Annotated in this window: 50 protein-coding genes and 2 tRNA genes (1 of these 52 running past the window's edge); 38 read left to right on the forward strand and 14 right to left on the reverse strand. The window is 67.2% G+C overall.

Annotation, left to right across the window (positions count from 1 at the left end; genetic code table 11):
* Positions 1–77 precede the first annotated feature (77 nt).
* Genes RMCN_RS01550 through RMCN_RS01560 form a run of 3 tightly spaced genes read left to right on the forward strand, consistent with a single transcriptional unit; the run spans position 78 to position 6,063 of the window.
* Positions 78–4,967 carry an NAD-glutamate dehydrogenase gene (locus RMCN_RS01550; protein ID WP_067386725.1) on the forward strand — a complete coding sequence of 1,630 codons (4,890 nt, stop codon included), beginning with the start codon at positions 78–80 and terminating at the stop codon, positions 4,965–4,967.
* Positions 4,964–5,407: an acyl-CoA thioesterase gene (locus RMCN_RS01555; RefSeq protein WP_067386727.1), complete on the forward strand. Its 444-nt coding sequence runs from the start codon at positions 4,964–4,966 to the stop codon at positions 5,405–5,407. Before RMCN_RS01550 ends, RMCN_RS01555 begins: the two co-directional genes overlap by 4 nt.
* Complete coding sequence (locus RMCN_RS01560) at positions 5,404–6,063, forward strand: DUF8185 domain-containing protein (protein WP_067386729.1); 660 nt, start codon at positions 5,404–5,406, stop codon at positions 6,061–6,063. Before RMCN_RS01555 ends, RMCN_RS01560 begins: the two co-directional genes overlap by 4 nt.
* 108 nt (positions 6,064–6,171) lie before the next feature.
* On the opposite strand, the gene RMCN_RS01565 is transcribed toward RMCN_RS01560, so the two are convergent.
* Both RMCN_RS01565 and RMCN_RS01570 read right to left on the reverse strand, forming a co-directional pair.
* Complete coding sequence (locus RMCN_RS01565; RefSeq protein ID WP_067386731.1) at positions 6,172–7,737, reverse strand: glycoside hydrolase family 13 protein; 1,566 nt, start codon at positions 7,735–7,737, stop codon at positions 6,172–6,174.
* Positions 7,737–8,132 (reverse strand): globin, encoded by a 396-nt coding sequence (locus RMCN_RS01570; RefSeq protein WP_064405672.1) that lies wholly within the window; start codon positions 8,130–8,132, stop codon positions 7,737–7,739. Before RMCN_RS01570 ends, RMCN_RS01565 begins: the two co-directional genes overlap by 1 nt.
* Positions 8,133–8,271: 139 nt before the next feature.
* On the opposite strand from RMCN_RS01570, the gene RMCN_RS01575 reads away from it, so the two are divergent.
* From RMCN_RS01575 to RMCN_RS01585, 3 genes are read left to right on the forward strand one after another with little or no spacing between them, the layout of a single operon-like run.
* On the forward strand, positions 8,272–8,940 hold the full coding sequence (locus tag RMCN_RS01575) for an HNH endonuclease (protein WP_067386733.1): 669 nt from the start codon (positions 8,272–8,274) through the stop codon (positions 8,938–8,940).
* 25 nt (positions 8,941–8,965) lie between these two features.
* The gene (ctaJ, locus tag RMCN_RS01580; RefSeq protein WP_174523728.1) at positions 8,966–9,250 is read left to right on the forward strand and encodes an aa3-type cytochrome oxidase subunit CtaJ; all 285 of its coding nucleotides are present in this window, start codon (positions 8,966–8,968) and stop codon (positions 9,248–9,250) included.
* Positions 9,237–9,722: a DUF5130 domain-containing protein gene (locus RMCN_RS01585; RefSeq protein ID WP_067386735.1), complete on the forward strand. Its 486-nt coding sequence runs from the start codon at positions 9,237–9,239 to the stop codon at positions 9,720–9,722. Before ctaJ ends, RMCN_RS01585 begins: the two co-directional genes overlap by 14 nt.
* 105 nt (positions 9,723–9,827) lie before the next feature.
* Here RMCN_RS01585 and RMCN_RS01590 read toward each other — a convergent pair whose 3' ends face one another.
* From RMCN_RS01590 to RMCN_RS01600, 3 genes are all read right to left on the reverse strand, one after another.
* The gene (locus RMCN_RS01590; protein ID WP_110765718.1) at positions 9,828–10,178 is read right to left on the reverse strand and encodes an HNH endonuclease; all 351 of its coding nucleotides are present in this window, start codon (positions 10,176–10,178) and stop codon (positions 9,828–9,830) included.
* 93 nt (positions 10,179–10,271) lie between these two features.
* Entirely contained in the window at positions 10,272–12,857 is a 2,586-nt protein-coding gene (gene pepN, locus RMCN_RS01595) for an aminopeptidase N (RefSeq protein WP_067386737.1), read from the reverse strand.
* 50 nt (positions 12,858–12,907) lie between these two features.
* Positions 12,908–13,291 carry a DUF732 domain-containing protein gene (locus RMCN_RS01600; protein ID WP_067386739.1) on the reverse strand — a complete coding sequence of 128 codons (384 nt, stop codon included), beginning with the start codon at positions 13,289–13,291 and terminating at the stop codon, positions 12,908–12,910.
* A 200-nt stretch (positions 13,292–13,491) separates the two neighbouring features.
* Here RMCN_RS01600 and RMCN_RS01605 point away from each other — a divergent pair, with 200 nt between their 5' ends.
* From RMCN_RS01605 to RMCN_RS01620, 4 genes are all read left to right on the forward strand, one after another.
* Positions 13,492–14,112 carry a mycothiol-dependent nitroreductase Rv2466c family protein gene (locus RMCN_RS01605; RefSeq protein WP_067386741.1) on the forward strand — a complete coding sequence of 207 codons (621 nt, stop codon included), beginning with the start codon at positions 13,492–13,494 and terminating at the stop codon, positions 14,110–14,112.
* Between the two features lie 112 nt (positions 14,113–14,224).
* On the forward strand, positions 14,225–14,698 hold the full coding sequence (locus RMCN_RS01610) for a ribose-5-phosphate isomerase (protein ID WP_067386912.1): 474 nt from the start codon (positions 14,225–14,227) through the stop codon (positions 14,696–14,698).
* A 2-nt stretch (positions 14,699–14,700) separates the two neighbouring features.
* On the forward strand, positions 14,701–15,507 hold the full coding sequence (locus RMCN_RS01615) for an Fpg/Nei family DNA glycosylase (RefSeq protein WP_067386743.1): 807 nt from the start codon (positions 14,701–14,703) through the stop codon (positions 15,505–15,507).
* Positions 15,508–15,557: 50 nt separating this feature from the next.
* Entirely contained in the window at positions 15,558–17,246 is a 1,689-nt protein-coding gene (locus RMCN_RS01620) for a cation:proton antiporter (protein WP_067386745.1), read from the forward strand.
* Between the two features lie 13 nt (positions 17,247–17,259).
* Here RMCN_RS01620 and RMCN_RS01625 read toward each other — a convergent pair whose 3' ends face one another.
* The gene (locus tag RMCN_RS01625) at positions 17,260–18,036 is read right to left on the reverse strand and encodes a hypothetical protein (RefSeq protein ID WP_067386747.1); all 777 of its coding nucleotides are present in this window, start codon (positions 18,034–18,036) and stop codon (positions 17,260–17,262) included.
* Positions 18,037–18,072: 36 nt separating this feature from the next.
* Between RMCN_RS01625 and RMCN_RS01630 the strand changes: the two genes are divergently transcribed.
* Together RMCN_RS01630 and RMCN_RS01635 are read left to right on the forward strand one after the other, a co-directional pair.
* Positions 18,073–18,909 carry a GAF domain-containing protein gene (locus RMCN_RS01630; protein WP_084377009.1) on the forward strand — a complete coding sequence of 279 codons (837 nt, stop codon included), beginning with the start codon at positions 18,073–18,075 and terminating at the stop codon, positions 18,907–18,909.
* 181 nt (positions 18,910–19,090) lie between these two features.
* On the forward strand, positions 19,091–20,557 hold the full coding sequence (locus RMCN_RS01635; protein ID WP_234787526.1) for a sugar transferase: 1,467 nt from the start codon (positions 19,091–19,093) through the stop codon (positions 20,555–20,557).
* 12 nt (positions 20,558–20,569) lie between these two features.
* Here the strand turns inward: RMCN_RS01635 and RMCN_RS01640 are convergent, their stop codons facing one another.
* Both RMCN_RS01640 and RMCN_RS01645 read right to left on the reverse strand, forming a co-directional pair.
* On the reverse strand, positions 20,570–21,958 hold the full coding sequence (locus RMCN_RS01640; protein ID WP_067386750.1) for an FAD-dependent oxidoreductase: 1,389 nt from the start codon (positions 21,956–21,958) through the stop codon (positions 20,570–20,572).
* 6 nt (positions 21,959–21,964) lie between these two features.
* Positions 21,965–22,576: an undecaprenyl diphosphate synthase family protein gene (locus RMCN_RS01645; RefSeq protein ID WP_067386753.1), complete on the reverse strand. Its 612-nt coding sequence runs from the start codon at positions 22,574–22,576 to the stop codon at positions 21,965–21,967.
* 767 nt (positions 22,577–23,343) lie between these two features.
* Here RMCN_RS01645 and RMCN_RS01650 point away from each other — a divergent pair.
* Both RMCN_RS01650 and RMCN_RS01655 read left to right on the forward strand, forming a co-directional pair.
* Positions 23,344–24,570 carry a hypothetical protein gene (locus RMCN_RS01650; RefSeq protein ID WP_067386754.1) on the forward strand — a complete coding sequence of 409 codons (1,227 nt, stop codon included), beginning with the start codon at positions 23,344–23,346 and terminating at the stop codon, positions 24,568–24,570.
* A 5-nt stretch (positions 24,571–24,575) separates the two neighbouring features.
* On the forward strand, positions 24,576–25,334 hold the full coding sequence (locus tag RMCN_RS01655; protein ID WP_067386916.1) for a class I SAM-dependent methyltransferase: 759 nt from the start codon (positions 24,576–24,578) through the stop codon (positions 25,332–25,334).
* A gap of 11 nt (positions 25,335–25,345) precedes the next feature.
* Here RMCN_RS01655 and RMCN_RS01660 read toward each other — a convergent pair whose 3' ends face one another.
* Positions 25,346–26,293 carry a dTDP-glucose 4,6-dehydratase gene (locus RMCN_RS01660; protein ID WP_067386756.1) on the reverse strand — a complete coding sequence of 316 codons (948 nt, stop codon included), beginning with the start codon at positions 26,291–26,293 and terminating at the stop codon, positions 25,346–25,348.
* 84 nt (positions 26,294–26,377) lie between these two features.
* On the opposite strand from RMCN_RS01660, the gene RMCN_RS01665 reads away from it, so the two are divergent.
* On the forward strand, positions 26,378–27,364 hold the full coding sequence (locus RMCN_RS01665) for a hypothetical protein (protein ID WP_234787528.1): 987 nt from the start codon (positions 26,378–26,380) through the stop codon (positions 27,362–27,364).
* Here RMCN_RS01665 and RMCN_RS01670 read toward each other — a convergent pair.
* Positions 27,354–28,574: a peptidoglycan DD-metalloendopeptidase family protein gene (locus tag RMCN_RS01670; protein ID WP_067386918.1), complete on the reverse strand. Its 1,221-nt coding sequence runs from the start codon at positions 28,572–28,574 to the stop codon at positions 27,354–27,356. The genes RMCN_RS01665 and RMCN_RS01670 overlap by 11 nt on opposite strands.
* 166 nt (positions 28,575–28,740) lie before the next feature.
* Positions 28,741–28,814: transfer RNA gene (locus RMCN_RS01675), tRNA-Gly, on the reverse strand.
* Between the two features lie 155 nt (positions 28,815–28,969).
* Between RMCN_RS01675 and RMCN_RS01680 the strand changes: the two genes are divergently transcribed.
* The 6 genes from RMCN_RS01680 (at position 28,970) to clpX (ending at position 33,814) form a co-directional block, all read left to right on the forward strand.
* Positions 28,970–29,043 (forward strand) — tRNA-Pro (locus tag RMCN_RS01680).
* Between the two features lie 41 nt (positions 29,044–29,084).
* Positions 29,085–30,488: a trigger factor gene (tig, locus tag RMCN_RS01685; protein ID WP_067386920.1), complete on the forward strand. Its 1,404-nt coding sequence runs from the start codon at positions 29,085–29,087 to the stop codon at positions 30,486–30,488.
* Between the two features lie 47 nt (positions 30,489–30,535).
* The gene (locus RMCN_RS01690; protein ID WP_263987725.1) at positions 30,536–31,198 is read left to right on the forward strand and encodes an ATP-dependent Clp protease proteolytic subunit; all 663 of its coding nucleotides are present in this window, start codon (positions 30,536–30,538) and stop codon (positions 31,196–31,198) included.
* The gene (locus RMCN_RS01695) at positions 31,195–31,842 is read left to right on the forward strand and encodes an ATP-dependent Clp protease proteolytic subunit (protein WP_064413635.1); all 648 of its coding nucleotides are present in this window, start codon (positions 31,195–31,197) and stop codon (positions 31,840–31,842) included. The genes RMCN_RS01690 and RMCN_RS01695 overlap by 4 nt, the downstream gene beginning before the upstream one ends.
* Positions 31,843–31,935: 93 nt before the next feature.
* Positions 31,936–32,241: a hypothetical protein gene (locus RMCN_RS31220; protein ID WP_067386760.1), complete on the forward strand. Its 306-nt coding sequence runs from the start codon at positions 31,936–31,938 to the stop codon at positions 32,239–32,241.
* A gap of 292 nt (positions 32,242–32,533) precedes the next feature.
* Complete coding sequence (gene clpX, locus RMCN_RS01705) at positions 32,534–33,814, forward strand: ATP-dependent Clp protease ATP-binding subunit ClpX (protein WP_064350393.1); 1,281 nt, start codon at positions 32,534–32,536, stop codon at positions 33,812–33,814.
* 107 nt (positions 33,815–33,921) lie between these two features.
* Here the strand turns inward: clpX and fdhD are convergent, their stop codons facing one another.
* On the reverse strand, positions 33,922–34,758 hold the full coding sequence (gene fdhD / locus RMCN_RS01710) for a formate dehydrogenase accessory sulfurtransferase FdhD (RefSeq protein WP_067386762.1): 837 nt from the start codon (positions 34,756–34,758) through the stop codon (positions 33,922–33,924).
* A 105-nt stretch (positions 34,759–34,863) separates the two neighbouring features.
* On the opposite strand from fdhD, the gene RMCN_RS30935 reads away from it, so the two are divergent.
* From RMCN_RS30935 to RMCN_RS01740, 6 genes are all read left to right on the forward strand, one after another.
* Entirely contained in the window at positions 34,864–35,007 is a 144-nt protein-coding gene (locus RMCN_RS30935) for a hypothetical protein (RefSeq protein WP_165604394.1), read from the forward strand.
* Positions 35,008–35,323: 316 nt separating this feature from the next.
* Positions 35,324–37,279, forward strand: coding sequence for a 2-oxoacid:acceptor oxidoreductase subunit alpha (locus tag RMCN_RS01720; protein WP_067386766.1), 1,956 nt, complete (start codon positions 35,324–35,326; stop codon positions 37,277–37,279).
* On the forward strand, positions 37,276–38,346 hold the full coding sequence (locus RMCN_RS01725) for a 2-oxoacid:ferredoxin oxidoreductase subunit beta (protein ID WP_064413638.1): 1,071 nt from the start codon (positions 37,276–37,278) through the stop codon (positions 38,344–38,346). Before RMCN_RS01720 ends, RMCN_RS01725 begins: the two co-directional genes overlap by 4 nt.
* A 10-nt stretch (positions 38,347–38,356) precedes the next feature.
* A complete protein-coding gene (gene mobA, locus RMCN_RS01730; protein WP_084377011.1) occupies positions 38,357–38,947 on the forward strand; it encodes a molybdenum cofactor guanylyltransferase in 591 nt (196 codons plus the stop codon).
* Between the two features lie 1,007 nt (positions 38,948–39,954).
* Positions 39,955–40,281, forward strand: coding sequence for a transglycosylase family protein (locus tag RMCN_RS01735; RefSeq protein ID WP_064413639.1), 327 nt, complete (start codon positions 39,955–39,957; stop codon positions 40,279–40,281).
* A gap of 216 nt (positions 40,282–40,497) precedes the next feature.
* Entirely contained in the window at positions 40,498–41,016 is a 519-nt protein-coding gene (locus tag RMCN_RS01740; RefSeq protein WP_064413640.1) for a transglycosylase family protein, read from the forward strand.
* Here RMCN_RS01740 and RMCN_RS01745 read toward each other — a convergent pair.
* Positions 40,982–41,563 carry a VOC family protein gene (locus RMCN_RS01745; RefSeq protein WP_067386768.1) on the reverse strand — a complete coding sequence of 194 codons (582 nt, stop codon included), beginning with the start codon at positions 41,561–41,563 and terminating at the stop codon, positions 40,982–40,984. The two genes, RMCN_RS01740 and RMCN_RS01745, sit on opposite strands and share 35 nt — an antisense overlap.
* Positions 41,560–42,726: an FAD-dependent oxidoreductase gene (locus tag RMCN_RS01750; RefSeq protein ID WP_067386771.1), complete on the reverse strand. Its 1,167-nt coding sequence runs from the start codon at positions 42,724–42,726 to the stop codon at positions 41,560–41,562. The genes RMCN_RS01745 and RMCN_RS01750 overlap by 4 nt, the downstream gene beginning before the upstream one ends.
* Positions 42,727–42,789: 63 nt before the next feature.
* Here RMCN_RS01750 and RMCN_RS01755 point away from each other — a divergent pair, with 63 nt between their 5' ends.
* The 11 genes from RMCN_RS01755 to proB all read left to right on the forward strand — a co-directional run.
* Positions 42,790–44,814 carry an alpha/beta hydrolase family protein gene (locus RMCN_RS01755; RefSeq protein ID WP_067386773.1) on the forward strand — a complete coding sequence of 675 codons (2,025 nt, stop codon included), beginning with the start codon at positions 42,790–42,792 and terminating at the stop codon, positions 44,812–44,814.
* 10 nt (positions 44,815–44,824) lie between these two features.
* Complete coding sequence (locus RMCN_RS01760) at positions 44,825–46,114, forward strand: saccharopine dehydrogenase family protein (RefSeq protein ID WP_067386775.1); 1,290 nt, start codon at positions 44,825–44,827, stop codon at positions 46,112–46,114.
* Positions 46,115–46,199: 85 nt separating this feature from the next.
* Positions 46,200–48,860, forward strand: coding sequence for a valine--tRNA ligase (locus RMCN_RS01765; RefSeq protein WP_067386776.1), 2,661 nt, complete (start codon positions 46,200–46,202; stop codon positions 48,858–48,860).
* Positions 48,857–50,338 carry a bifunctional tetrahydrofolate synthase/dihydrofolate synthase gene (folC, locus tag RMCN_RS01770; protein WP_084377013.1) on the forward strand — a complete coding sequence of 494 codons (1,482 nt, stop codon included), beginning with the start codon at positions 48,857–48,859 and terminating at the stop codon, positions 50,336–50,338. The genes RMCN_RS01765 and folC overlap by 4 nt, the downstream gene beginning before the upstream one ends.
* A complete protein-coding gene (locus tag RMCN_RS01775; protein WP_067386778.1) occupies positions 50,335–50,730 on the forward strand; it encodes a DUF4233 domain-containing protein in 396 nt (131 codons plus the stop codon). Before folC ends, RMCN_RS01775 begins: the two co-directional genes overlap by 4 nt.
* Before the next feature lie 27 nt (positions 50,731–50,757).
* Entirely contained in the window at positions 50,758–51,177 is a 420-nt protein-coding gene (gene ndk, locus RMCN_RS01780) for a nucleoside-diphosphate kinase (protein WP_201028779.1), read from the forward strand.
* A 305-nt stretch (positions 51,178–51,482) separates the two neighbouring features.
* Complete coding sequence (locus RMCN_RS01785) at positions 51,483–54,359, forward strand: ribonuclease E (RefSeq protein WP_067386781.1); 2,877 nt, start codon at positions 51,483–51,485, stop codon at positions 54,357–54,359.
* A gap of 181 nt (positions 54,360–54,540) precedes the next feature.
* Complete coding sequence (gene rplU, locus RMCN_RS01790; RefSeq protein WP_064350408.1) at positions 54,541–54,852, forward strand: 50S ribosomal protein L21; 312 nt, start codon at positions 54,541–54,543, stop codon at positions 54,850–54,852.
* An 11-nt stretch (positions 54,853–54,863) separates the two neighbouring features.
* On the forward strand, positions 54,864–55,130 hold the full coding sequence (gene rpmA / locus RMCN_RS01795) for a 50S ribosomal protein L27 (protein ID WP_064350409.1): 267 nt from the start codon (positions 54,864–54,866) through the stop codon (positions 55,128–55,130).
* 81 nt (positions 55,131–55,211) lie between these two features.
* Positions 55,212–56,657 (forward strand): GTPase ObgE, encoded by a 1,446-nt coding sequence (obgE, locus tag RMCN_RS01800; RefSeq protein ID WP_067386783.1) that lies wholly within the window; start codon positions 55,212–55,214, stop codon positions 56,655–56,657.
* On the forward strand, positions 56,654–57,671 hold the 5' portion of the coding sequence (proB, locus tag RMCN_RS01805; protein ID WP_067386785.1) for a glutamate 5-kinase. It continues 119 nt past the right edge of the window; 1,018 of the gene's 1,137 nt are visible here — the first part of the coding sequence; its start codon is at positions 56,654–56,656; the stop codon falls past the right edge of the window. Before obgE ends, proB begins: the two co-directional genes overlap by 4 nt.

Raw genomic sequence — 57,671 nt, forward strand, 5'->3', positions numbered from 1 at the left:
GCGGAGCCGCTTCGCTCATCGGGGCTGGCGGTGACATCCAACGGCGGAGGTCCGCGCCTACAGTTCAGGAGCGTCGCATGTCGGGGAATCCGGGAGACGTCGGGAGATCAGCGGGCGCCGGGGTCGGCGTCACCGGGGCCAACGACTCTCCTGGACTCGACGACCAGACCGTGGCCCGACTCGCCCGCGCCTATCTGGAGACCTACCGGGGCCCGCACGCCGACGCGCCCGCCGCTGATTCCACGGTCACGATGCCCGTGACGGCAACGGCCCAGCAGGTCGTCACGCCGAACCTCATCACCGCGCATCACCGGCTCGGCCGGTTCCGCCCTTACGGCGACACCCGTGTCGAGGTGTACCGCGCCGACGACCCGGCCGGGTTCGGCCCGGCCCTGCAGATCGTCACCGACCACTCCGCGATGGTGATGGACTCGGTCACGGTGCTGCTGCACCGTTTCGGTGTCGCCTACACCGCGATCATGAACCCGGTCCTGCGGGTGCACCGTGCGCGGGCGGGTGAACTGCTCGACGTCGCCCCGGCCGCGCAGGCCGGCGGGCACGACGGCGTGTTCGAGGCCTGGATTCACGTCCAGCTCGCGGCGACCGTCGATCCCAAGGCGCTGGCACAGGTGGCGCAGATGCTGCCGAGCGTTCTCGCCGATGCGCGTCACGTCGCCCTCGACGCCGAGGAGCTCTCCTCGACGATGCGCCGGTTGGCGCACGACCTGGCCACCGACACCGGCGCCAGGTTCCGCGGGCCCGACCGCGAGGACGTCGCCGCGCTGTTGCGGTGGCTGGCCGATGGGCATTTCGTGCTGCTCGGCTACCAGCGCTGTTCGATACGGGACGGCCGGTCGTCGGTCGACCCGTCCAGCCGGTTGGGGGCGCTTCGGTTGCGCCATGATGTGCTGCCGCCGCTGACCGACGACAACGACCTACTCGTGCTGGCGCAGGCCACCATCCCCAGTTACCTGCGTTACGGCGCGTATCCGCACATCGCGGTCGTGCGCGAACAACACGGCGCAACCGCGATCGAACACCGTTTCGTCGGCCTGTTCACGGTCGCGGCCATGAACGCCAATGTGCTTGAGATCCCGTTGATTTCGCGCAGAGTTCACGAGGCGCTGTCGCTGTCCCGTAACGACCCCAGCCACCCGGGGCAACTGCTGCTCGACATCATTCAGACCATCCCGCGCCCGGAATTGTTCGCCCTGTCGGCGCAGAACGTGCTGGACATGGTGAAGGCCGTCGTCGACCTCGGCTCCCGCAGGCGCACGTTGCTGTTCATGCGCGCCGATTCGCTCGCGCAGTTCGTCTCGTGCCTGGTGTACCTTCCGCGCGACCGCTACACCACCGCCGTGCGGTTGGAGATGCAGGACATCCTCGTGCGTGAACTCGGCGGGGTCAGCATCGAATACACCGCGCGTGTGAGCGAGTCACCCTGGGCAGTAGTTCATTTCGCGGTGCGCATGCCCGAGGGCACCCGCGGCCGTGACATCGACACGTCGCCGGCCAACGAGTCGCGCATCCAGGATCTGCTCACCGAAGCGGCGCGCACCTGGGGAGACCGGTTGATCGGCGCGGTGAAGACGGGTTCGATCAGTCAGCGTACGGCGCAGCACTATTCCGCCGCCTTTTCCGAGGCCTACAAGCAGGCGGTCGAACCGCTCGACGCGATCGCCGACATCGCAGTCATCGAAGAGCTGCAAGACGGTTCGATCCGACCGGTGCTCGCCGACCTCGAGGAGGGCACCGCGCAGCTCACCTTGTATCTGGGCGGGCACTCCGCGTCGCTGAGCGATCTGCTACCGATGCTGCAGTCGATGGGCGTCGTGGTTCTCGAAGAGAGACCGTTCAGCCTCGAACGGCCCGACGGGCTCGCGGTGTGGATCTATCAGTTCAAAATCTCACCGCACAAGTCGATCCCGCACATCGAGTCCGAATCCGAACGAGCCGAGACCGCCACGCGGTTCGCCGACGCGTTGACCGCGATCTGGCAGGGCCGCGCCGAGACCGACCGGTTCAACGAGTTGGTGATGCGGGCCGGGCTGAACTGGCAGCAGGTTTCGGTCCTGCGCAGCTATGCGAAGTATCTGCGGCAGGCGGGCTTTCCGTACAGCCAGTCGCACATCGAGGCCGTCGTCAACGACCACGCCAAGACCGCACGCTCACTGGTCGAGTTGTTCGAGGCGTTGTTCTGTCCGTTCGAGGGCGAGCAGGACGACGCACCGAAGCGGCGTGACGCCCAGGCGGCCGCAGCGGCGGTGAGTGCCGACATCGACGCGCTGGTCAGCCTGGACACCGACCGGGTGTTGCGGGCGTTCGCGTCGATGATCCAAGCCACGCTGCGCACCAACTACTTCGTCGGGCGACAGGAGTCTGCAAGGCAGCAGGATGTGTTGTCGTTCAAGCTCGATCCCGGCCTGATCGACGAATTGCCGCTGCCGCGACCGAAATTCGAGATCTTCGTGTACTCGCCGCGGGTCGAGGGTGTGCACCTGCGGTTCGGCTATGTGGCGCGCGGAGGCCTGCGCTGGTCGGACCGCCGCGAGGACTTCCGCACCGAGATCCTCGGGCTGGTCAAGGCGCAGGCCGTCAAGAACGCGGTGATCGTACCCGTGGGCGCCAAGGGCGGTTTCGTCGTCAAGCAGCCGCCGACACCGACCGGAGACGCCACCGACGACCGCGAGGCTCAACGCGCCGAGGGTGTGTCGTGCTACAAGCTGTTCATCGCCGGCCTGCTCGATGTGACCGACAACGTCGACAAGGGGTCCGGGCAGGTGGTTCCGCCGCCGGATGTGGTGCGGCGCGACGGAGACGACGCCTATCTCGTCGTCGCCGCCGACAAGGGCACCGCGACATTCTCCGACATCGCCAACGAGGTCGCCAAGTCCTATGGCTTCTGGCTCGGTGACGCGTTCGCCTCGGGCGGTTCGGTGGGCTACGACCACAAAGCCATGGGCATCACCGCCAGGGGTGCGTGGGAATCGGTCAAGCGGCACTTCCGCGAGATGGGTGTCGACACCCAGTCCGAGGACTTCACCGTCGTCGGGGTCGGCGACATGAGCGGTGACGTGTTCGGCAACGGCATGTTGCTGTCCAAGCACATTCGGCTGTTGGCCGCCTTCGACCACCGGCACATCTTCATCGATCCCGATCCCGACGCCGCGCGTTCATGGGACGAGCGCAAGCGCCTGTTCGACCTGCCCCGGTCGAGCTGGGAGGACTATGACGCCTCGTTGATCAGCGAGGGCGGCGGCGTCTACAGCAGGGAGCACAAGTCGATTCAGATCAGCCCGCAGGCCCGCGCGGCGCTGGGCATCGACGACAACGTCGACGAGTTGACGCCGCCCAACCTGATCAAGGCGATCCTGAAGGCGCCCGCCGACCTGTTGTTCAACGGCGGCATCGGCACCTACATCAAGGCCGAAACCGAATCCGACGCCGACGTCGGCGACCGCGCCAACGACCCGGTGCGGGTGAACGGAAACCAGTTGCGTGTCAAGGTGGTCGCTGAGGGCGGCAACCTCGGTGTGACCGCGCTGGGGCGCATCGAGTTCGACCTCGCCGGCGGCCGCATCAACACCGACGCGCTGGACAACTCGGCCGGTGTCGACTGCTCCGACCATGAGGTCAACATCAAGATCCTGATCGATTCGCTGGTCACCGCGGGCAAGGTCAGCCCCGAAGACCGCACCGAACTGCTGCTGTCGATGACCGACGAGGTCGGCCGGTTGGTGCTGCGGGACAACGAAGACCAGAACGATCTGATGGGCACCAGCCGCGCCAACGCGGCGAGCCTGCTGCCGGTGCACTCGCGCATGATCAGGGCCTTCGTCGCCGACCGTGGGCTGAACCGCGAACTCGAGGCGCTGCCCTCGGAGAAGGAGATCCACCGTCGCGCCGACGCCGGAATCGGTTTGACCTCACCGGAACTGGCGACGCTGATGGCTCACGTCAAACTCGCGCTGAAATCCGACGTGCTGGCCAGCGAGCTGCCCGACCAGGAGGCGTTCGCCTCCCGGCTGCCGTGGTACTTCCCCGAGAAACTGCGTGAGCCGTTTGCCGCGGAGATCCGCTCGCACGAACTGCGCCGCGAGATCGTCACCACCATGCTGGTCAACGATCTCGTCGACACCAGCGGGATCACCTACGCCTACCGCATCAGCGAGGACGCCGGGGTCGGCCCGGTCGACGCCGTGCGCAGCTACGCCGCGGCCAACGCGATCTTCCGGATCAACGACCTCTGGCGGCAGATCCGGGCGGCGGGGGACAACGGCGTCTCGGTTGCGGTGACCGACCGGATGACGCTGGATCTGCGGCGGCTGGTCGACCGGGCCGGGCGCTGGTTGCTCAACTACCGTCCTCAGCCACTGGCCGTCGGCGCCGAGACCAACCGGTTCGCCGCCAAGGTGGCGGCGCTGACACCGCGGATGTCGGAGTGGCTGCGCGGCGACGACGAGGCCATTGTGACCAAGGAGGCCGACGACCTCGCCTCGCGCGGAGTCCCCAAGGAATTGGCCTACGAGCTCGCCACGGGGCTTTACCAGTTCAGCCTTCTCGACATCATCGACATCGGGGACATCGTGGAGCGCGAACCCGACGAGGTGGCCGACACCTACTTCGCGCTGATGAACTACCTCAACACCGACACCTTGCTCACCGCGGTGTCGCGGCTCGAGCGCGATGACCGCTGGCATTCGTTGGCGCGCTTGGCGATTCGCGATGACATCTACGGATCGCTGCGGTCGCTGTGCCTGGACGTGCTGGCGGTGGGCGAGCCTGACGAGACGGGTGAGGAGAAGATCGCCGAATGGGAGACCACGAACGGATCCCGGGTGGACCGCGCCCGCCGCACGCTCGACGAGATCCATGAAAGCGGTCAACACGACCTCGCGACGCTGTCGGTGGCGGCGCGTCAGATCCGCAGCATGACACGGAACAGTGGAACGGGGACTTCTCGATGACAGGCGCTGACGTCGCGCGCAACACTGGTGGAGCAGGGTTTGTCGCGCCGGTCCATGTGCGGTGGTCGGACATCGACATGTATCAGCACATCAACCACGCCACCATGGTGACGATCCTCGAGGAAGCTCGAATCCCGTTCCTGCGTGATCCGTTCGGCCCGGAGATCGAGACCATCGGCTTGCTCATCGCCGAGGTCAACATCACGTACAAGGCTCAACTGCGGCTGATCGATTCGCCGCTTCAGGTGACCATGTGGTCCAAGCGTGTGCGCTCGGTCGATTTCACAGTCGGCTACGAGGTGCGGTCGGTGGGAGCACCGCCCGACTCCAAGCCGGCGGTGATCGCCGACACCCAGTTGGCCGCCGTGCACATCAAAGAGCAGCGCCTGCACCGTCTTTCGCCGCAGCAAAAAGAGTACCTGCAGCGCTGGACACGATGACGCGATCCGAGCGGGGCCTCTGGCTGACCGACCTGTCGCAGCGCGAAGACCTCGCGACGTTCGCAGAGCGGGCTTTGCGTCTCGACGAAGCTGCGGTCATCCGGTTGCGTCAACGATCCGAGGATGTGCTGGTCGCTTGGGTCGCAACGGGATTCGATGTGTTGGCCAGCCGGGTGGTCGAGGGCCGGGTCAACCCGCCGGATCTGTGCGCGGGCGCCGACACGCTGGCCGCGAATTTGCGGAGTGTGGACGGTACCGGCTTCGTCGAGCCCGGCTTCGCGCTGGATTCCGCTTGGCGCGGAGCGCTTCCGCCGGACTCCGGCTTCGTCCACCTCGACGATGTGCCCGCCCGCGTCGTGCTCGACCTGGCGCAGCGCGGCGGGGCGCTGGCCAAAGAGCATTCCAGCAGTCACGGTCCACCGGTGTCGCTGCTGGATCAAGAGGTTGTCGCGGTCAGCTCCGGCGACGACAGCGTCGGCATCCCGATGAGATGTGTATTCGCCTTGACCGCAATGGGTTTTCTGCCTCAATCGGGATCGGCGGTGGGCGCCGACGAGATCGTGCGGGTGCGGGTCACGGCGACGTGGCTGCGTATCGACGCGCGGTTCGGTTCGGTGTACCGCCGCCGCGGCGACCCGGCCGTCGTCCTGCGCTGACTTTTCTTGCCGCGTGGGCCCACGCGAAGCTGCGCGAGTGACCGTGTCTGTGCGCAACACGCCGCAGAATTTCGTACAAACGCGGTCGCTCGCGGCAGGGCTACCGGGCTACACCAGCCAGGCGGCGCTGTCGGGCGGCAACGCGCCGTCGGACACCTCTGCGCTCGCCAGCAGGACCTGACCCTCCGGAAGCGGTATCGGCCGCGGACCCGCGTTCAGCACACACACCAACCCACCGGTGCGGTGAAACACCAGGCTGTCGGCGGGGGAGTCCAGCCACTCGACCGTCAGCCCGTCGAACTCGGCGCGCTGCGAACGCAATTCGAATGCCCGACGGAAGAACGCGAGCGTCGAGGACGGATCGGCCAACTGCTTCTCGACCGTCAACGCCGCCCACTGCGGGGGGATCGGCAACCAGGTGTCCGGATTGTCCGAGAACCCGAACGGAGGAGTGTCGCCGCCCCACGGCATCGGAATCCGGCTGCCGTCGCGCCCGCGCCGAGTGTGCCCGGACCGCTCCCACACCGGGTCGCGCAACGCCTCGTCGGGCAGTTCGACGTTCGGCAGGCCGAGTTCCTCGCCGTTGTAGATGAACACCGGTCCCGGCAGCGCCAGCATGACCAGAGCCATCGCCTTGGCACGGGCCAAGCCCACGGCACCGCCACCGTAGCGGGTCGGCACGCGGTCGATGTCGTGGTTGGCCAGCGTCCAGGTCGGGACGGCGCCCACCAATTCGGCTGCGGCCATCGAGTTCTCGATCGCATGACGGATGTCGGCGGCGTCGAACGTCGCGCGCAGAAGCCGGAAGTTGAAGCCCAGATGCAGTTCGTCGGGACGCACGTAGCGGGCGAACTGTTCGTTGTCGTAGACCCAAACCTCGCCAATCGCAACGGATTCCGGATAGTCGTCGAACACCCGCCGGATCCGGCGGTGGATCTCGTGCACGCCGTCGTTGTTGAACCGGGGATCGTCGTCCATCTCGGCCAGCAGCATCTCCCGTCTCACGACCTTCATGTCGGGAAGCCCGGGCGGCTTGGCCATACCGTGCGCGACGTCGATGCGGAAGCCGTCGACGCCGCGCTCGAGCCAGAACCGCAGCGTCTGTTCGAGGTCGTCGAACACCTCGGCGTTCTCCCAGTTGAGGTCGGGCTGCTCGGCGTCGAACAGGTGCAGGTACCACTGGCCGGGGCGGCCGTCGGCTTCGGTCACCCGGGTCCATGCCTGGCCACCGAAGATCGACACCCAGTTGTTGGGAGGCTGCGACCCCTCGGGCCCGGTTCCGTCGCGGAAGATGTAGCGCTCGCGCTCCCGGCTGCCCGCGCCCGCCGTCAGGGCCGCCTGAAACCACGGATGCGCGGAGCTGGTGTGGTTGGGCACCAGGTCCATCGTCACCTTCATGCCCAGGTCATGTGCGGCCGCGGTGAGCCGGTCCAACGCCGCCATCCCGCCGAACAGCGGGTCGACGTCGCGCGGGTCGGCCACGTCGTAGCCGTTGTCGGCCATCGGCGAGACCATCACAGGGTTGAGCCAAATCGCGTCGACACCGAGTGCCTTGAGATAGTCCAGCCCGGCGGTCACGCCGTCGAGGTCGCCGACGCCGTCGCCGTCGCTGTCGCGGAACGAGCGCGGATAGACCTGGTAGAACAGCGCGTCAGACCACCATGGACCCGTCATCAAAATGGTGCGTTCACCATCGAATGTGCGGCCATCTCCAGGTAGGCCAGCAACTCTTTGCGGTGCTCGTCGTCGAGCGTGTCCGAGTCGATCTCCGCGACCGCGGTGTGCATGCACCGAAGCCAGGCGTCGCGTTCGATGTAGCCGATCCGGAACGGAACGTGGCGCATCCTCAACCGCGGATGCCCACGCTGGTCGGAGTAGGTGCGAGGGCCGCCCCAGTACTGCTCGAGGAACATCCGCAGCCGCACCTCGGCCGGTCCCAGATCCTCCTCGGGGTACAGCGGGCGCAGGATCTCATCCTCGCGGACCAACTCGTAGAACCGCGCCACGATCGCGCGGAACGTCTCGTGGCCACCGACTTCGTCGTAGAACGACCTCTGTGGCTGTGTCACGCCACCATTGTTCCTTGTTGCTGGATTGGCCAGGTCAGGCGGGCGCGGCACCCGAAGTTCACCGGACTGACCTGCGAACACGTCGAGAATTGTCGTGCGATTCACAGGAATCCGTGGTGAACTGTCGGACGGAGGACGTATGGCGCATCGCAAGAAAGGCCCGTCCAAAAGGGCCGGACAGCGGAGTCACGGTGCCGCGACCGCCCTATCCGGGTCGGTGGTATCGGGCGCGCAGACACGCGTCCTCCACAGCGTCGACATCCATCCACCAAGTACCGCCGAGGGCTCGATCTGGGGCCGTCGCCGCGTCCTGCTGCTGAACTCCACCTACGAACCGTTGACCGCTCTGCCCATGCGGCGAGCGGTCATCATGTTGATGTGCGGTAAGGCCGACGTCGTGCACGACGATCCCGGCGGGCCGGTGATCCACTCCGCGAGCCGGTCGATCGTGGTGCCCTCGGTGATCCGGTTGCGCTCCTACGTGCGGGTGCCGTACCGGGCGCGCATCCCGATGACGCGCGCGGCACTGATGCACCGCGACCGGTTTCGCTGCGCCTACTGCGGCAGCAAGGCCGACACCGTCGACCACGTGGTTCCGCGCAGCCGCGGGGGAGTGCACTCGTGGGAGAACTGCGTGGCGGCCTGTTCGCCGTGCAATCACCGCAAAGCCGACCGGCTGCTCGCCGAGCTGGGGTGGTCGCTGCGCACGGTGCCCGTTCCGCCGAAGGGGCAGCACTGGCGGCTGCTGTCGAGCGTCAAGGAACTCGACCCGTCATGGGTCCGATATCTGGGCGAGGGCGCGGCGTAAACGCGGCTGGTATACGGTTTGCGACGTGAGCACCACAACGACAATCGCGCTACTGACCTTGGTGCCGCTCGGGCTGACGGCTGTACTTGCCCTGTTGATCTGGCGCAAGAAGGGCCCGCACCCGGCGAGCTACAAGCTGTCCGACCCCTGGAAGCACGCGCCGATCCTGTGGGCGTCCGACGAGCCCGCGGATCACGGGCACGCGACCGGACGCAGTGTGGCGGCCGACTCCGCGGCCCATGGCGGAAACGTGGGAGAACACCAGTCCAACGCGGTGACGATTGGAGGCGGCGCCAGTGGCAAGTGGTGACGTTGCAGTGACCGGCCATCGGGCCGCGGTCGGGCGCACGGACCTTCCGATGGGCTGGGTGGTCACCTCCAGCGGCCGGATCTCCGGTGTCACACAGCCGGGCGAGCTGTCGCTGGACTATCCCTTCCCGACCAAGGACCTGGTGTTCCTCGACGACGCGCTCAAGTACGGGTCGCGGGCAGCCAAGGCCCGTTTCGCCGTGTACATCGGCGACCTCGGTGACGACACCGCGGCCACCGCGCGCGAGATCCTGGCTCAGGTGCCCACCCCGAACAACGCCGTGCTGCTCGCGGTCTCGCCCGATCAGCACGCGATCGAGGTGGTCTACGGCGCCGACGTGAAGGGACGCGGCATCGAGGAGGCCGCCCCGCTGGGCGTCTCCGCGGCGGCCGCGTCGTTCAAAGAGGGAAACCTGATGGACGGGTTGATCAGCGCGGTGCGGGTGATGAGCGCCGGCGTCACCCCGGCCTGACTCACCCTTCTGTTTGCGCGACGGTGCGTGTTCCCCTCGCAAGCGGTGGGCCCAGCACACGACACGCCGCGGTAAAGCAGCGTTATGCGCACGCTCGTGGGCGCGTCACGGTGCATCGAGTGCGAGCGCAGCACGGATTTCGACGTAACGCTCGAGGAAGCGTCGCTCATCGAGACGCTTGCGCCGCAGCCACGCGGTGACCTCGTCGTTGCACTTGCTGGTGTTACACGAGGCGCATGCCGGTACGACGTTGTCGATCGTGTACCGCCCGCCGCGTGATATCGCCATGACGCAGTCGCGCTGCAGCGCTCGATTTGTCGCGCCGCAATAGGCGCAGCCCTGCCACGCGTCCTTGAGGGCTTGCCACTGCGCCGGCGTGAGGTCGTTGTCGACGGCAGCGATTCGACGCTTGCGCCTGCGGGCAGCCCTGGCCCGGCGCGTTCTGCTGACCGCCACGCGCTCAGCATGCACCGCGAGCGACCGCTGTTGTACGCCCGGAGGCGGCGTGTCGCGGCGCAGACACGGTCACTCGCGCGAAAAAGGAGTGCGCTAGCCGACGTCGAAGGCGCGGGCGCGCAGCGACCGCTCGACGCCGGCGCGGCCCTCGATCACCAGACGGCGCAGCGGGGGCGGCACATCGGGGTCGGCGAGAAACGCGTCGGCGGCGGCCAACCCGTCCTCGCTGATGTCCCACGACGGGTACAACCCGATGACCACGGTCTGGGCCACCTCGCTGGACCGCCGCTGCCACACGCCCGCGATCGCGCCGAAATACTTGGCGCGGAACGGCTGTAGCAACTCCTGCTGACCGGGCTGCACGAAGCCGCCGATGATCGCGCGCGCGGAGATGTTGGCCAGCGTGTCGTCCTCGATCACCTGCTCCCACGCCGCTTCCTTGACCGCCAGTTCGGGGCGGGCAGCCGCCGCAGCCGCGGCGTGCCGACGTCCCGCCGCGGTCGGATCGCGTTGCGCCTCGGCGTCGATGAACGGGGTGTCCATGCCCTCGGAGTCGACGGCACCAGCGGCGGCCAGCGCGGTCACGATGCGCCACCGCAAATCGGTGTCGACGACGAGACCGGGCAGGCCCTTGACCGCGGGGTCATCGTCCAGTAGCGCCGAGAGCACCTCGACGTGCCGCGGGCTCAACACCGATCCGCACAGCGCGTTGACGTAGGCCAGTTGGTGGTCGGAGCCGCCTTCGGCACCGCAGGCCAAGTCGAGCAGCCGGTCGGCGAACTCGGGCCAGCCGGACGAGCGCGCCCACTGCGGGTCGGCGTAGGAGTTCAGCGCCGTCTGGGCCTGCAGCAGAAGCCGTTGCAGCACACCGACTTCGGTCTCGGCATGCACGCCCCCGCATACCAGCGACACGAAGTCGCGGGCCTTGAGCTCGGCCTCGCGAGTCATCTCCCACGCCGCCGACCACGCCAGGGTGCGCGGCAGCGGCTCGGCGATGTCGGCGATGCGCGTCAGCACCGTCTGCAGCGAGTCCTGGTCCAGCCGCAGCGAGCAGTACGTCAGGTCATCGTCGTTGACGAGGATCAACTTCCCGCGCGGAACCCTTTGCAGCGCAGGAACATCCGTACTCGAACCTTCGACGTCGAGTTCTTCGCGGTGCACCCGCACCAGCTTGCCGGAGCCGTCGTCGTCGTAGATCCCGACCGCGAGGCGATGCACCCGGGTCTCACCGGCGCCGGGTGCGGCCCCGCTCTGGTCGATGGCGAACCGGGTGAACCGGCCGTCGCCGTCCAGGTCGAAGTCGGGGCGCAGGGTGTTGAGGCCCGTCGTCTTGAGCCACTGCCGGCCCCATCCCGACAGGTCGCGCCCCGACGCCTTTTCCAGCGCGCCCAGCAGGTCACCGAACGTGGCGTTACCGAAGGCGTGGTCGCGGAAGTAGTCACGCAGGCCGGAGAGGAACTCCTCCTCGCCGACGTAGGCGACCAGTTGTTTGAGGACGCTGGCCCCTTTGGCGTAGGTGATCCCGTCGAAGTTCACCTCGACGGCCGCCAGATCGGGGATGTCGGCGGCGACGGGATGCGTGGAGGGCAGTTGGTCCTGCCGGTAGGCCCACGACTTCTCCACGTTCGCGAACGTCGTCCACGCCTCGGTGTACTCGGTGGCCTCGGCCTGGCACAGCACCGAGGCGAACGTCGCGAAGGATTCGTTGAGCCACAGGTCATCCCACCACTGCATGGTGACCAGGTCGCCGAACCACATGTGGGCCATCTCGTGCAGGACGGTCTCGGCACGCCGTTCGTAGGAGGCGCGTGTCACTTTGCTGCGGAAGACGTAGTCCTCGAGGAACGTCACCGCGCCCGCATTCTCCATCGCGCCGGCGTTGAACTCGGGCACGAACAACTGGTCGTACTTGCCGAACGCGTACGGGATGCCGAAGTTGTTGTGGTAGAAGCCGAATCCCTGCTTGGTCTCGGTGAAGAGCCGTTCTGCGTCCATGAACTCGGCCAGCGATTTGCGGCAGAACAACCCCAGGGGAATGTCGCCGTGGTCGTCGCTGTACACGTCGTCCCAGCGCGCGTACGGGCCCGCGACGAGCGCCACCAGATACGTGCTCATCCGTGGTGTCGCTGCGAAGGTGTGCCGCTTGGCTGCGCTGGCGTCCTCGACGTCGACGGTGGCGCCGTTGGACACGACCTCCCAATGTGAGGGAGCTGTCACGGTGACGTCGAAGGCCGCTTTGAGATCCGGTTGGTCGAAGCACGCGAACATCCGCTTGGCGTCGGCGGTTTCGAATTGCGAGTACAGGTACACCTCGTCGTCGACGGGGTCGACGAACCGGTGCAGGCCCTCTCCCGTGTTGGAGTAGCGGCAATCGGCATCGACGACGACGACGTTGTGCGCGGCCAGCCCCGTCAGCGGAATACCGGTCGATTCGTCATAGCCCGACACGTCGATGTCGTGACCGTTGAGGGTGGCGCTGTGGATCGTGTCGGCCGCGATGTCGATGTAGGTGTCGGCGCCGGCGAGGGCGTCGAATTCAACGGTCGTCGTGGACCGGAAGGTGCGCTCGCCGGGCTTGCCGGTGCCGTCGGTCAGATCGAGTTGGATGCGGTAGCTGTCGACGGTGACCAGGGCGGCGCGTTCGACGGCTTGGTCACGGGTCAGGTTGGGAAGTGCCACGCGACCAACCTATAGCCCGCGCCGTCCCACGGCGCGCCGCACGTCCGGCGTCAGAAACCCGGTATCGCCCGCGCCGCTGGCAGCCAGTCCATCACGGTGCCGTTACCCACCGATGCCAGCATCTGCGGGCAGTACATCGAGATCGCGATGCCCGTGAAGAACGCTGCGATGTCGGGCGGGATGCCGTTGTCGGACACCTGCGTGTACACCTTCGCGAGGTTCTTGCCCGGTTCGACGAGCATCGGGCATACGGATTCCCCGAGCGCGACCATGTTCACGGGGTTGTCGACGGACATGCCTGCGCCGCGAAGTGCGGCCAGGAAGGCGTCGTCGGTCGTGTCGGCTTGGGCCGGTGCGGCGAGCGTCGTCGTGACCGCCGCCAGGCCGACCCCCAACGCCAGAGCGCGTAGTGGAAGATCAACACGTCTATTCACTTCGGTAACGATTCTTCACATTGGTCACATCAGGAACACGGTTCGATCACCGTTTGCACTCTTAGGCGTTTCTCATATCGCGGCGCGCGAAGTGGGCGGCTATAGGCGCCGCCGCGGGGAACACTGCGTGCATGACCGCGGTTGTCAGGACTGGACCCAACAAGCATCCTGCTCACCCCCGCTCCCGGAAGGAATCGCCCATGTCCGAGAAGTCCGTCGCAGAACTCTGGTTCGACCCGCTGTGCCCGTGGTGCTGGATCACCTCGCGGTGGATCCTCGAGGTCGAGAAGGTCCGCGACGTCGAGGTGAGCTTCCGGGTGATGAGCCTTGCGGTGCTCAACGAGGGCCGTGACCTGCCCGAGGAGTACCAGGAGGCGATGAAGAAGGCGTGGGGGCCGGTGCGCGTCGCCATCGCCGCCGAACAGGCCAAGGGGCGAGAGGTTCTCGGCGCGCTGTACACCGCGATGGGAACCCGCATCCACAACCAGGGCTACCGCGAGACCGACCCCGATTTCAGCCGGGTGATCAAGGAGTCGCTCGCCGAAGTCGGCCTACCCGCCGAACTGGCCGACGCCGCCACCACCGACAAGTACGACGAGGCGCTGCGCAAGAGCCACCACGAGGGCATGGACCCGGTCGGCGAGGACGTGGGCACCCCGACCATCCATGTCAACGGCGTCGCTTTCTTCGGGCCCGTGCTGTCGAGGATTCCGCGCGGTGAGGAGGCCGGCAAGCTGTGGGACGCCTCGGTGACCTTCGCGTCCTATCCCCACTTCTGGGAGCTCAAGCGCACCCGCACGGAGTCGCCGGAATTCGACTGATCGCCGAACCAGTCGGCGGCCTGGGTGCCGCGAGACGTACACCTGGGTCGTTTGCTCGCCGAGATCACGACCCTCATGTTGATTTCGCGAGCACCGAAGTAGGGTGACCGCCATGCGCGTCTACTTGGGAGCCGATCACGCCGGCTTCGACCTCAAGCAGGCCATCATCGAGCACCTGCGCGGTTCCGGGCACGAACCGATCGACTGCGGAGCCTTCGTCAACGACCCCGACGACGACTATCCGGCGTTCTGCATCGCCGCCGCGCAGAAGACGGTCGCCGACCCGGGCAGCCTGGGCATCGTGCTCGGTGGCTCGGGCAACGGCGAGCAGATCGCGGCCAACAAGGTTCCCGGCGCACGGTGCGCGTTGGCGTGGAGCGTTCAGACCGCCCAACTGGCACGCGAGCACAACAACGCTCAGCTGATCGGTATCGGCGGGCGCATGCACAGCCTCGAGGAGGCGCTCGCGATCGTGGACGCGTTCGTGAGCACCCCGTGGTCGGAAGCCGAACGGCACCAACGTCGTATCGACATCCTCACCGAGTACGAACGCACCCACGTCGCGCCTCCGGTGCCCGGCGCCTAGGGATGCCCGAAGGCCACACGCTGCACCGGCTCGCCCGGTTGCATCAGCGGCGCTTCGCTCGCGCACCGGTGATGGTGTCCAGCCCGCAGGGCAGGTTCGCCGACGGCGCCGCGGCGGTCGACGGGCGGGTGCTCAAGAAGGCCACCGCATACGGCAAGCATCTGTTCCACCACTACGAGGGCGGCCGGGTGGTGCATGTGCATCTCGGGTTGTACGGCACGTTCACCGAGTGGCCGCTGCCCGCGGGGACGATACCGCCGCTGCCGGTCGGACAGGTCCGGATGCGGATGATCGGCGCCGAGTACGGCACCGACCTGCGGGGCCCGACGGTGTGCGAGGTGCTCGCCGAGCCGGAGATCGCCGACGTCATCGACCGCCTCGGCCCTGACCCGCTGCGCCGCGACGCCGACGGATCCCTGGCCTGGGCCCGAATCCGTAAGTCGCGCAGGCCGATCGGGGCTCTGCTGATGGATCAGACGGTGATCGCCGGCGTGGGCAACGTGTACCGCAACGAATTGCTCTTCCGGCACGGCATCGACCCGCACCGGCCGGGCATCCGCATCGACGAGGACGAGTTCGACGCGATGTGGACCGACCTCGTCGAGCTGATGCGGATCGGGTTGCGGCGCGGCAAGATCCACACCATCCGCCCGGAAGACGACCACGGGCTGCCGTCGTATGGGCCCGGTCGCCCCCGCACCTACGTCTATCGGCGGGCCGGCGAGCCGTGTCGGCTGTGTGGCACCGAGATCCGCACCGAGGTGATGGAGGGCCGCAACCTGTTCTGGTGTCCGACCGACCAGACATAGCCACCGCGGCTGAGTCACCGTGACGGCCGCACCTCAGCGACAATCGGCGCGTGGAGTTGATTCTCGTCGTCGTCGGAGCCATCGTCGTCACCGCTGTCGCACACCGGCGCGGCCTGGAACCGGCCCTGGTCATCGTCGTCCTCGGCGCCGCGGTGTCGTTCCTGCCCGATTTCGAGCCGCCCGAACTCGATTCGCACATCCTGCTGACCGTGGTGCTGCCGCCGCTGCTGTACTCGGCGGCCCTGAACTTCTCGTTCCCGACGTTCCTGCGCAACATCCGGCCGATCCTGGGCCTCGGCGTCGGGCTGGTCGTGGTGACCGCATTCGCGGTGGCGGCCTCGGCGTGGCTGGTGGTCGTGCCCCTGACATTCGCCACCGCGCTGGTGCTGGGCGCAATCGTCGCACCGCCGGACGCGGTGACGGCGGTCGCGGTGGGACGCAAGCTGGGCCTGCCGAAACGGGTGATGGCGATCTTGACGGGGGAGAGCCTGATCAACGACGCCGCAGCGCTGACGCTGTTCTCGATCGCGGTGGTTCAGGTCACCGGCGGACACATCTTCATCCACAACCCGTTCCTGCTGTTCGGTTACAGCGCGGTCGTCGGACCGATCGTCGGCGCGCTGCTCGGTTTCGTGACGTTGTGGATCCGCAGGCGGCTGGCCAATCCGGGGCTGGAGACGGTGCAGGGCCTCGTGGTGCCGTTCGCGGCGTTCATCGTCGCCGAGGAGCTGCACGCTTCGGGGGTGTTGGCGGTCGTCGTCGCCGGCTTCGTGGTGGCCAACGGCACGCTGTCGGCCGGCTACCAGACCCGGCTGCAGGAACGCTATGTGTGGAACTCGGTCGACGTGTTGCTCGAGGCGTTCGTGTTCGCCTACATCGGCTTGCACCTGCGCTTCGTGCTCGAGGACCTGCAGGAGGCACACGAGTCGCTCGCCGAGGTCGCCGTGGCGTCGCTGGTCGTCCTGGTCATCGTCTTGGTGATCCGACCGCTGTCGGTGTTCGCCATCTTCGGGCGCAACAAACTGTCCCAGCACGTCGAGACGCGGTTAAGTGTTCCCGTGCCCGCGAGCGGAGGCCGCGGCGCGCTGGGAACCCGGCGGCGCAGCAACCCGCCGGGTCGGTGGCGTTCACGCATCGACCGGCGGTCACTGTCCTGGCGGGAGAACGTGGTCGTGTCGTGGACCGGTATGCGCGGGGTGGTGACTTTGGCTGCGGCTGCGGCCATTCCGGCGACGACGGTCACCGGCGAGCCGTTCCCCGAGCGGGCCACCATCCAGGCCATCGCCTTCGTGGTCAGCGTCGGCACGCTGTTGCTTCAAGGGTCGACGCTGCCGATCCTGATCCGGCGGCTGCACATCTCGCGGTTCTCGGATGATCACGCGGTCGACCGCGAGGAGGAACTCAAAGCCGAACGCGTCGTGCACGACGCCGCGGATCGGGTGCTGGCCGACTTCAGGGCCAATCCGCCTGCGGGCCTGAGTCCTCGCGTGGCTGCCGAGATCGAGGCGACCATCGCCCGGCACTCGCAGGACGCCGATGAGATGCCCGACCCGGAGGCGCACACGAAGCGTTCGGAGGTGTTCGCCGCGCTGTACCGCGACGTGCTCGCGCACCAGCGGGCGGCTCTGATCGCCGAACGCGACGAGGGCCGCATCGAAGACGAGGCGGTCCGCGCGATGCTCGAACGGCTCGACCTACAGGAGGCCGGGGTGTCGGCGCGTCTGGAGAGCCGGCTGTAAGGACCGCGCCGCGTCAGAAGCCGCCGAAATCGCCGAAACCGCCGCCGATGTCGCCGCCACCACCCCAGTCGCCGCCACCCCAGTCTCCGCCACTGTCAGCGCCCCAATCGCCGCCGGGATCCTGACCCTGGTCGAACCCCTGGTCGTAGCCCTGGGCGAAGCCTTGTTCGTAGCCGCTGCCGTGCATACCGGAGAACAACGCGTCGAACAGCAGCACCGAGCCCAGGCCCCAGGCCCCGGCGACGAGCGCGGGTTTCCACCATGGCTCGGAATACCAACCCGCGGGCACCGGCCGGCCTGCGACCCGGCCGCCGGGGTAATAGTTCGGGGTGCGCTCCGACGGCGTCGGCGAGGCCTCGATCTGGCGGCCCTCGAAGTCGACCTTGCGGTCCTCGGTCACCGTGCCTGCCGACCGCTGACCGGCGAGCGTTTCGAGTTCGGGGCCGGGATCCATGCCCATCGCCACGCGAGCGGCGCGCACGTAATAGAGGCCTTCGAGCGCGCTCTCCTTGGCCAGCAATGCTTGCTTGGCGGTGTTGGCCTGGTCGATCTGCGACCCGGCCGCGGTGTAGCGCTCGGATGCGTCGGCCAGCGCCTGCTTCGACGCCTCGTCGGTTCCGGTCAGGCTGATCACCTGTCCGCCGAGACGTTCGATGACGCGGCGCGCGTCGGCCTTGGCGTCGTCCAGGGAGGCGACCTTGCGCCGGTCGGAGGCCCTCATCGCGGCGTAGGCAACGACGCCGAGTGCGACGATGACCAGGACGACGAGAACGAGCAGAACACCGTTCATGCGGACCAGCGTACCTAGGTTCACGGCCCGGACCCGATGACGAACGGCTGGGTGGGTGCGCCGTGCTATGGGCGGGTTCAGGAGGGCTCGGGCAAACCCGTTCGACGGCCGCTCGATTTCTGTTCGCGCGTCAATTTGCGTACCGTGAACAGAGTGAGGGAGTGGGTACGCAGATTCGACGGCTTCCTCAACCGCCTGCTCGAAGAGCATGCGCGCGAGGCGGGGGAAACCGTCGACACCTACGTCGCCCGTGCGGTCGCGAGACAGATGGCGATCGATTTGAGGCGCGCCGAGGATCCGGCCATCGACGATCTGCAAACTCACCTGGTGGCGTCAGGCGTGTTCGACGAGACCGCGATGCCGGACGTGTCGGAGGTCATCACCGACCCGGACCGACTTGCCGCCCTCCATCGGACCGGCTTACTTGACTCTCCGCCGGAGGCGATCTACGAACGGATCACCCGGGCCGCGGCCGAAGCGCTCGACGCCCCCTTTGCCCTGGTGTCCCTCGTCGACGTCGACCGACAGTTCTTCAAGAGCTCCGTCGGTCAAGAGACCGCGTCCCCCGAGGATCGGCAGACACCGCTCGAACGTTCGGTCTGCCAGTACGCGGTGGCCAATGGCGCGCCGTTGATCCTGGAAGACGCGCGGGCCGATCCGACGTTCAAGCGGCATCCAGCGGTGCAGGACGGGACGGTAGTGGCGTATCTCGGCATACCGCTGATGGACGATGCCGGCAATGCCGTTGGGACACTGTGTGTGTACGACACGAAGCCACGCCTGTGGAGTACGGGTCATCTTCAGGTCCTAAGTGATCTCGCGGCGCTCGCCGCAGAACGCATGTTTCACGGGCGCACTGACTCGCAGCAATGAGGCAAGCTGCTGCCGGCACCCGAATCGCCGGGAATTCCGGCGGCATAGCCTAGACTGGCAACGTTTTCGATTGCAGGTACTTCTATAGCGCTGGGTTTCCATCGGGGGGAACATGCAGGCTGATGCGGATGCGTCCACCCGTGATTCGCAGCCTCGGCTCAGGTCCACGGTGCCGCAGCTCATGGCCATGCCGCCGGCCACTTCTCGCGGTGGGAAGTCCGGCTGGGTCGAGACCTTTCGCGCCGAGTCCGGCTACGTGGCGCTCACCGTCGGTTTGGACATCTGGTCCGCGGCGTGGGCAGTCGCAATAGCGCTGTGGTTGACGCCGGGTCCCGTCGCGGAGCGAAATATCGCAGCACTCTCGTGGCTGTTCGTCCCCATCGTCGTGGTGATCATGCACACCCGGTCGTTGTACAAGCGCAGGCTCGGTCACACCTTCCTCGACGACTTCGAACCCGTCGAAACGTCGGTGGCGGTGTCGGCGCTGGCGACGCTCACCGCCTTCATAGTGTTCGTGCCTGAATTGCCGACCGGTTCGGTGGTGGGGGACTACGTCCGCCCAAGCGAGGTGGTCATCCGGATCTGGGTCTGTGCCGCCATCTTGCTGCCGGCGAACCGCCTCATCCGATCGTTGATTCAGCGCTACCTGAGGCGGCGGCACGGCTTCGGATCCTCCGCGCTGATTGTCGGTTCCGGTCCGTTCGCCCGTCAGCTCATCACCCGGATGCGTCAGCTCCCCGACTACGGACTACACCCCGTTGGGGTGCTTGACGACGTTCGTCCTGCGGCCGCGGAGTTGGACGACGTGCCGTACTTCGGATCCACGGCCAATCTGGAGGTCGTCGCTGCGGCCACCGGCGCCAAGGAGCTCATCGTGGCGCCGTCGTCCACTCCCGACGATGAGCTGGCCCTCGCGGCTCAGCTGGCACACCACCTCGGATTGCGCGTGCGGGTAGTGCCCCGCTTGATGGACGTCATCGGCGGCGGAACGTACGTCGACCACCTCGGTGGCATCCCTCTGCTGGTGCTCAGCCATACAGATCCGAAGGGCTGGCAGTTCGCCGTCAAGCACGCCATGGGGCGCACGATCGCGGCGATCCTGCTGGTCCTCATCTCGCCCCTGTATCTCACGCTCGCGGTCCTGGTGAAGCTGAGCTCCCCGGGTCCCGTCTATTTCCGTCAGGAACGCGTCGGGCGCGACGGCAAGGTTTTCGACTGCCTGAAGTTCCGCAGCATGCGTCCCGTCGGCCCGGCCACGAATGCGTTCGCGCTGAAGGAAGGTTCGGCCCCCGGCGGTGTGGAAGGCGACGACCGACGCACGCCCATCGGCAAGTTCATGCGCAAGGCATCGCTCGATGAACTACCGCAACTGGTCAACGTGCTGCGCGGGGACATGACGCTGGTCGGGCCGCGGCCTGAGCGACCGGAGTTCGTCGAGCTCTTCGAGATGCAGGTCCGCCGTTACGGCGACCGCCACCGGGTGAAGGCCGGTATCACTGGTTGGGCACAGGTGCACGGGCTTCGGGGTCAGACCTCGATCGCCGACCGGGCGGAGTTCGACAACTACTACATCGAGAACTGGTCGCTTCTCCTCGACTTCAAGATTCTGATCCTGACCGTTCTGGCGGTACTGAAACCCGCAGAGTAGGCGGGCGAAGTACTAGACCCTCAGCAACCCGGACTCGTGGTAGCGGCGCTCCTTGTTGACCTGCCAGGGGTCGACGCTTTCACCGAAATACCGCTTGACGCTGTGCATGGCACTGAGCATCGCGTGGTCCTGGTTGTCGTAGCGGTGCATGCCGTTGCGTCCGATCGGATGCAGGGACGGATAGCGCTTGCGGAGGTAATCCCGAATCTGGGCGACGCTTGACTCCATCGCCGGATTGCAGATCGGGTAGGCGAATTGCGAACGGACCACCATGACGCGCTCGATGGTGGACGGATCGAAACCCAATGTGCGCAGGTCGCTTTCGACCATACGTCGCATGTGAGCGTCGTCGGCGGTCCACAGCGCTGAACCTGCACCGATGAAGTACTCGAACCCCAGGTACGTCCCATCCCAGCCTGATGGTGTGAGGTCATCCGACCACTGGCGGTAGTTCTGGATACGGCCTACCCGCAGGTCCATGCCCGGTGTGTACACCCAGTTGAAGGGCAGCTCTCGGCGCTCGCCGAGGGCGACCGCGACCGTGATCAGCCCTCGGTGCTTGAGCTGGGCGGCGGCCTCCCAAACCTGCTGTGGCGGGGCGGGTTCCAGGGCATTGACCAACATCTGCAGGGGCATGCTGGAGAAGACGGCATCTCCCGTGACGGTGTCCCCGTTGCGCAGCTCGATCGCCCACCTTCTGCCGTCGAACCTGAGCTTGACCACCGGTGAGTCCAGCGACGGTTCGACACCGAACCGCGCCAGCTCCGATGCTGCGGCGTCCCAGAGTTGACCGGGCCCGCGGCGGGGATAGAGAAACGCGTCGGCGGCCATGGCGTCTCGACCGCCCCACACGATCGGCTTGATGCGCTGCTCGGCCCAGTCGCTGGTGAGGTGAGCGGGCTCGGCGAGCCACGTCTTGCGGACGTACCCATCGAAAAACATGCGATACCAGTAGTCGCCGAACTGGTACCGGCCCCACTCAAGGAAGGTCGCAGAGTCGTCGAGTGAGCGCATCCCACGGCGCATCCTGGACCACACGAGACTGCCCAGGCCATGCGCTCCGCGCCCATAACCCAACTGCGTCAGCAGGTTTCGACCGAGCAGCGGATACGGCACGTAGTGGCCGTCGACGAGCATGGCGGAGCGCCTCGACACCGCGTGCCACTCACCGGCCGGCAGGAGGGATTTCCAGAGTTGAAGGATGTGCTCGTTCTTGGTGAAGAAGCGATGACCGCCCGGGTCGACCCGGAAACCGTGCTCACCCGGAGTGCGCGCCAGACCTCCAACGTTCGACGATGCCTCGAACACCTGGGCCGCGACGCCGTTCTTCGCCAGTTCGAGTGCGGCGGTGAGGCCGGCAGGGCCTGCGCCGATGATCACGGGACGCCGGTCGGAGTGCATCGGTGCCTACCGTCCCCGAAGCTGCGGTGTGCGCCGGTAGTCGTCGATGAACTCGTCGATGTGCCGCTCTTCGAGTTCGTTGAGCGGCGTCGTCAAGAACCGCAGTTGAGCGTACTGGGTCTGCAGCGGAAGGAATCCGCTCAAAAGAGGCTCGGGGGAGGTGCGGATGACCAGGTCGACGTCCTCGATGTCGAAGGCGCCGTTGATTTCGCCGCCCTGTTGCTGCGCTTGCGCAACGGCTGCTCGTAATTCGTGATTCGCGTCGTAGGCGGCGAGGATGTTGATGCGGAATTCCTCTCCGCGCATGACGGATTCGGCGTGCTCGGCCGCCGCGACGTAATCCTCCGGTAGCAGCGTGCGGTCACCGTACAACCGGACACTGCAGGCGTCCGGCTCGAAGCGGGCAGGGATCAGGTGGGTCAGGAAGTGGATCGACGCGTTGAACACGGGCTCGAGCTCGGCCTGACTGCGGGCGAGATTGGCCCGGCTCAGGTTGTACACCGACACCGTCCGTACGTTGTGTCGGCGTAGTACCTGAAGAACGTCGGCTACCTTTTCCGCGCCCTGTAGATACGCCTCAGCCAAGGAGATGCCACGGCTTTTCGCCCATCGGCGCATACCGTCTGGGATCAAACCGACATGGGCAGGCTCGCAGCCCGTCAATACGTGCAACCTATCCCCCCCGTAAGCACGCTTATACTAGAAGTAAGAGTAGTTATCTCGTACCCATAAGTCCATTTATTGAAACAAACTCGCGGAGGTTCCTCTGTGGTCCCTCTTGCGGAGGGCTGGCGGACGGCGTCAAGGGGAACGGACTGAACGTCCTGACCTTTGACGGTGGCGGGTCGACCTGCGCCACGCGCACTCCCGCCCGAGTCGGGGCACAGCCAACGATCGGCTACTGCCTCGCACGAGATCTCGTTCGGGCCCATTCAAACCCCTTTTAATTGTTCCTTCCTAATAGGTATGACACTGCCGATCATGAGTCAAGTTATTGACAAAAAAAGATGGTTTTCCGTGTTACCGAGATATGGCTGAAATATGGCATCCGGTGTCAATGGGCTGCCTTTAGGAGGTCGATACGTGTCGTTAACTCGCAAAAACAGCAAATTGTCAAGCCCGATGAACCAAGCATCTCCAGATAGGTTGCTTGCCGAGGAAACGAGTGCTAGAGCGCGGTGCGTTCCAGCCGTCGGTGCCGCTTTTGTTCCCGAGGCGTCAATATCAGCGAAGATGTGGGGTTCGGCGCGGATACTTCGGCGAGGAGAGCGATTCCCGACGAGTCGCGAGATCAGGACCGATCCAACGCTTTTCCTCAGCGCAACCCTGAACGGGCTGACACCATCGACAAGCCGGTAGGCGCCGGCAGGAGAGGTGGGTCCGCGGTGGCCGTGGCGCAGAGCCGTTATCGGGTACTGCTGGGGTTCGGCGCCTTCTATTTCATGGGCGCGCAATTGGGCAGCGTTCTCGCCGTCCTGCCGTTCCTTCTGGTGTCCGAGGACATGAACGTCGCGGCGGGTTTCGTCGTGCCGAGTTTCAGCATCGGTTTCGTGCTCGGGAATGCCATGTCATCGCAGGTGCTCAAACGGTCTGGGCACCGGACGAATGGCGTGATCGCCGCCGCTGCGGGCGCCATCGCCGTCCTGACCGCGCTCGTCGCCACGGCCGCGTTGCACAACACCCTGGTGGTCTTCACGTTCCTGGCGTCATCGGTGCTCATCGGTGGCGCGATGGGAGTGGCCAACAACGCGTACGCCGAGATCATCTCGCGCATGATCACCGGGGCGCGGCGCAACGATCTGGTGCTCAACCAGCAGGCGCTCGGGGCGATCCTCACCTTCGCGGCCACGCTGCTGCTCGTTCCGCTTCTGCCCAACCGCGATACCGCTGACGGACATCTCGATGTGCTCTGGTTGGGCGCCGCGGCGATGGGGGTCGCCGTCGTGGCAGCGATCATCGTCGGACCGTCGAGGCCGGGGACGGTGGCTCCACCCCGCCGTATGGTCGACGATTTTCGCGAAGGGCTCGCCGTGCTCCGTACCACCGGTTGGTACCGGGTGTTCCTGATGACGCAGATCGTGTTCGTCCCCCTCGTGGTGAACGAGACGTTCTTTGCGCTGCGTACGTCGCTGGCCCATGTCGATACGGCCGGCAGCCTGCACATGATCGTGATCGGTTCGGCGGCAGGGTTGGTCGCCGGTTCGTTCTTGTGGCGCAACGTGTTCGGCAGGTCCGGAGTGCGCGGGATGCTCGTGTCGAGCGCCTTCATCAGCTGCGTAGCGACGGTGATCTGCCTTGCCAACGAACTGGTCTTCGCCGAGCCGCAGCTGTGGGCGTACGGCGTCGTCTTCTTTCTCGTCGTCCTGTCGAACGCCGCGATCGCGGCGGCGACGGTGTCGTGGATCAGCGCGTTCGCGCCCGAAGAACAACGCCCCGTGCTGATCAGCTTCGCCGCTACGCTCGCCGCTGTGGTTACCGGGATCCTCGGCGTGGCCTTTGGCCTGCTGGCTCAGATCGTCGCAATCTGGCCGGTGTTCGTCGTCTTGCTGCTCTGTGCGATCGCCCTGGCTCTGGCGAGCCGCGCACCCGACCGCACCGCGGTGGCGGGGTGAGCTCGATGGGGCGGTCGTTCACCGAACTCGTGGCCGAGGCGGCCGCCGAGCCCATCGACGGCTGGGACTTCTCCTGGCTCGACGGCCGCGCCACCGAAGAGCGGCCGTCGTGGGGCTTTCAGCGCCTGCTCAGCCGACGGCTGGGTGAGGTGTCGGCGGCACTGGACCTCTACACCGGCGGGGGAGAGGTGCTCGCCGGGGTGGAGAAGTTCCCGCCGACGATGGCGGCCACCGAATCGTGGCCACCCAACGCGGCCAAGGCGACCCGGATGCTGCACCCCCGCGGCGTCGTGGTGGTGCAGACCCGTGGCGAACCGCCCTTGCCGTTCGCCGACGAGGCGTTCGACCTGGTGAGCAGTCGCCACCCCATCGCCGTCTGGTGGGGCGAGATCGCCCGTGTCCTGCGGCCCGGCGGAACCTATCTGGCCCAGCACCCGGGGCCGGCGACCGCGCTCGAACTCATCGAAGCCGTGATGGGGCCGATGCCGGAGTTGGGCGCGCACATGGAGCCCTCCGTGCAGGCCGCGCATGCGCAGGCGGCCGGTTTGCAGGTCGTCGACCTGCGCCTCGAAAAGCTCACCGCCGAGTACTACGACATCGGCGCGGTCGTCTACTTCCTGCGCAAGCTCGTCTGGACGGTGCCGGACTTCACGGCGGAGCCGTACCTCACGCGCCTGCGCGCGGTGCACGAACACATCGAGGCGCACGGGCGGTTCGTCACCCATCCCACCCGGGTGCTCGTTGAGGCCCGAAAACCGTTGTAGGCTCCGATGATTCAGCGGGCCGGGAGAGGCTGCTGTTTCGCCCACTCGATGTAGCGATCGATCCCTTCCCAGATCTTCACCTCGGGAGCGAAACCGATCCGCCGCGCGAATTCGATGGATGCCGGGAAGCGGGTCACCTCCCCGGGGCGTGGGGGCCCGTTGACCACCGTTGTTCCGAACCTGTCGGCGATGTAGTCGGCGATGTCGCGTACACGCGTGTTCACACCGCTCGCGACATTGATGGCACGGCCCGCCAAGTCGTGCGTGTTCAACACCAGCCGGTATGCGTTCACCACATCGCTGACGTGGAGATAATCCCTGGTGGCACTTCCGTCTCCGAAGATCACGAGGTCTTCGCCCGTCAACGCCTTGCGCACGAGGATGGGGATGAGTGCCCCGTACGCGCCGCTCTTCTGGCGTTCGCCGAAGATGTTGAACGGCCGGACGATGGTGATGTCCATGCCGTAGGACCGGTAGTAGGAGTACGCGAGACGATCGGCGGCGGCCTTCGAGGCCGCATACGGGCTGTTCGGCTTCAGTTCGGCGGTTTCGTCCAGCAAGCTGCCCGGGCTCAGGCGATGTCCGTCGCCGTACACCTCGCACGTCGACGCGAGTATGAGCCGTGCCCCGTATTGGCGGGCAGCCTCCAAAACGTTCTGCGTCCCCGCCACATTGGTGTCGACGAAGCTCCTCGGATCGCTGAGCGACTTGTCGACGTTGACGTTGGCCGCCAGGTGAAAGATCACCTGGTGATCGCGCGCCGTCTTGCTGACCAGCTCCCAGTCGGTGACCGAGCCGAACACGATGTCGGCCCGGTCATCGTTCGTGATCGCGCCCAGATTTTGCTTGCCGGTCACGGAAAAAGTGTTGAGAACGGTCACGCGGTGCCCGGCTGCGAGGAGGGCTTCGCTGAGGTGACTCCCTTGGAAGCCGGCGCCGCCGGTAACGAGGATCCTCACCGTAAAGTGCTCCCGTCTCACGACATATGCCGCATTATGATTACCACCCGGCGCCGCTGGCGGTATGCGAAAAGGATGCATCGAATGTGCGACGTCGCCGCGGAATACCGGGGACAGATCGAGGCGTGGTGCACCCATCCCGCCCTGAGCGAACTGGTCGACATGTTCGGCGGGTGCATCCCACCGGGCCTCACGCTCAGCGCACGGCTCGCGTTCCTCGACGAGTTCAGCGGGGTGTGGGACTACCGGGCCAAAGCGCGCCAACAGAGCGCGGCCCGGTTCCACAACCAGGATGCCGGCGGGGCGGTCCGGTGGCTGATCCCTCGTCTCGACCTGCCTGGTGATCAGCTCGAGCGGATCGAGGGCTTGGCGGATCAACTGGGACTCATCGCCGAGTTACAGCCCAGCGGAACCGAGTTCGATCACCTCGTCGTCATCGGCGGTGGGCGGTACACGAACCTGCTTCGAACCCGCTACGCCGGTGAGATGGTTGCCAGCCGCCGCGTCGGTAATGTCGTCCTCGCCGCGGCGTCGCGACGCCTGTTGGACTCCGAGGCCGACGCCGTCGCCGCCTGCGCGCCGGGCGCACGGACCGAGTTCGAGTTGATGGTCGCCGCCGCGCGCGACGTCTTCGGCCTCGACGTCGACGAGGTCTACGCGCACGTGCAGCGTCGTGTCGACCGCGTGCAGTCCAACGAGACGGTGTGGCACTTTCCGCCCGACAGCAACGAATTCGGGGTTCCCGTCATGCTGCTCGAGACACCGTCGCCCGATCCCGAACGCCGTCGAGCGAATTCGGCTGACACGTACACGTTCGCCGCACAGACGGCCGGCATGCACGGCTCGTCGTGCCTGATGGTGACGGGTCAGCCGTTGGTGCCCTATCTGCACTTCGAAGCCTTGCGGACGTTGGCACTACGATACGACATCCGTTTGCAGTCAGCGGGTTTCGGCGTTCATGAGTACAACCGGCTCAGCGCGATGGACCAGCAGCATCCGGCCAAGCTGCTCCAGGAGGTGCGTTCGACGATCCGGTCGGCGCGGGCTCTGGAGGATCAACTCAGACGATGATCTTGCAGGGGGACGACGGCGGGAACGTGCCCGACACCGGGCGTGGACGCCCCGACGGCGTCCACGGCTTGAGCCCCATGTTCCCCAGATGACGCACGGGGTTGACGTGCTTACCGTCGATGCGGACCTCGAAATGCAGGAAACCGTCGGCTGATTCGGCCTGCGCCTGCAAGACGCCTATTTGCGCACCCGCGTCGACCCGGGAGCCGACCTCGATCCGGCGATCGTCACCCGGCCGGAAGACGTAGGAGTTCTCACTGTCGGCCCCGGCGATCGTCACCGATTGCAGCCCTTCGTCATCGAGGTCCGCGACGCGGCTGACGATGCCCGACGTCGCGGCGTAGACCGGGGTTCCCGGTGCCGCCGCGAAGTCGACGCCGGGGTGGAATCCGGTGGCGCGGCGGCCGTAGCCCGACGCGATTGCCAGCCGGTCGCGATCGATGGGCACGCGAGCGCCGGGTTCGGCGGAGTCGAAGTCACCTCGTGCCCGCCGCCGGTAATCGGAGCGCAGCAGGTCGAGTTCGTCGTAGGCGTACCCGAACAGCAGGGCGCGGTCGTAGGGCACGCCGTAGTTCAACTCGGAGTGGGGATCGAGCTTTTGGTAGTGCTCGACCTTGGCGATCCGCTCGGCCAGCGTCGACCACCCAGTGTGCAGCAGGCGTACGTCGTTGGCGACCCCGATGCCGCCGCGTTCGGTGATGTTGGCCGGCCAGTGCGGGTTGTGGATCGCGCGCGTTCCGGCGCGCAAACCGGGACGCCAGCGCCAGAACGGTCCGCGCATCGATTCGGCCGTGCCCATCAGCGGGATCATGTCCGGGTAGTCGGGATCGTCCCAGCTGGGGATCATCGGACACATCAGCGCCGCGACATCGTCGGGGACGCCAGCGAGCATCGCCGGGATGTCGGTGTCGGTGTGGACCACCTGATCGGAGTCGATCATGAAGATCCAGTCGGGGCGGCAGAAGTCGGCCATGCGGTAGAGCAATTCGAGGCCCGGCGGTTCGGGGATCAGCCACGGGGTCGGCGGAAGGTCGGAGCGGGCGTGCACGACGTTGGTGACCGTGGGATGGTCGTGCAGGATCTGCGCGGTTCCGTCGGTGCTGCGGTCGTCGACGGCGTAGACGTCGTCGCACCAGCCGGCCAGGGCGTCGAGCACCCGCGGCAGCACGTCCTCGCCGTTGTGCACGCGGAACATCGCCAGCACCCGCATCATCGCCTACTTCCGCTGACCTGCGGTGTGGCGTACCGGCGCGGAGAGCATCGCCGAGAGCATAACGATGATCATGTCCGTACCGCGGCCAGTTGCGGGGGTGTCGTGTGAAGGGACCGCCGAGCGGGTCGAACGCGCGTGCCACCGCGCTGGCGCTGGTGGCAAGTGGAGCGGGCGACGGGAATCGAACCCGCGTAGCTAGTTTGGAAGACTAGGGCTCTACCATTGAGCTACGCCCGCATGTACAGCAAGACCAGATCGTACCGGCGGCAGCCAAATCAAATCCAATTGAAGGCTTCGCGTGTCCAGCCCGTAGTATCTCGCGTGGTCGTTCCGTGTTTTGCGGACGGCCCGCGCGGGCGCAGCGCTCAAGCGTCGGCGCGACGAGCAGAGCACGGGGTGTAGCGCAGCTTGGTAGCGCATCCGCTTTGGGAGCGGAAGGCCGCAGGTTCAAATCCTGTCACCCCGACTGCGACACCGACGACACCAGAAACAATGAGGAGCAAGATCGTGAAGAGCACCGTCGAGAAGTTGAGCCCCACCCGGGTGCGCATCAACGTGGAGGTGCCCTTCACCGAGCTCGAACCCGACTTCGACCGCGCATTCGCGCAGTTGGCCAAGCAGGTCCGGCTCCCCGGTTTCCGTCCCGGCAAGGCGCCGCGCAAGCTTCTCGAGGCCCGCGTCGGCCGCGAAGCGATGCTCGACCAGGTCGTCAGCGAGGCTCTTCCCAACCGCTACAGCGAGGCGGTCACCACCTCCGAGGTGCAGCCGCTGGGCCAGCCCGAGATCGAGATCACCAACAAGGAGTACGGCCAGGACCTCACGTTCACGGCCGAGGTCGACATCCGCCCGGAGATCGAGCTTCCCGAGCTGTCGGAGCTTACGCTGACCGTCGACGCGATCGAGGTGACCGACGAAGAGGTCGACGCCGAGCTGCAGTCGCTGCGCGCCCGCTTCGGCACGCTCACCGGCGTGGAGCGTGCCGCCGAGAACGGCGATTTCGTCTCCATCGACCTGTCGGCCACCGTGGACGGCCAGGAGCTGCCCGAGGCCGCCACCGAGGGGCTGTCGCACGAGGTCGGTTCGGGTCAGCTGATCGACGGTCTCGACGAGGCGATCGTCGGCCTCAAGGAGGGGGAGACCCGCGTCTTCACCACCACGCTGGCCGCCGGTGAGCACGCCGGCAAGGAGGCGCAGGTGACCGTCACTGTCAAGTCGGTCAAGGAGCGCGAGCTGCCCGAGCCTGACGACGAATTCGCCCAGCTGGCAAGCGAATTCGACACCATCGACGAGCTCAAGGAGTCGCTCGTCGAGCAGGTGCGCCGGGTCAAGCGGGTGCAGCAGGCCGAGAAGATCCGCGACAAAGTGCTCGAGACGCTGCTCGAGCAGGTCGAGGTGCCGCTGCCCGAGAAGGTGGTGCAGGCACAGGTCGACGACGCGTTGCACAACGCCATCCACGGGCTGGACCACGACGAGGCACGTCTGGCCGAGGCGCTCGAGGCCCAGGGCAGCAGCCGCGAGCAGTTCGACGCCGACAACCGCACCAACGCGGAGAAGGCGGTCAAGACGCAACTGCTCGTCGATGCGATCGCCGACAAGCTCGACGTCCAGGTCGGCCAGAACGACATCAGCGAACGCCTGATGCTGATGTCTCAGCAGTATGGCCTGCAGCCCCAGCAGCTGATCCAGTCGCTGCAGCAGAACAACCAGCTGCCGGCCCTGTTCGCCGACGTGCGTCGCGGCCTGGCGCTGGCGGCCGTCGTCGAGGCCGCCACCGTCACCGACTCCGACGGCAACGTGATCGACACCACCGAGTTCTTCGGCCGCTCTGACGCGCAGACCGAGGAAGCTGCCGACGAGGCGTCGGAGGCTGCCGAACCCGAAGCGGACGAGGAGTCGGCCGACACGAAGTGACGCTGTGAGCGAACGCAGCCCGTCTAGGGACTGCACGCTCGCGCGGGTTGGTTAGTGTCGGTGAGTATCAAGCTCTTGAAGAAAGCAGGTATCCAGTCGTGACCCACATGCGTGGCGCCTCGCACGGCCTCAACCTTGTCGACTCGGTCTACGAGCGCTTGCTGGCGGAGCGGATCATCTTCCTGGGCTCACAGGTCGATGACGACATCGCCAACAAGCTCTGCGCGCAGATTCTGCTGCTGTCCGCCGAGGATCCCACCAAGGACATTCACCTCTACATCAACTCGCCCGGCGGCTCCATCAGCGCCGGCATGGCGGTCTACGACACCATGGTGCTGGCGCCGTGCGACGTCGCCACCTACGCCATGGGTATGGCCGCCTCGATGGGTGAGTTCCTGCTCGCGGCGGGCACGAAGGGTAAGCGCTACGCCCTGCCCCACGCCCGGATCCTGATGCACCAGCCGCTCGGCGGTATCACCGGCGGCGCGGCCGACATCGCCATCCAGGCCGAGCAGTTCGCGGTGATCAAGAAGGAGATGTTCCGGTTGAACGCCGAGTTCACCGGGCAGCCGATCGAGCGGATCGAAGCGGACTCCGACCGCGACCGCTGGTTCACCGCGCAGGAGGCCCTGGAGTACGGCTTCGTCGACCACATCATCACCAGCGCGAGCGTCAACGGCTCAGGACCAGGAGCAGGACTAGACAAATGACCGATCACACCGACGCCCGTCTGCAACCCCAGGCCCGCTACATCCTGCCGTCGTTCATCGAGCACTCCAGCTTCGGCGTCAAGGAGTCCAATCCGTACAACAAGCTGTTCGAGGAACGCATCATCTTCCTCGGTGTGCAGGTCGACGATGCGTCGGCGAACGACATCATGGCCCAGTTGCTGGTGCTGGAGTCGCTTGACCCGGACCGCGACATCACGATGTACATCAATTCGCCGGGCGGCTCGTTCACCTCGCTGATGGCGATCTACGACACCATGCAGTACGTGCGCGCCGACATCCAGACGGTGTGTCTGGGTCAGGCCGCCTCGGCCGCCGCGGTGTTGCTGGCCGCCGGCACCCCCGGTAAGCGGATGGCGCTGCCGAACGCGCGCGTGCTGATTCACCAGCCCGCGCTGGCCGGCGTCATCCAGGGCCAGTTCTCCGATCTCGAGATCCAGGCCAAGGAGATCGAGCGGATGCGCACGCTGATGGAGGTGACGCTGGCCAACCACACCGGCAAGACCCCCGAGCAGATCCGCAAGGACACCGACCGCGACAAGATTCTGACCGCGGAAGAGGCCAAGGAATACGGCGTCATCGATACCGTCCTGGAGTACCGCAAGCTGTCCGCTCAGACCGCCTGATCCGCTTCCCAACTGCGCGAAACCCGGTTCTCCTGGGCGGTTCGCGTGGCACGCTGTTCGTCTGCACCGCCGGACGGCCAGGGGAGGATTGCGATGACGGTTGGGAAGCGAGCGGGTTTCGCGATGACCGCATTGGCGGCGGCCGTGGTGTGCGGGCTGACCCAGATCGCGTCACCGGCGGTGAGCCAGGCTCAGGAACCGGTCTGTCCTGCCGGGACGTACTGGGACATGTACACCGATCAGTGCGTCCCCAATGACGTGAACGTCTATCTCAACCCCGCTCCTGTCGTCGGGCCCGCGGGCCCCGTCGGCGTCGGAGGAGTGGTGGGCCCCGTTGGTCCCGGCCCCGTCGGGCCGGGTCCGGTCGGGCCGGGTCCCGCCGGCCCCGGGCGCCGATAGCGTCACACGGATCGGCGGCGGGGTGCACCACGCCGATTAACGGGTAGTTTGGGTGCCGACGCTCTCTCGGTCCGGTCACGGCGACGACACGCCAAAGACACGGCGGCGCGTTCGCTGGGGTCCGGGGGTGATCAGACGATATGTTGGCGCGAACACAGATGAATACCACTGGCGCGATTCGGCTTTATCGGTCGCGTCGCGCGGGAACAAACGGGTAGCGTCGGGTTCACCACCCGAGGCAACCATAGAAAAGAAGCTTCATCGGCTGCGAGGAAAGTAGGACCCCACCACCATGGCGCGCATTGGAGACGGCGGTGACCTGCTGAAGTGCTCGTTCTGCGGCAAGAGTCAAAAGCAGGTTAAGAAGCTCATTGCGGGTCCGGGCGTCTATATCTGCGACGAGTGCATCGATCTCTGCAACGAGATCATCGAAGAGGAGCTCGCCGACGCCGACGACGTGAAGCTCGACGAGTTGCCCAAGCCCGCGGAGATCCGCGACTTCCTCGAGGGTTACGTCATCGGACAGGACACCGCCAAGCGCACGCTCGCGGTCGCCGTCTACAACCACTACAAGCGCATCCAGGCGGGGGAGAAGACCCGCGATTCGCGTTCCGAGCCCGTCGAACTGGCCAAGTCCAACATCTTGATGCTCGGCCCGACCGGCTGCGGTAAGACCTACCTGGCGCAGACGTTGGCCAAGATGCTCAACGTGCCGTTCGCGATCGCCGACGCCACCGCGCTGACCGAAGCCGGATACGTGGGCGAGGACGTCGAGAACATTCTGCTCAAGCTGATCCAGGCCGCCGACTACGACGTCAAGCGCGCCGAGACCGGCATCATCTACATCGACGAGGTCGACAAGATCGCCCGCAAGAGCGAGAACCCGTCGATCACCCGCGATGTCTCCGGCGAAGGCGTCCAGCAGGCGCTGCTGAAGATCCTGGAGGGAACGCAGGCGTCGGTGCCTCCGCAGGGCGGCCGCAAGCATCCCCACCAGGAGTTCATCCAGATCGACACCACCAACGTGTTGTTCATCGTGGCGGGTGCGTTCGCGGGTCTGGAGAAGATCGTCTCCGACCGCGTCGGCAAGCGCGGCCTGGGCTTCGGCGCCGAGGTGCACTCGAAGGCCGACATCGACACCGCCGATCACTTCGCCGAGGTCATGCCCGAGGATCTGATCAAGTTCGGGCTGATTCCGGAGTTCATCGGCCGGTTGCCGGTCGTGGCGTCGGTGACGAACCTGGACAAGGACTCTCTTGTGCAGATTCTGTCCAAGCCCAAGAACGCGTTGGTGAAGCAGTACACGCGCCTGTTCGAAATGGACGGCGTCGAACTCGAATTCACCGACGAGGCGCTGGAGGCGATCGCCGATCAGGCCATCCATCGCGGCACCGGAGCCCGCGGTCTGCGCGCCATCATGGAAGAAGTGCTGCTGCCGGTGATGTACGACATCCCCAGCCGCGACGACGTCGCCAAGGTGGTCGTCACCAAGGAGACGGTGCAGGACAACGTGCTGCCGACCATCGTGCCGCGCAAGCCGTCGCGTCCCGAGCGTCGCGACAAGTCTGCCTGACGACGATCAAGCGGCGAGGTACGAGCCGCGTTGAGGAGTCGGGCAATCAGTTCCCGCCTGACGACGATCAAGCGGCGCCCGACTTCGATCAAGCGGCGGTCGCCGCGTCAGTGCACGACGCGGTCGGGACGGGTGTAGACGTTCATCGACCGCCCCCGTAGGAAGGCCACCAGCGTCAACCCGGACTGGCTGGCCAGGTCGACGGCCAGCGACGACGGCGCCGACACCGCCGCGAGCACCGGGATTCCCGCCATCACGGCCTTCTGTGCCAGCTCGAACGAAGCGCGTCCGCTGACCAGCAGGACGGCCCCCGTCAGCGGAATGCGGTCCTGCTCGACCGCCCAGCCGATGACCTTGTCCACGGCGTTGTGCCTGCCGACGTCTTCTCGCACGGCGAGCGTCGTGCCGTCGGAGTCGAACAGCGCGGCCCCGTGCAGGCCGCCGGTGCTGGCGAACACCTTCTGGGCTTTGCGCAGCCGCGCCGGCAACTGCGAGAGGGTCTGGGCGGTGATGGTGGTCGGATCGTCCCCGGGGCCGTGGCGGCTGCTCAACTGCACGGCCTCCAGCGATGCCTTACCGCAGACCCCGCACGACGATGTCGTGTAGAAGTTGCGCGTGACATCGACATCGGGCGGCGCGACGTGCGGGGCCAGCGTCACGTCGAGAACGTTGTAGGTGTTCTGGGAGAAGCCGGTGTCATCGACGCCCGTGCCCTTGCAGTATCGCGCCGTGAGCACGTCGTCGCGTCCGGCGATGACGCCCTCGGTCAGTAGAAAACCCTGCGCGAGTTCGACATCGGAGCCCGGAGTGCGCATCGTCACCGTGATGGGCGCGCCGTTGACGCGGATCTCCATCGGCTCCTCGACGACCAGGGTCTCCGGCCGCGCCACCGCGGAGTCCATGGTCACATGCTGTGCCCGCCGCCTGGCTGTGACCCGACCCATGACTCCACCCTAGGGCGAATCGACGTCGATAACGTTTGGGTGCTGTTCATGTCGGGGCCAGCGCGCGAGGCGGCGTCATCACCATGCGGACGGCACAATGGATGCGTGCACAACGAACTCGAACCGAACCGCCGCATGCCGGTCTGGCGTGATCCGCTGTCGGCTGGCTTCCGCGCGCACCGCCACCTGCTGTTACTGCGCCTGCGCTGGCACGAACGGCGCGGCGACTCTGCCTCCACCCGGCACTGACAACCGGACGACCAGCACCGACGACGGTGCTTGCTACCGGCTACTGGACGGTAAGCATTTCCTTAGAATTTTTGTCTCGTAGACGTGACGAACAACACAGTTATGTCTCACGGCAGCCACCCGCACATTGGCTGAGCTGTGCGTTCGACCCCCCGGATGCGGCACGCCGCAGGCGAGTCCGGTGAAGGGCCGCCTAAGAAAAGTGCAATAATCGGTACTGGTAGTGACATCAAAAATCTTGGTGGACGTCCACCGACGGCGCGTCGATCGACTGTGACTCGGAGGACATCCCCACGCAGCGTGGAAGGCGGGCCTCGTGGCAGCGAACGACAACGCGGTCAGTCCGGGGAGTGCGAGTCCTCGACAGAAGCTCGAGAAGGTCGTCATTCGCTTCGCCGGCGACTCCGGCGACGGTATGCAGCTCACCGGTGACCGGTTCACCTCCGAAGCCGCCTTGTTCGGCAACGACCTTGCCACGCAACCGAATTACCCCGCCGAGATCCGCGCGCCGCAGGGCACGCTGCCCGGTGTGTCGTCGTTCCAGATCCAGATCGCCGACTACGACATCCTCACCGCGGGCGACCGCCCCGATGTGCTCGTCGCGATGAACCCGGCGGCGCTGAAGGCCAACGTCTCCGACCTGCCTCGCGGCGGGCTGATCATCGCCAACTCCGACGAGTTCACCAAGCGCAACCTCGCCAAGGTCGGCTACGAAGCCAACCCGTTGGAGACCGACGAACTGTCCGACTACGTCGTGCAGGCCGTGCCGATGACGACCCTGACGCTCGGCGCGGTCGAACCCATCGGCGCGTCCAAGAAGGACGGCCAGCGCGCGAAGAACATGTTCGCGCTCGGTCTCCTGTCGTGGATGTACGGCCGCGAACTCAAGCACAGCGAGGCGTTCATCCGCGAGAAGTTCGCGCGCAAACCCGACGTCGCCGAGGCCAACGTGCTCGCTCTCAAGGCCGGCTGGAACTACGGCGAGACGACCGAGGCGTTCGCCAGCACCTACGAGGTCGCGCCCGCCAAGCTCAGAACCGGTGAGTACCGCCAGATTTCCGGTAACACCGCACTGGCCTACGGAATCGTCACCGCCGGTCAACTCGCCGACCTGCAGGTCGTGCTCGGCACCTACCCGATCACCCCGGCGTCCGACATCCTGCACGAGCTGTCCAAGCACAAGAACTTCAACGTGCTGACCTTCCAGGCCGAAGACGAGATCGCCGGCATCGGTGCGGCCATCGGCGCGTCCTACGGCGGCGCCCTCGGTGTCACCAGCACCTCGGGCCCGGGCATCTCGCTGAAGTCCGAGGCGATCGGTCTGGCGGTGATGACCGAACTGCCGCTGATCATCATCGACGTGCAGCGCGGTGGGCCGTCCACCGGTCTGCCGACCAAGACCGAGCAGGCGGACCTGCTGCAGGTGATGTATGGCCGCAACGGCGAGTCGCCGGTCGCGGTGATCGCACCCCGCTCGCCGTCGGACTGCTTCGACGTCGCCGTGGAGGCCGCCCGCATCGCGGTCAACTACCACACGCCGGTGGTCATCCTCTCCGACGGCGCGATCGCCAACGGCTCTGAGCCATGGCGCATTCCGGACGTCAGCAGCTACCCGGCCATCGAGCACACGTTCGCCAAGTCCGGCGAGCCGTTCCAGCCGTACGCCCGTGATCCCGAGACCCTGGCCCGCCAGTTCGCGATTCCGGGTACGCCCGGCCTCGAGCACCGGATCGGCGGTCTGGAAGCGGCCAACGGCTCGGGGAACATCTCCTATGAGCCCAAGAACCACGATCTGATGGTCAGGCTGCGGCAGGCCAAGGTCGACGGCATCGCCGTGCCCGATCTCGAGGTCGACGACCCGACCGGTGATGCGGATCTGCTGATGCTCGGCTGGGGTTCGAGCTTCGGGCCGATCGGCGAGGCGTGCCGGCGCGCGCGTCGCAAGGGCATCAAGGTCGCCCAGGCGCACCTGCGCAACCTCAACCCGTTCCCGGCCAACCTCGGTGAGGTGCTGCGGCGGTATCCGACCGTGGTGTGCCCGGAGATGAACCTCGGCCAACTCGCTCTGCTGCTGCGGGGCAAGTACCTGGTCGACGTCCAGTCGGTCACCAAGGTGGAAGGTATGGCCTTCCTGGCCGACGAGGTCGAAGGCATCATTGATGCGGCACTGGACGGAACGTTGGGCGAGAAGGAAAGTGACAAAGTGAAGTTCGCACGACTGGCGGCGGCCACCGTCGAAGTCGGCGTGAGCGGTGTGGGAGCGAACGTATGACCGACTTGATCGGAGCAGATCTCGGGTTGACCGCAGGCACCAGCCGGGTGCCGACGACCGATCAGCCGCAGAAGTCGAAGGACTTCACCAGCGACCAGGAGGTCCGCTGGTGCCCCGGTTGCGGTGACTACGTCATCCTCAACACGATCCGCAACTTCCTGCCCGAGCTGGGGTTGCGCCGCGAAAACATCGCGTTCGTCAGCGGTATCGGCTGCTCGAGTCGCTTCCCGTACTACCTGGAGACCTACGGGTTCCACTCGATCCACGGCCGCGCCCCGACGATCGCGACCGGCCTGGCGCTGGCCCGCGAGGATCTGTCGGTGTGGGTCGTCACCGGTGACGGCGACGCGCTGTCGATCGGCGGCAACCACCTGATCCACGCGCTGCGCCGCAACATCAACATCACGATCCTGCTGTTCAACAACCGGATCTACGGGCTGACCAAGGGCCAGTACTCCCCGACGTCGGAGGTCGGCAAGGTCACCAAGTCCACTCCGATGGGCTCGCTGGACTACCCGTTCAACCCGGTGTCGCTGGCGCTCGGCGCCGACGCGACGTTCGTCGGCCGTGCACTGGACTCCGACCGCAAGGGGCTCTCCGAGGTGCTGCGCGCCGCCGCCGCTCACCGCGGTGCGGCCCTGGTCGAGATCTTGCAGGACTGCCCGATCTTCAACGACGGCTCGTTCGACGCCCTGCGCAAGGAAGGCGCCGAGGAGCGGCTGATCAACCTCACCCACGGCGAGCCGGTCACGTTCGGCGCCGACGGCGAGTACTGCGTGGTGAAGTCCGGCTACGGGCTCGAGATCGCCAAGACCGCCGATGTGTCGGCCGACGAGATCGTCGTCCACGACGCCAACCTCGAGGACCCGGCCTACGCGTTCGCGTTGTCGCGGCTGTCGGACCAGAGCCTCGAACACATGGTGATGGGCATCTTCCGTCAGGTGAGCAAGCCGACCTACGACGACGCGGCCCGCCGGCAGATCGCGGCGGCCCGCTCCGAGAAGGCGCACGACACGGCCGCACTTCAGTCACTGCTTCGGGGCAAAGACACCTGGACTGTCGACTAACGTCACCGTCATGACGACCACCGTTCCGCTGGCCGGAATCATCCTGGCGGGCGGGGCTTCCCGCCGCATGGGCCGCGACAAGGCCACGTTGCCGTATGAGGGCACCACGCTCGTCGAGCGGATGGTGAGCATCCTGGCGCCGCGGTGCGCGCCGATCTTCGTCATCGCCGCCCCCGGGCAGGCACTGCCGGCGCTCGACGCCGAGGTTCTGCGCGACGAGGTGCGCGGCGTCGGCCCGCTGTTGGCGACCGGCCGGGGGCTGCGGGCTGCGGCCGAGGCCGGGTCGGAACTCGCGTTCGTCTCCGCGGTGGACATGCCGCTGCTGACCGTCGAGCTGATCGACGAATTGGTGGCCCCGGCGCTTCGCGTGGAGGCCGACGTGGTGTTGCCATGGGACGGCCGTGACCACTACCTCGCCGGTGTCTATCGCACCGCGCTGGCCGGGCGTGTGGACGAACTGATCGCTGCGGGGGAGCGAAGCATGCGCGCGCTGGTGGACCGGGTCGACACCCAGCGGATCGTCATGCCCGAACAGCGTGCGCTGACCAACGTCAACACCGCCGCCGATCTCGCCGCCATCCGCGACGTGCAAATCGCCTAGCAAATTCACCGACTGAAATACCTGCTATTCGTGAAGGTGTGAATTGAATTCGCGCCAGTGAATTAGTTCGTATTCCGCCGTAATAAAGCGCACCTACATGCCGAAATCGCCTCTGTGTCAGAAGGCGAAGTGGGTAGTCGAATGGTCCGAGCTTCCAACGGCTTTCGATGGGTCAGTGGGTGAATTCGGCCTTCGTGAGGTCTCTTTCGGTGTGTGGCGCCCGGAAAAGGCAGGCCGCGACGGCTGGAACGGTCGCTTCCAAAAGGGCCATGCACGGAGTGCTCACGGCTGGTTCGCTGTTTGAGATGTGCCGAGTGTCGGTGCCCAACGCCGAAAAGCCCGCTGGCATAACGGAGTCCGTCACGGGCTGCCGGAACGGCGGTGGGATGCCATCGTGCAGGTGCGTTCGGGTTGTCTTCGTGAGTCGCTGATGCGCACGATGTTTCGGCTGTCGGACTGGGTCGACGGGCCAGCGAAGTCACCACGGTCACGGGCAACGATCGCGCCCGCTGCGGTCATTTTGTCCACGCCACTGCGGTTTTGGCCGCCCGAGCTGAGGCGCGACCGCGCATAGCCGTGGCCCAGCTCACAAATTAGCCGTGAGATGGCTCACGAGAACCGGGGCGAACACGAGTTTTGGCGTCTCCGTCAAACCGCCGTACTACCAGGGACTACGCACGGAGATCTTCGCCGTAATCGTTTCGTGATCTTGCCGCGACACACCTTCGCTCGATATGACGACGGCGGAACTCATTTTGTACGGTCCCCAATGGCTCTACCCGGAGCAAACAATTTGAAAACCACGAACCTGTGTGTGAGTGGGGCTGTAGGAGGCCAACGGTCTCCGGCGGCCGCCGGCGCGAAGGCCCGGCGAGGCACTTCCGGCCTCCCGCTGTCGCACCCGACCGAGACGGTGCGGCCCAACTCCTGGCCTGGCCGACAGGCATGCCCACCCCGTGCGATCTGCGCGGGCGTGTGTTGGCGCGCGCGTGGCGAAAGGATAGAAGTTGAAGAACATCCGCAAGACACTTGGCCTGGCGACCTTTGCCGGCGCGCTCGCAGTGGCGCCCATGGCTCTGGCCACCGGCACTGCCAATGCGGACAGCGGTGTGGACTGGGACGCCGTCGCGGCGTGCGAGTCGGGCGGTAACTGGTCCATCAACACCGGCAACGGCTACTACGGCGGCCTGCAGTTCACCATGGGCACGTGGCAATCGAACGGCGGCAGCGGCTCCCCGCACAACGCCAGCCGCGAGGAGCAGATCCGCGTCGCCGAGAACGTGCTGCAGTCGCAGGGCATCGGCGCATGGCCGACCTGCGGCGGTCGCGGCTAAGCACGCGTTTTCGTCTTATCAGGGGCGGTGCCGGGATTATCCGGCACCGCCTCTTCTTTCTCAGAAGGCTCTTACGCCAATTAAGTAACGAATAAAACTTTTGACCCTCGCGTAACACGTGACGTTCATCACCCGACACACCGGATAACCGCAGCGGAGATCGAGGGGTTCTCGGATGCGGGCCTTGTGAAAAACGGTCGGGGAAGGACCGCAGAGATGAACGTTCGTACCGCAGTGGGCAAGGGCCTTTTGGCCGCGGCGATCTCCGGAGCGCTGGCGATGGTGCCGATGGCACTGTCCGAGTCGTCGTTGGCCACCGCCAACGCCGATTCGGTGAACTGGGACGCCATCGCCGAATGCGAATCCGGCGGCAACTGGGCCACCAACACGGGCAACGGCCACTACGGAGGCCTGCAGTTCAAGCAGGCCACCTGGGCCTCCAACGGCGGTGTCGGCAACCCGGCGACCGCATCGCGCGCAGAGCAGATCCGCGTGGCCGAGAACGTCCTGCGCACCCAGGGCCTGAAGGCGTGGCCGAAGTGCGGGCCCCGCGGTGCCACGCCCGCGGTGTGGACCACGCCGTCGGGTCCGTCCGCGCCGACCGCACGGACCGTGCCCGCCACCGCGACCGGTTGCGCGGCGATGCCGTCCAGCGGCCTGTTCGGCTTCGTCAATCCGCGTCAGATGTGCACCGCGCTGCTCAACCCGATCGGGACGATCGCCGGAGCACGCTGAACTCGTTGCCCTGCGGGTCTGTCAGCCCGTCGGGGGCCGAGTCGACGCTCCACTGCCAGCGGTTCGGAACGACACGGCGGTCGTCGACGCGGACGAACTTCCAGATGAGGTCCTCCCAGCCGGATGACCCGTAGAGCCACCGCGGCGTCCCGTCGAGGCCGTCGCGCAGCTCGGCCCCCACCCGCGGCGCCCACCAGGCGGCGAGCTCTTCGGGGCGGTCGCTGTCCGTGCAGACGGCGAACAGGCGGGCGGGAGGGCCTTCATCCCGCTTTCGGGGGAACGCGCAGAATTCGTTGCCCTCGATGTCGGCGAGCGTCGTCCACCCGGGGTGCTCGGCGAGCACACGGGCGCCGAGGTCGAGGAGCGCCGCGATGTCGCGGACGTCGAGGTCCACGTGGACGCGGTTCTTCACCGTCTTCGGGCGGTCCTGCGGTCGAAAGACCAGTAGCCGGCGCTGCGCGTCGACCCCGAGGACTGCCGCCCAGAAGGCGGACAACGCGGGCGGGTCGGCCGCGTCGACGACCAGCGGGCCCAGCCGCACGCTCACGCCGCGGACACGTCGCGGTCGGTGGGCGGCTTGAACGCCGATCGTGCCGCCACAGCGGCCAGGTGACCGGCGATCAGGGCTTCGGGTCCCAGCACCGTCGCCCGGCTCACGAGCGCACTGAGCGCCGGCGGCAGGTTCATGACGCGCCCGATGAACCGCGATTCGCGGACCAGCGAGCGGACCCGCGGACGGCGAAACGCCACGAACCGCGCGAACGCCGCACCGACGTCGTCGTCGCCATCGAGGAACCGCGCCAGGATCGCGGCGTCCTCCAGCCCCTGACAGCCGCCCTGTCCCAGGTGCGGACGCATCGGATGCGCGGCGTCACCGACCGTCACGATGGAACCCCGCGACCACTGCCGCGCCTCGTCGCGGTCATAGAGGTCGTTGCGCAAGACGGCGGCGGGATCCGTGGCGGCCAGGATCTCGGGGATGGGCGGGGCCCACGACGCGAACCGCTCCCGAAGGTAGGCCAGTTCACCCTGCGGCGCCGTGGTCGCCTCGGGTACTCGTTCGGTGGCGAACCAATACGTGTGGTCCTGCCCGAGTGGGACGTGGCCGAACTCGCACGCTGGGCCGAGTGTCTCGCCCGCGAGCTCGGGATCGATTCTGCAGTCGGCCACCCCGCGCCACGCGGTGTAGCCGACATATCGGTTGTGCAGCGGTCCGTTGAGATGACGGGCGACCATCGAATGCGTGCCGTCGGCGCCCACGACGGCGTCGGCCTCCAGCACCGCGGAGTCGGCCAACGTGACTCGGATGCCGTCGCCGGTCACCGCCAGCGCCTCCACCGCCACGCCGGCCCGCACGGTGCCGTCGGCGAGCGCCCCGGCCAGAATCGATGTCAACGCCGAACGGCGGATGACGACAAGAGGTTCGCCGAGCGCCTTGATGAGGCGTTGCCGTTCGGGTCGCCGCAACCAGCTGCCGTCACGCCAGCGCGCCGCACCTGCCGTGACCCGGCCGCCGGCCTCACGCACGGGGTCGCCGAGGCCGATGTTGTCGAGCGCGGCCAAAGCGTTGGGCCAGATGCTGATTCCGGCTCCCGAGGACGTGTCGGTGCGCTCCTCGACAAGCGTGATGTCGAGTCCGCGCTGTTGCAGGGCCACAGCGGTCGCCAACCCGGCGATGCCCGCCCCGACGACTACGATCCGCTTCGGCATGCGTCGAACGTAGCGCGCAGCACGTCGCGGGGAGGGTCGCCGGGGTGTGCTACCAACGGGGGCATGACCGCGACGGCCCTCGACGCCCCGTCCCGCGCGCCCTTCGACGACCTCGACGAGTACGTGGCGTTACCCCGCGTCTCGGGACTGGCGCTGTCGCCGGACGGAACCCGGTTGGTGACCACCGTCGCTCAACTCAACGACAAGAGAACCGAATACGTCAGCGCGGTCTGGGAGCTCGACCCCACCGGCGCCGAACCGGCGCGCCGGCTGACGCGGGGGACCGAGGGCGAGTCGGCCCCCGCGTTCGCGGCCAACGGCGATCTGCTGTTCGTCGCAGTCCGCCCGACCGCGGACGACGACGCGCCACCCGCCGCGCTGTGGCGACTTCCGGCGACCGGCGGTGAGGCGGCGCAGGTGCTGTCACCGCCCGGCGGCGTCGAGGCGGTGCGCACCGCCCGCGAAGCTGACGTGGCGGTGGTGCGCTCACCATTGATGCCCTCGGCACGGACCATCGCCGAGGACCGCCGGCTGCGAGACCTGCGCAAGGACAACAAGATCACCGCGATCCTGCACACCGGCTATCCGATTCGGCACTGGGACGCCGATCTGGGACCGGGCGAGCCGCACCTGCTCGCCGTCGCGCTGACCGACGATTCCGCGTGCGGTGAAGACGTGCGCGACCTGACCGCCGCGCCGGTCGGCGCCTTGCGCGAGTCCGACTTCGACATCAGTTCCGACGGGCGGTTCCTGGTCACCACGTGGCAACGGCCCGCCCCCGGTGCGTCCCGCCATTCGGTGCTGATGCGGATCGACCTGGACACCGGCGAACGCTCGGTGGTGGTGGCCGAGCCCGACGCCGACGTGTGGAGTCCGGCCATCTCACCGGACGGCACCACCGTCGTCTACCTCCGCGAGACGTTCTCGACACCCGATACGCCGCCGCGAATCACGCTGGGATGCACCCGGTTTGGCGAGAGCCCACGCGTGCTCGCCGGTGATTGGGACCGGTGGCCGGCATCGGTGACGTGGCTGCGGGACGGCTCGGCGGTGATCGTCACCGCCGATCAGGACGGCAGGGCACCGGTTTTCCGGGTCGGCCTCGCCGACGGTGCGGTAACCCAGCTGACGTTCGACGACTACTGCTACTCCGATGTGGTTGCCGCTGCGGACGGTGTGCTGTTCGCGTTGCGAAGCTCCTATGCGGCGCCGCCTCACCCGGTGCGCATCGACCCCGACGGCGGTGTCACCGAGCTTCCGTGTGCGGCGCTGCCGCCGCTTCCGGGGACGCTGACCGAACTCGAGACGACGTCCGGCGACGGCACGCGGGTGCGTTCGTGGTTGGTGCTCCCGGCCGGTGACGGAAAGGCGCCGCTGCTGCTGTGGATCCACGGCGGTCCGTTGGCCAGCTGGAACGTGTGGTCGTGGCGGTGGAATCCGTGGCTGCTGGCGGCTCGCGGGTATGCGGTGCTGCTGCCCGATCCCGGGATCTCCACCGGTTACGGGCAGGACTTCATCGCGCGGGGCTGGGGCGCCTGGGGCGGTGCCCCTTTCGAGGATCTGATGGCCATCACCGATGCCGCGTGCGCGTATCCCCGCATCGACGCGTCGCGTACCGCGGCGATGGGTGGGTCGTTCGGTGGCTACATGGCCAACTGGGTCGCCGGCCACACCGACAGGTTCGACGCGATCGTCACCCATGCCAGCCTCTGGGCGCTCGATCAGTTCGGCGCCACCACCGACTCGTCGTACTACTGGCTACGGGAGATGACGCGCGACATGGCGGAGGCCAACTCGCCGCATCACCACGTCGCCGAAATCCGTACGCCCATGCTGGTCATCCACGGCGACAAGGACTACCGAGTGCCGATCGGCCAGGCGCTGCGGCTCTGGTACGAGTTGCTCACCCACTCCGCGCTGGCGGCCGATGCCGACGGCGACAGCCCGCACCGGTTTCTGTATTTCCCGTCGGAGAACCACTGGGTGCTCACTCCGCAACACGCCAAGATCTGGTACCAGGTGGTGATCGGGTTCCTGGCCCGGCACGTGCTCGGTGAGGACACCGAGGTGCCCGAGACGCTCGGGTAGCGTCGCGACCATGAGCGCACCGGAGCCGGACGGCCGGCGACCTTCGACATCCGAGCGGGAATTCGACATCGTCGTGTACGGGGCCACCGGGTTCGTCGGGAAACTCACCGCCGAATATCTGGCCAGGACGGCTTCGGGGGCCCGGATCGCGCTCGCCGGCCGATCGCACGACAAGCTGATCGCCGTCCGAGAGTCCCTGGGTGATGCGGCCCGCTCGTGGCCGCTGATCACCGCGGACGCCTCGCAGCCGTCGACACTGAACGCGATGGCCGCACAGGCGCGCGTCGTGGTCACCACGGTGGGGCCCTATGCGAAGTACGGCCTGCCGCTGGTCGCGGCGTGCGCGGCGGCCGGCACCGACTACGCGGACCTGACCGGGGAGTCGCTGTTCATCCGCGACAGCATCGACCAGTACCACAAACAGGCCGCCGACACCGGTGCGCGCATCGTGCACTCGTGCGGATTCGATTCCGTGCCTTCGGATCTCACAGTGTTCGCGTTGTACCGGCGGGCCCAGCGCGACGATGCGGGCGAACTCACCGACACCAACCTGGTGGTGCGGTCCTTCAAGGGCGGCGTGTCCGGTGGCACGGCCGCCTCGATGATCGAGGTCATGCGGGCGGCATCGTCAGACGCCGAGGCGCGCCGGGTGATGAACGACCCTTACACGCTCACCCCGGACCGCGCCGCCGAACCCGAGTTGGGTGGCCAACCCGATCTGCGGTGGCGGCGCGGCGGAGAGATCGCACCCGAACTCGACGGCTATTGGGTGGCGCCTTTCGTGATGGCCGCGGTCAATACCCGTATCGTGCGGCGCAGCAACGCATTACTCGACTACGCCTATGGGCGGCGACTCGAGTACGGCGAACAGATGAGCATGGGCAAGTCGATGCTCGCGCCGGTCGCATCGGCGGTGGCCGCGGCCGGTAACGCCGCGACGATGGCCTTGGGCAGCCGCTACTTCGACCGGGTGCCCGGCAAGCTGATCGAGCGGGTGCTGCCGAAACCAGGCACCGGCCCCAGCGAGAAGGTCCGCGAAAGCGGCCACTACACCGTCGAAACGTATGCCACGACCGCCACGGGCGCCCGGTATCGCGCCGTCATGGCGCAGAAGGGCGATCCGGGCTACAAGGCGACGGCGGTGCTGCTGGGGGAAAGCGCATTGGCGCTGGCGTTCGACCGCGACAAGCTCTCCGACCTTCGCGGCGTACTCACCCCCGCCGCGGCGATGGGCGACGTGTTGCTCACCCGGTTGCCCGCAGCGGGGGTGACGCTGGAGACGACGCGCCTGCCGGGGTAGCGCACGTCACACCGGGTCGGAAGCGAAAAACCGCTCTGTTCGGGGCAGTTAGCGACGCCGCGCGCTGCGTTCCTAGAATTGCGGGGTGACCGCCAGCCCCCGCTCCTCTGCCGAAGCCCTGCCCAAGTCCTGGGACCCGGCCGCGGTGGAGAGCGATCTCTACGAGGGCTGGGTCAAGGCCGGCTACTTCACCGCCGACGCCACCAGCAGCAAGCCCGCCTACTCGATCGTGCTGCCCCCGCCGAACGTCACCGGCAATCTGCACATGGGCCACGCGCTGGACCACACGCTGATGGATGCGCTGACCCGCCGCAAGCGGATGCAGGGCTTCGAGGTGTTGTGGCTGCCGGGCATGGATCATGCCGGCATCGCCACGCAGTCGGTCGTCGAGAAGCAACTCGCGGTCGACGGCAAGACCAAAGAGGACTTCGGCCGGGACCTGTTCATCGACAAGGTCTGGGATTGGAAGCGGCAATCCGGCGGCACCATCGGCGCGCAGATGCGCCGCCTCGGTGACGGCGTCGACTGGAGCCGCGAACGGTTCACCATGGACGAGGGTCTGTCGCGCGCGGTGCGCACGATCTTCAAGCGACTCTTCGACGCGGGTCTGATCTACCAGGCCGAGCGACTGGTCAACTGGTCGCCGGTGCTTGAGACCGCGATCTCCGATCTCGAGGTCAAATACGAGGACATCGAGGGCGAGTTGGTGTCGTTCCGGTACGGCTCACTGGACGATCACGAACCGCACATCGTCGTGGCCACCACCCGCGTGGAGACGATGCTGGGCGACACGGCGATCGCCGTGCACCCCGATGACGAGCGCTACCGCGATCTGGTCGGCAAGACGCTGGCGCACCCCTTCATCGACCGCGACATCGTGATCGTCGCCGACGAGCACGTCGACCCCGAATTCGGCACGGGCGCCGTCAAGGTGACCCCGGCCCATGACCCGAACGACTTCGAGATCGGCCTGCGCCACCAGCTACCGATGCCGTCCATCATGGACACCAAGGGCCGAATCGCCGGCACCGGAACCGAATTCGACGGCCAGGACCGCTTCGAGGCGCGGGTCAAGGTGCGCGAGGCGCTGGCGTCGCAAGGCCGCATCGTCGCGGAGAAGCGGCCGTACGTGCACAGCGTCGGGCACTCCGAACGCAGCGGTGAGCCGATCGAGCCCAGGCTGTCGCTGCAGTGGTGGGTCAAGGTCGAGGCGTTGGCCAAGGCCGCCGGTGACGCGGTCCGCAACGGCGACACCGTCATTCACCCGCCGAGTCTCGAGCCGCGGTGGTTCGCGTGGGTGGACAACATGCACGACTGGTGCATCTCGCGCCAGCTGTGGTGGGGCCACCGCATCCCGATCTGGCACGGCCCCGACGGCGAGACCGTCTGCGTCGGGCCCGACGAGACGCCGCCCGAGGGCTGGGAGCAGGACCCCGACGTGCTCGACACGTGGTTCAGTTCGGCGTTGTGGCCGTTCTCCACCATGGGCTGGCCGGACCGCACGCCCGACCTCGCCAAGTTCTATCCGACGACCGTGCTGGTCACCGGCTACGACATCCTGTTCTTCTGGGTGGCGCGGATGATGATGTTCGGCACGTTCGTCGCCGACGACCCCGCGATCATCGGAGACGGAGATGCGAAGAAGTCACGTCCGCAGGTTCCCTTTGAAAACGTCTTCCTGCACGGGCTGATTCGCGACGAGCACGGCCGCAAGATGAGCAAGTCGCGCGGTAACGGGATCGACCCGCTGGACTGGGTGGAGATGTTCGGCGCCGACGCGCTGCGGTTCACGCTGGCCCGCGGGGCGAGCCCCGGCGGTGACCTGTCCATCGGCGAGGATCACGCCCGAGCGTCACGCAACTTCGCCACGAAGCTGTTCAACGCCACCCGGTTCGCGTTGATGAACGGGGCCGCGCCCGCTCCGCTGCCCGACACCGCCGAGCTGACCGACGCCGACCGGTGGATCCTGGGCCGCGTGGAACAGGTTCGCACGGAAGTGGATTCGGCGTTCGACGCCTACGAGTTCAGCCGTGCGTGCGAGTCGCTCTACCACTTCGCCTGGGACGAGTTCTGCGACTGGTACGTCGAGCTGGCCAAGGTGCAGCTCGCCGAGGGGATCACGCACACGACGGCCGTGCTGGCCGCGGTGCTCGACACGCTTCTGAAGCTGCTGCATCCGGTGATGCCGTTCGTCACCGAGGTGTTGTGGAAGACGCTGACCGGGGGTGAGTCGCTGGTGATCGCCGACTGGCCCACGCCTTCGGGCTTCGCACTCGATCCTGTTGCCGCGCAACGGGTCGCCGATATGCAGAGGCTGATCACCGAGGTGCGTCGTTTCCGCAGCGATCAGGGACTCAACGACCGCCAGAAGGTGCCTGCGCGATTGTCGGACATCGCCGGCGCGGACCTGCAGGCGCAGGTGCCCGCGGTGCGCGCGCTGGCCTGGCTGACCACCGACGGCGACGGCTTCGCCCCGACCGCGGCCATCGAGGTGCGGCTGTCGGGTGGCACCGTGACCGTCGAGGTCGACACCTCGGGCACCGTGGACGTCGCCGCCGAACGGCGCCGGCTGGAGAAGGACCTCGCGGCGGCACAGAAGGAATTGGCCGGCACCACAGGGAAACTCGGAAACGAGGCGTTCTTGGCGAAGGCGCCTGCAGAGGTCGTCGACAAGATCCGTGGGCGTCAGCAGATCGCCCAAGAGGAAGTCGACCGCATCACCGCGAGGCTGGCCGCGCTGCGATGACCGACCCGGAGCCGGACGACCGGCCGTATCTCGACCCGGAGTCGCCCGGGCGCCCACCTCCGGATCGCGAACCCTCACCGGATGAGATCGCGGCGCTTCTGCAAGTCGAGCACCTACTCGACCAACGTTGGCCAGAAACGAAACTCGATCCCAGCACCGCGCGCATCTCGGCGCTGTTGGAACTGCTCGGCTCGCCGCAGCGCGGGTACCCGTCGATCCACATCGCGGGCACCAACGGCAAGACCTCGGTCGCGCGGATGGTCGATGCGCTGTTGACCGCGCTGCACCGTCGCACCGGCCGCACCACCAGCCCGCACCTGCAATCGGCCGTCGAGCGCATCTCGATCGACGGCAAGCCGATCAGCCCCGCGACCTACGTCGACACCTATCGCGAGATCGAGCCGTTCGTGCAGCTGGTCGACCAGCAGTCCGAGGCCGGCGTTCTCGGAAAGGCCGGCCCCGCCATGAGCAAGTTCGAGGTGGTGACCGCGATGGCGTTCGCCGCCTTCGCCGACGCGCCGATCGACGTCGCCGTGGTCGAGGTCGGCCTCGGCGGTCGCTGGGACGCCACCAACGTGGTGAACGCACCCGTCACGGTGATCACCCCGATCGGGGTGGACCACGCCGAGTACCTGGGCGACACCCTCGCCGAGATCGCCGCGGAGAAGGCCGGGATCATCGGCAAACAGGAAGACGACCTGGTGCCGACCGATACGGTCGCGATCATCGGCAGGCAGGCGCCCGAGGCGATGGAAGCGCTGCTGGCCCAGGCCGTGCGCGCCGACGCCGCGGTCGCGCGTGAGGACTCGGAGTTCGCGGTGCTCGGCAGGCAGGTCGCCGTGGGCGGGCAATTGCTCGAACTGCAGGGGCTCGGCGGCCTCTACTCGGAGATCTTCCTGCCGCTGCACGGAGAACACCAGGCGCACAACGCCGCGCTGGCGCTGGCGGCCGTCGAGGCGTTCTTCGGGGCGGGGGCGCAGCGCCAGCTGGACATCGACGCGGTGCGGGCGGGCTTCGCCGCGGTGACGAGTCCCGGCCGCCTGGAGAGAATGCGCAGCGCGCCAACGGTTTTCATCGACGCCGCGCACAACCCGGCGGGGGCCGCGGCGTTGGCGCAGGCGCTGCAGGAGGAGTTCGACTTCCGCTTTCTGGTCGGCGTCGTCTCGGTCATGGGTGACAAAGACGTCGACGGCATCCTGGCCGCCCTGGAACCGGTGTTCGACCAGGTCGTCGTCACCCACAACGGATCACCGCGCGCGCTCGACGTGGAGGCGTTGGCGCTGCTGGCCGAGCAGAGATTCGGCCCCGAACGGGTGGCCACCGCGGCGACACTGCCCGACGCGATCGAGACCGCCACCGCGATCGTCGAGGAGTCGGCGATCGAGGGTGAGCTGTTGGGCGGCGCGGGGATCGTGATCACCGGCTCGGTCGTCACCGCGGGAGCGGCACGCACGCTGTTCGGAAAGGATCCGCAATGACCGAGCCGGCGCCCGGGCAGCAGCCCGATCCCTGGAAGAGCTTCCGCGGGGTGATGGCCGGCACGCTGATCCTCGAAGCCATCGTCGTGCTGCTGGCACTGCCGGTAGTGGCCAACATCGGGGGCGGGCTGACCGCGGCCACCGGCGGCTTCCTGATCGGGATGGCGGTGGTCCTGGTGCTGTTGGCCGGAGTGCAGGGCAGACCGTGGGCGATCTGGGTGAACGTGGGCCTGCAGGTCGTGTTGATCGCGGGCGTCGTCCTCGACAGGGCGATCGCGTTCGTCGGGGTGATCTTCCTGGTGGTGTGGCTGCTCATCGCCCGTCTGCGCGCCGAGGTGCTGCGCCGCCAGAAGCGGGGACTTCTGCCTGGTCAACAGCGTCCGCCGGAATAGTCAATTTCGGCGGCTATTCTGTCGGCCGTGACTGAGCCGATTGAACGGACCCTCGTGTTGGTCAAGCCCGACGGCGTCAAGCGGCGTCTTGTCGGTGAGATTCTCTCCCGGGTCGAACGCAAAGGGCTGGCGATCGCCGAGCTGAAGCTGGTGACCGTCAGCGACGAGCTGGCCCGCAGGCATTACGCCGAGCACGAGGGCAAGCCGTTCTTCGATTCCCTGCTCGCGTTCATCACATCGGGCCCGGTTGTGGCGGCGGTCCTGGAGGGTCCACGTGCAATCGCGGCGTTCCGCCAGATCGCCGGCGGAACCGACCCCGTGGAGAAGGCCGCCCCGGGCACCATCCGCGGTGACCTGGCCCTGATCACCCAGGACAACCTCGTCCACGGCTCGGATTCCGCGGAGTCCGCCGCGCGCGAGATCGATCTCTGGTTCCCCAGCAAGTAAGGGGTTTCCTGACCTGTCTCGCCCAGCCTGGTCGGGCGGGGCGTCGTGATGTGGGATACTCGACTCGGGTGACCGGCCGCCAACCGGGACCGGACACCCGAATGAAGACTTAGACGTGCGCGACCATCGCCACGCGTGATGCGGCGCCGACCGTCCAGCCATCATTCAGACCGGCACCGGGATGGTCCCCAGTGGGCCCCTCGGAGCGAGACCACAACAAGCTCGGGCGACTCACCCGGGTCCATAGCGGAAGCCCTCGCGTGGCCGCGTCAAACATGACGCGCCCGGGGGCTTAAGGAGACTACGTGGCCGAAGATGCCCCAACCGAAGACCTATCTGAAGACACGCGAGAAGCGCAGGACTCTCAGCCCGAATCGTTGAGGGTCGATTCGCTCGCCCAGGTGCTAGGCACCACCAACGAGCGGGTTCTTCAGGCGCTGACCGAGTTGGACGGCCGCCCTCGCACCGCCGAATCGGCGGTCGCGCAGGACGAGGCGCAGCGCGTGCGTGAAGCGCTCGCCGACGGTGCCGACACAGCGCAGACGCCTCAAGCCGCGGATGCCGCCGGCGACCCGAACGGCGCCGCCCAACCCGCAGATGCCGCGGAACCGAGCAACGGAGACGAGCCGGAGTCCCGGCTGATTCTGGAGACCCCCGAGGAGGCGCCGGAGCGCGCCGAATACATGCCGTTGTTCGTCGCGCCGCAGCCGGTCCGATTCGAGTACGACGATGACGACGATGATGACGACAACGACGACGACGACGATGACGACGGCCAGGACGGCGAGGACGACCAGTCCGAGCGTCCCTCCGGTCGCCGTCGCCGCCGCGGCAGGCGCGGTCGGGGCCGCGGCCGCGGTGAGCAGAACGGTGACGACAGCGACGGCGACGCCAGTCAGGGCGGTTCTCAGGGCGGCGACCAGGACGGCGACGAGTCGGACGACTCCGACGAGGACAGCGGCGACGACGAGAGCATCGGCACCGATGGCGCCACCCGCCGTCGTCGTCGCCGCCGTCGTCGCAAGTCGGGATCGGGGGACGACAGCGACGCGGCCTCGCCGGACGACCCGCCCAACACCGTCGTGCACGAGCGCGAACCGCGGAAGTCGACCAGGAACGACAAGTCCGGCAGCGGTGACAGCGAGATCCAGGGCATCAGCGGGTCGACCCGGCTGGAGGCCAAACGGCAACGCAGGCGCGACGGCCGAGACGCCGGCAGGCGCCGCCCGCCCATCCTGAGCGAGGCCGAATTCCTGGCCAGGCGCGAGGCCGTCGAACGGATGATGGTGGTCCGCGACAAGGTCCGCACCGAACCTCCGCACGAGGGTGCCCGCTACACCCAGATCGCGGTGCTCGAGGACGGCGTCGTCGTCGAGCACTTCGTGACCTCGGCGGCGTCTGCCTCCCTGGTCGGCAACATCTACCTCGGCATCGTGCAGAACGTGCTGCCCTCGATGGAGGCGGCCTTCGTCGACATCGGCCGCGGGCGCAACGGTGTCCTCTACGCCGGCGAGGTCAACTGGGAAGCCGCCGGACTCGGCGGCGCATCGCGCAAGATCGAACAGGCGCTCAAGCCGGGCGACTACGTCGTCGTCCAGGTCAGCAAGGACCCCGTCGGGCACAAGGGCGCCCGGTTGACGACGCAGGTGTCGCTGGCGGGCCGGTACCTGGTCTACGTGCCCGGCGCCTCGTCGACCGGCATCAGCCGCAAACTTCCCGACACGGAGCGGCAGCGTCTCAAGGAGATCCTGCGTGAGGTCGTTCCGCCCGACGCCGGGGTGATCATCCGCACCGCGTCCGAGGGCGTCAAAGAAGAAGACATCCGCAACGACGTCGAACGCCTCGCCAAACGCTGGTCCGAGATCGAGGCCAAAGCCGCCGACATCACCGCCAAGAAGGCCGGTGCGGCAGTCGCGCTCTACGAGGAACCCGATGTGTTGGTCAAGGTGATCCGCGACCTGTTCAACGAGGACTTCACGGGGTTGACGGTCTCCGGTGACGACGCCTGGAAGACCATCAACGACTATGTGAATTCGGTTGCGCCCGAACTCCTTCCGCGGTTGACGAAGTACGAGCCCGCTTCCCCCGACGGTCCCGACGTGTTCGCGGTGCACCGCATCGACGAGCAGCTGACCAAGGCGATGGACCGCAAGGTGTGGCTGCCGTCGGGCGGCACGCTCGTCATCGACCGCACCGAGGCCATGACCGTCGTCGACGTGAACACCGGCAAGTTCACCGGGTCGGGCGGCAACCTCGAGCAGACCGTCACCCGCAACAACCTCGAGGCGGCCGAGGAGATCGTGCGTCAGCTCAGGCTGCGCGACATCGGCGGCATCGTGGTGATCGACTTCATCGACATGGTGCTCGAGTCCAACCGCGACCTGGTGCTGCGGCGGCTGACCGAGGCGCTGGCCCGCGACCGGACCCGCCATCAGGTCTCCGAGGTGACCTCGCTGGGCCTGGTCCAGTTGACGCGCAAACGGCTCGGCACCGGTCTGGTGGAGGCGTTCTCGACGCCGTGTACCCACTGCGCCGGACGGGGGATCGTGTTGCACGGCGACCCGGTCGACTCGACCTCGAGCAGCGGGCGCAAGTCCGACACCGGCGGCCGGCGCGGTAAACGCGGCAAGCGCGGCGGCAAGTCCGACGACGTCGCCGTGGCCAAGGTCCCGCCGCATCCCGCGGGCGAGCACCCGATGTTCAAGGCGATGGCGGCCGCCAACGGTCGCCACGACGCAGACGAGGACGAAACCACCGACGACCAGCGCGGGGAGCAGAAGCCGGAGGAGGCCGCCGAGACCGAAGCGGAAGCTCACTCGGAGGCCATCCGGACCGCGGTGATCGAGTCGGGCGAGGACGATATCGAAGACCTCGAGGACGAGGACTTCGACGAGGATTCCGATGAGGACGACGAGTCCGACGAGGATTCCGATGAGGACGAAGACGAAATCGACCTGGATTCCGACGACGACGAAGACGACATCGACGACGACATCGAGGTCATCGGCGCCGACGACTCCGATGACGACGAGGATGAAGACTCGGACGACGGGGATTCAGACGAGGACGACGAGTCCGATGACTACGACACCAGGGGCGTCGGATCCGCGGCCGTCTCCGGAGGGCGGCACCGGCGCCGCGCGGCCGCGCGACCTGCGGGCCCACCGCGCCGCGAGGGTTGAGCTGGTGGCCGGGCGCCCACGAGCCGTGACCTGCGGTGATTTGACCCTCATGCGGCGGCTCAAGTAGCCTTGAGCAGTTGTCGCCAGGCTGGACCATGCGAGTCGGCGACAGTCGCAAACCCAGACCAGCGCAGCGGGAAATCGCGCGCGCCCAGTGAACGACGTAGGAGTAGCAAGCACGATGGCCACGTACGCAATCGTCAAGACCGGCGGCAAGCAGTACAAGGTCGCCGTCGGCGACGTGGTGAAGGTCGAGAAGCTCGAGTCCGAGCCCGGCGCCAGCGTCTCGTTGCCCGTGGCCCTCGTCGTCGACGGGTCGAAGGTGACCTCCGACGCCAAGTCGCTGGAGAAGGTCGCCGTCACCGGTGAGATCCTCGAGCACACCAAGGGCCCGAAGATCCGCATCCACAAGTTCAAGAACAAGACCGGCTACCACAAGCGGCAGGGTCACCGTCAGCAGCTGACCGTCCTCAAGGTCACCGGGATCAAGTAGAGGAACCAGACATGGCACACAAGAAGGGCGCTTCCAGCTCGCGTAACGGTCGCGACTCCGCCGCGCAGCGGCTCGGGGTCAAGCGGTTCGGCGGCCAGATCGTCAAGGCCGGCGAAATCCTGGTGCGGCAGCGCGGTACCCATTTCCATCCCGGCACCAACGTCGGCCGCGGCGGTGACGACACCCTGTTCGCCACCGCCCCCGGTGCCGTCGAGTTCGGCTCCAAGCGCGGTCGCAAGACCGTCAGCGTCGTTCGACCGGCGCCGCAGGAGGCCTGACTTCCTGCCGCGAATGTGATGCTGCTGCGACTTCCCGGCTGAAGCTGGCAGTAGCTCACACCTCACGGAAAGGAAGGACCGATGCCTCGCTTCGTCGACCGCGTCGTCATCCATGCGCGGGCCGGCAACGGCGGCAACGGTTGCGCCTCGGTCCACCGTGAGAAGTTCAAACCCCTCGGCGGCCCCGACGGCGGTAACGGGGGCCGAGGCGGCAGCGTGATTTTCGTCGTCGACCCGCAGGTGCACACGCTGCTCGATTTCCACTTCCATCCCCACGTCGTCGCGCCCTCGGGCAAGCAGGGTGCCGGCGGCAACCGGGACGGGGCAGCGGGCGCCGACCTCGAGGTCAAGGTTCCCGACGGCACGGTCGTGCTCGACGAGGACGGCCGTCTGCTCGCCGACCTCGTCGGCGCGGGCACCCGCTTCGAAGCGGCCGCCGGTGGCCGCGGAGGCCTGGGCAACGCCGCGCTGGCATCGCGCGCACGCAAGGCGCCGGGCTTCGCGCTGCTCGGGGAGAAGGGTCAGGTCCGCGACCTGACGCTGGAACTCAAGACCGTCGCCGACGTCGGACTTGTCGGCTTCCCCTCCGCGGGCAAGTCCTCCCTGGTGTCGGTGATCTCGGCGGCCAAACCCAAGATCGCCGACTATCCGTTCACGACGCTGGCGCCCAACCTCGGCGTGGTGTCCGCGGGCGGCAACACCTTCACCGTCGCCGACGTGCCCGGCCTCATCCCCGGCGCCTCACAGGGGCGTGGGCTGGGACTGGACTTCCTGCGACACATCGAACGCTGCGCGGTGCTGGTGCACGTGGTCGACTGCGCGACGATGGAACCCGGGCGCGATCCCGTCTCCGACATCGACGCGCTGGAAGCCGAGCTCGCCGCGTACACCCCGACGCTGCAAGGCGATTCGACGCTGGGTGACCTCGCCGAACGTCCGCGTGCGGTGGTGTTGAACAAGATCGACGTGCCCGATGCCCGCGAATTGGCCGAATTCGTCCGCGAGGAGATCGGGCGCCGCTACGGCTGGCCCGTCTTCGAGGTGTCCACCGTGACCCGGGAAGGGTTGCGGCCGTTGACGTTCGCGCTGTGGGAGATGGTGTCGGCCTACCGCGATGCGCAACCGCCGGTGGTGCCGCGTCGACCCGTCATCCGTCCCGTCCCCGTGGACGAGAGCGGTTTCACCGTCGAGCCGGACGGACACGGCGGCTTCGTCGTACACGGCGTCCGGCCCGAACGCTGGGTCGCCCAAACCGATTTCGACAACGACGAGGCGGTCGGCTACCTCGGTGACCGGCTGGCGCGCCTGGGTGTCGAGGATGAGCTGTTGAAGCTGGGCGCACGGCCCGGATGCGCGGTGACGATCGGTGAAGTCACCTTCGACTGGGAGCCACAGACACCGGCCGGGGTCGACGTGCCGATGTCGGGTCGCGGCACGGATCAGCGCCTCGAGCAGACCGATCGTGTCGGGGCCGCCGAACGCAAGGCCGCGCGGCGGGAACGGCGGCGCCCCGGCGGCGAATCATGACGGCTTCGCCGCGCGCAGCGGACTCCGCGCACCGGGAAGCGGTCCGCACCGCGCGCAGCATCGTCGTGAAAATCGGCACCACCGCGCTGACCACACCGGCGGGGGTGTTCGACGCCAGCAGGCTCGCGGTGCTGGTCGAGGCCATCGAGGGCCGGATGCGGGCCGGCTCGGACGTGGTGATCGTGTCGTCGGGAGCGATCGCGGCGGGCATCGAACCGCTGCGGCTGAACAGACGTCCCGCCGACCTGGCCACCAAACAGGCGGCCGCCAGCGTCGGTCAGGTCGCACTGGTCAACGCGTGGAGCGCGGCCTTCGCGCGCTATGACCGCACCGTGGGCCAGGTGCTGCTGACCGCGCACGACATCTCGATGCGGGTGCAGCACACCAACGCCCAGCGCACGCTCGACCGGTTGCGGGCGCTGCACGCGGTGGCGATCGTCAACGAGAACGACACCGTGGCCACCAACGAGATCCGGTTCGGCGACAACGACCGACTTTCGGCGCTGGTCGCGCACCTCGTCGGGGCCGATGCGCTGATCCTGCTGTCCGACATCGACGGTCTGTACGACTCGGATCCGCGAAAAGCGCGCGAAACAGGCGGGGCGCGCTTGATCTCCGAGGTCGCGGGGCCCGACGACCTCGACGGCGTGGTGGCCGGCACGGGCAGCCATCTGGGTACCGGCGGGATGGCCTCGAAGCTGTCGTCGGCGTTGTTGGCCGCCGACGCGGGGGTACCGGTGTTGTTGGCGGCGGCCTCGGATGCGGCGACCGCGCTGGCCGACGCGTCCGTCGGCACGGTGTTCGCGCCGCGGCCCGAGCGGATGTCGGCGCGCCGGTTCTGGGTGCGCTACGCCGCCGAGGCCGCAGGTGCGCTGACGCTCGACGACGGAGCGGTGCGCGCGGTGGTCACGCAGCGACGCTCGCTGCTGCCCGCCGGTATCACCGCGGTGTCGGGGCGCTTCTACGGCGGCGACGTCGTGGAGTTGCGCGCCCAGGACGGGACGATGGTGGCGC

The sequence above is a fragment of the Mycolicibacterium novocastrense genome (assembly GCF_001570485.1).
GTDB lineage: Bacteria > Actinomycetota > Actinomycetes > Mycobacteriales > Mycobacteriaceae > Mycobacterium > Mycobacterium novocastrense.

Bases quoted from the DNA above. Each gene is read 5' to 3' on its own strand.
- RMCN_RS01550 (WP_067386725.1), top strand. From the start codon at position 78: ATGTCGGGGAATCCGGGAGACGTCGGGAGATCAGCGGGCGCCGGGGTC.
- RMCN_RS01555 (WP_067386727.1), top strand. From the start codon at position 4,964: ATGACAGGCGCTGACGTCGCGCGCAACACTGGTGGAGCAGGGTTTGTC.
- RMCN_RS01560 (WP_067386729.1), top strand. From the start codon at position 5,404: ATGACGCGATCCGAGCGGGGCCTCTGGCTGACCGACCTGTCGCAGCGC.
- RMCN_RS01565 (WP_067386731.1), bottom strand. From the start codon at position 7,737: ATGACGGGTCCATGGTGGTCTGACGCGCTGTTCTACCAGGTCTATCCG.
- RMCN_RS01575 (WP_067386733.1), top strand. From the start codon at position 8,272: ATGGCGCATCGCAAGAAAGGCCCGTCCAAAAGGGCCGGACAGCGGAGT.
- RMCN_RS01605 (WP_067386741.1), top strand. From the start codon at position 13,492: ATGTCCGAGAAGTCCGTCGCAGAACTCTGGTTCGACCCGCTGTGCCCG.
- RMCN_RS01610 (WP_067386912.1), top strand. From the start codon at position 14,225: ATGCGCGTCTACTTGGGAGCCGATCACGCCGGCTTCGACCTCAAGCAG.
- RMCN_RS01615 (WP_067386743.1), top strand. From the start codon at position 14,701: ATGCCCGAAGGCCACACGCTGCACCGGCTCGCCCGGTTGCATCAGCGG.
- RMCN_RS01625 (WP_067386747.1), bottom strand. From the start codon at position 18,036: ATGAACGGTGTTCTGCTCGTTCTCGTCGTCCTGGTCATCGTCGCACTC.
- RMCN_RS01630 (WP_084377009.1), top strand. From the start codon at position 18,073: ATGACGAACGGCTGGGTGGGTGCGCCGTGCTATGGGCGGGTTCAGGAG.
- RMCN_RS01635 (WP_234787526.1), top strand. From the start codon at position 19,091: ATGGCCATGCCGCCGGCCACTTCTCGCGGTGGGAAGTCCGGCTGGGTC.
- RMCN_RS01640 (WP_067386750.1), bottom strand. From the start codon at position 21,958: ATGCACTCCGACCGGCGTCCCGTGATCATCGGCGCAGGCCCTGCCGGC.
- RMCN_RS01645 (WP_067386753.1), bottom strand. From the start codon at position 22,576: ATGCGCCGATGGGCGAAAAGCCGTGGCATCTCCTTGGCTGAGGCGTAT.
- RMCN_RS01655 (WP_067386916.1), top strand. From the start codon at position 24,576: ATGGGGCGGTCGTTCACCGAACTCGTGGCCGAGGCGGCCGCCGAGCCC.
- RMCN_RS01665 (WP_234787528.1), top strand. From the start codon at position 26,378: ATGTGCGACGTCGCCGCGGAATACCGGGGACAGATCGAGGCGTGGTGC.
- RMCN_RS01670 (WP_067386918.1), bottom strand. From the start codon at position 28,574: ATGCGGGTGCTGGCGATGTTCCGCGTGCACAACGGCGAGGACGTGCTG.
- RMCN_RS01695 (WP_064413635.1), top strand. From the start codon at position 31,195: ATGACCGATCACACCGACGCCCGTCTGCAACCCCAGGCCCGCTACATC.
- RMCN_RS31220 (WP_067386760.1), top strand. From the start codon at position 31,936: ATGACGGTTGGGAAGCGAGCGGGTTTCGCGATGACCGCATTGGCGGCG.
- clpX (WP_064350393.1), top strand. From the start codon at position 32,534: ATGGCGCGCATTGGAGACGGCGGTGACCTGCTGAAGTGCTCGTTCTGC.
- fdhD (WP_067386762.1), bottom strand. From the start codon at position 34,758: ATGGGTCGGGTCACAGCCAGGCGGCGGGCACAGCATGTGACCATGGAC.
- RMCN_RS01725 (WP_064413638.1), top strand. From the start codon at position 37,276: ATGACCGACTTGATCGGAGCAGATCTCGGGTTGACCGCAGGCACCAGC.
- mobA (WP_084377011.1), top strand. From the start codon at position 38,357: ATGACGACCACCGTTCCGCTGGCCGGAATCATCCTGGCGGGCGGGGCT.
- RMCN_RS01740 (WP_064413640.1), top strand. From the start codon at position 40,498: ATGAACGTTCGTACCGCAGTGGGCAAGGGCCTTTTGGCCGCGGCGATC.
- RMCN_RS01750 (WP_067386771.1), bottom strand. From the start codon at position 42,726: ATGCCGAAGCGGATCGTAGTCGTCGGGGCGGGCATCGCCGGGTTGGCG.
- RMCN_RS01755 (WP_067386773.1), top strand. From the start codon at position 42,790: ATGACCGCGACGGCCCTCGACGCCCCGTCCCGCGCGCCCTTCGACGAC.
- RMCN_RS01760 (WP_067386775.1), top strand. From the start codon at position 44,825: ATGAGCGCACCGGAGCCGGACGGCCGGCGACCTTCGACATCCGAGCGG.
- folC (WP_084377013.1), top strand. From the start codon at position 48,857: ATGACCGACCCGGAGCCGGACGACCGGCCGTATCTCGACCCGGAGTCG.
- RMCN_RS01775 (WP_067386778.1), top strand. From the start codon at position 50,335: ATGACCGAGCCGGCGCCCGGGCAGCAGCCCGATCCCTGGAAGAGCTTC.
- rplU (WP_064350408.1), top strand. From the start codon at position 54,541: ATGGCCACGTACGCAATCGTCAAGACCGGCGGCAAGCAGTACAAGGTC.
- rpmA (WP_064350409.1), top strand. From the start codon at position 54,864: ATGGCACACAAGAAGGGCGCTTCCAGCTCGCGTAACGGTCGCGACTCC.
- obgE (WP_067386783.1), top strand. From the start codon at position 55,212: ATGCCTCGCTTCGTCGACCGCGTCGTCATCCATGCGCGGGCCGGCAAC.